Origin of the sequence: Burkholderia sp. Bp9140, assembly GCF_003853425.1 — a bacterium.
Classification (GTDB): Bacteria; Pseudomonadota; Gammaproteobacteria; order Burkholderiales; family Burkholderiaceae; genus Burkholderia.
On sequence record NZ_QTPQ01000003.1, the window covers coordinates 57672 to 113738 of the forward strand.

Consider the following 56067-nt stretch of genomic DNA (forward strand, 5'->3'; position numbering starts at 1 on the left):
TGCCGAAGCGCAGGTTGTACGGGAACTTGAGTTCGTGCGCGCGGTTTTCCTGCGCGACCGGCTTCACGGTCTTCAGGTACGCGTACATCGCGTCGGCATCGGCGCGCGTGAGCTGCCGGTACGACGTATACGGCATCGACGGATACAGGCGCTTGCCAGGCGCCTTGCCGTCGTGCAGCGCCGCGTAGAAGTCGTCCGCGCTCCAGCTGCCGATCCCGTGATCCCTGTCGGGCGTGATGTTCGAGCCGTAGAACGTGCCGAACGGCGATTCGAGCGGCGCACCGCCGGCGAACGGTGCGCCGTCCTTCGCGGTGTGGCACGCCGCGCAGTCCGCGGCCTTCACGAGATAACGGCCGCGCGCGACCGGGTCGGCACCGGGCGCGCCGGCAGCCGCGCTCGCTACCGGCGCGTCCTGGCCGCCGCAGGCGGCGAGCAGCAGCGCGCAGGCGGCCGCGAGTGCGGGCAAGCCTGCGGCCCGCGCGGCACGATGGGCGAATATGCGTTTCATGCGGCGTCCTTCACGAGTCCCGGCGTCGTCAGGATCACGTCCTTCACGGCTTCGTAGTAGCGGACGTAACCCGTGCAGCGGCAGATGTGCGCGTTCAGCGCGTCGGTGATGGTGCGCTCGACGTCGGCCTTCGCAATCGGCTCGCGCTTCAGGCGCTCGATCAGCACCGTCGCCGCGTTGACGAAACCCGGCGTGCAGTAGCCGCACTGGAAGCTGAAGTGCTCGAGGAACTTCTGCTGGATCGGCGACAGTTCGACCACTTCGCCCGCGTCGTTGCGCTTCGCGTGGCCCTCGATCGTGCGGATCGAACGGCCGTGGAAGAAATGCGCGCCGGTGATGCAGGTGCGCATTTCCTCGCTCGTGCCGTCCGGCTTGTCGACGATCACGACGCATGCGTGGCAGATGCCCTGCCCGCAGCCGAGCCGCGAACCGGTGAGGCCCGCGTACTCGTGCAGGAACTCGATCATCATCAGCCCCTCGGGCACCGGCATCGGACCGACGGACTTGCCGTTGATGTTCACCGACAGCGGTTTCTGCTGGAAGCGGACGAGCGGGCGCGCGACGGCGGCCGGCGCAGCCGGTGCGGATGCCGGGGCGGCCGACGCCGCGTTCGGCGCGGACGCGCCGGTCGCAGCCGCGCTGGCACTCGCGGCCGAAGCCGCGGTTTGGGCGGTCGTCATGCGAGCACCTCCTGAATCTTTTGCGGTGTCACCGGCAAATCGGTGAAACGATGGCCGATCGCGTGCGCGATGCCGTTCACGATCGCGCCGACCACGGGAATCATCACCACTTCGGCGACACCCTTCGGCGGATCGGTCTCGGACAGCGGCGGCAGGATGTCGCCCGTCTGCGACCACACGGCGACATCGGTCGCGCGCGGCAGCTGATACCGGTTGAAGTTCCACGTGCCGTTGCCAGGGCCGTCTTCGTAGAGAGGCAGATACTCGTGCAGCGCGTGGCCGATGCCCATCGCGAGGCCGCCCTGCAGCTGGCCCGACACGAGCTGCGGCGAGATCTGGTTACCGCACTCCATGATCGAGTGGTGCGTGAGCAGCTCGACCTTGCCGGTCGCTTCGTGCACGGCCAGCTCGACGAGCGTGCCGACCGCCGTGTAGTACGTGACGGCCGCGTTGTTACGGCTCGTCGGCGGGATGAACACGCGCTTGCGGTCCAGCACGCGATAGCCGTTCGCGGTCGGTGCCAGCGTGCCGCGCATCGCGGTCGCGCCGGCCGGCGCGGCGGTGCCCGGCATCGGCCCGTTGTCGCCGGTCTTCGGCGCGCCGACGCGCAGCGACAGCCCGTCGATCGGCAGGCGATCGACCGCGCCGCCCACTTCGAACTCGGCGTCGGTCCATTGCCAGCGGTTGAACACGTGCACGACGGCGCCGGTCGGCAGGCCGAGCGCATGCGCCTGCTTCGCGAGCTGCTCGAACGTCAGCGGCTCGAGGCCGTCGGCGGTCAGCCTGCCGTCGACCCAGCGCGCGTCCTCGATGCGGATCGCGTACGGCGCGGCCTGGCCGCCGCCGAGACCGCGCGTCCAGATCGACATCGCGGCCGGCCACAGCCCGTAGCGGAACACCGCGCGCGCGGCTTCGCGCGTGCTGTGCGTGAAGTAGTACGCGGAGTTCGTCGCGCTCGACGGCGACGCATAGCCCGGCGACCAGCGCGGATTCGCGCTCAGGCGATCCTGGTCGGCCTGCGACATCAGATACGGATCGCCGCTCGTCTCGACCGGCAGGTCCGGCCATTCGGTCAGCGCGACGCGCACGTCGGTCGCCGGGCGGCCGAGCCACTTCGCGACCGCGACGGCCTGCGACGTCGACATCCCGGTGCCGATCTCGGCGGCCGTGTGATGCAGCGACACCCGGCCGTTCTCGTCGAATTCGACCTTCGCGAACGATGCCTCGGCACCCGTGCCGAAATCCTTCTGCACGCACGCGAAGCCGACGCCGTAGCGCTTGCCCGGGTTCGATGCCTCGAATTCGGCCTTGCGCGCCGCACGACGCGTCCACAGCGGATGCTGCCGCGCGCGCTCCAGCACTTCCTCGACGCGCAGCGCGCCGGCGGGAATCGCGCCCTGCGTGTTCTTCATGCCCGAACGCAACGCGTTGCGCAGGCGGAACTCGATCGGGTCGAGGTTCAGTTGCGCGGCGATCTCGTCGACGGCCATCTCGGTCGCGGCCATGCTCTGCAGCGTGCCGTAGCCGCGGGCCGAGCCGGCGTCGATCGCGCGCGACGCGATCGCGACCGCCGCGAGGTCGCTCTTCGGGAAGTAGTAGATCGATTGCGCGGCCGTCGCGCCGACCATCGCCACCGATGGCGAAAAGTTCGAGCGCCCGCCGCCGTTCGCCTCGAAGTCGCCCTTGAACGCCTGCAGGAGGCCCGTGTTGCGATCGACCGCGATCCGGTAACGCATCCTGAACGCGTGACGCTTCAGCGACGTCTGGAACTGCTCGTAGCGGTCGTTCGCGAACCGCACCGGACGGCCGTCCGCGTACAGCGCGCAGACGAGCCCGTAGAACGGCACGTTGCAGTGATCCTTCGAGCCGTAGCCGACCGTGTAGCACGGATGCACGAACAGCTTCTTCACCGGGAAGCGGCATTTCGCGACCATCGCGGCCGCGTTCTCCGCCACCTCGAGCGGCGACTGGGTCGGCACGACGAGGTGCAGCGACTGCGTCGCGGCGTCGTACCAGCCGTTCGCGTTGTCGGGTTCGAGCGCGGCGGTATCGACCGACTGCGTGTTGTACTCGCGCTCGAACACGAGCCAGCCGGCCGGCGGATGATCGAGTTCGGCGGCGATCCGGCCGGCCAGGAACATCCCCTGCTCGTCGAGCCTGCCGTGCTCCCGGCCGTCCGGCCAGACCGGCAGGTGCTTGCGCATCATGCTCGGGAAGATCGGCGCATCCTTCAGGCTCGAGTAGACATCGTCGTCATAAGCCGTCTTGCCGCCCACGCGTACGTAACGGAACGTGCCCCACGGATCGCGCTCGAGCGGGCCCGTGACCGCGCCGTAGCGGATCACGTCGTCGCGGAACTTGAGCGCGTTCTTCGCGAAGCGAAAGCGCGCGAAGTCGTGGTAGATGAGGATCGCGACCGCATGGCCGAGATACGCGGGCGTCTTGCCGGCGGGCAACAGCATGTCGTCGCCGTAGAACGCCGGGAACGCGACGCCGTCGCGCGCGAGGTCGTCGGCCGTGACGACGCGGTCCGGCTTCAGTTCGTCGCCGAGCAGCGACAGGTCGAAGCCTTCGTACGTGCGGTCGGCCTGCGTGACGCGCAGGATCAGCGCGTGCGACTGCTGCTGCGGCCAGTGCGGCATGTCGGCCGCGCGCACGTCGCGGGCGAACACTTTCGCGCCCGTGACCTTCGCGATGCCGTCGATGCGGAACTGGGGGATGCCGGTGACGCTATCCCATTTGACCGGGGTGAGGCGTTTTTCTTCGAAGAGCGCCGCGAACGCGCGGCTGCCGATGGGCGCGACGTAGACCGCGACGCCCGCCAGCACGCTGGCTTTCAGAAAACCCCGCCGTGACAGGCCGTGGTTTTTCATGTGGGGGGAACCTCCTGATGCCGCCCGGACGGCGATCGGGTGTCGCGGCGTTCGGAGCGGCGCGCATTCTGACATTGTTTTGGATATATCGCCTATAGTATTTCTCACATGAAATACTTACTGGATTTCTTATGACGGGATTCGGACGGGCCGCGGCGCCCGGTCGCGGGCGGCCGATGTTTCATGGTAATGTCGTGCGCATCCGGCTCGCCGGTCATCCCGCCACGTGCCATGCGGGGCGGCCGGTGATGAATCGCATCGTGTCGAGGTCAAAATAGCCATGGCAGTCAAGGCACGCCTCCTGAACGCCGTTCTCGCCACGCCCCCCAGCGGCAATCACCGCGTGACGGCCGCGCTGCGCCCGTCGATGCTCGTCACGCTGTTCGAGGACGTGCGCCCGATGGCACTGTCCGGCCTCGCCAGCGCGTTCGTCGCGGCGATCGCGCTGATCCGGCTTCAGCAACTGTGGTGTTTCGTGTGGCTCGTCGTCGACGTCGGCCTGCTCGCCGCGCGGCTCGCGATCGCACGCGCGTATGCGGTGCGCCGCGACGCCGGCGACGATCGCGCCGAGTACTGGGCGCTGCGTTACGCACCCGTGTCGCTCCTCGCATGCTACGTGCTCGGTCTCGGCGTCATGGGTTGCGTGGACTCGTCCGACCCCGAGCTCGGCACGTTGTCGGTGATGGTCGCCGGCGGCGTGTTCGGCGGAATCGCGTCGCGCAACTCGGCGCTGCCCAGGCTCGCGATGACGCAGGTCACGCTCGGCGTCGTGCCGATCGGCCTCGGGGCGATACTGGCCAACAGGCCGGGCGCATGGCTGCTGCTGCCGCCACTTGCGATCTATCTTGCCGCCATGCGCACGGTCGTCCAGCGTCATTACCGCGTGCTGGTCGCGCTGATCGCCGCACGCCAGCGCAACGCCGAGCTCGTCGCACGCTTCGACGCCGCCCTCACCTACATGCCGCACGGCCTGTGCATGATCGACGGCGAGAGCCGCGTGATCGTCGCGAACCGTCGCACCGCTCAACTGTTCGGCTCGCCGCGCGAGATCATGCTGGACGCGCCGCTGCCCGACGTCATCGCGGCGCTCGGCGCGAATACGGTCACCGACCCCGACGGTGCAGGCCTCGCCGTGCAATGCGACGTCTGGCTGAACCATGACGAACCGGACCCACTCGACATCGCGCTCGCCGACGGCCGCCAGCTCGAACTGACACGCCATCGCGTACCGGACGGCAACGCGGTGATCATCGTCGAGGACGTCACCGCGCGCCGCCGCACCGAGCAGCACATCCGGCACCTCGCGCGGCACGACGCGCTGACGGGATTGCCGAACCGCCACGAACTGCACGCCGAACTCAAGCGCATGCTCGCGCATCGGCCGCGGCTGCCGGGCGCCGCGCTCGCCGTCATGTATCTCGACCTCGACGGCTTCAAGGCGATCAACGACCGGTTCGGCCACCAGGCCGGCGATGAAGTGCTCATGCAGGTCGCCGAGCGGCTCGGCAAGACGCTGCCGCCCGGCGAGCTGGCGGCGCGGATCGGCGGCGACGAGTTCGTCGTCGCGCTCGACACGACCACGATGCACGCATGCTCGCTCCTCGCCGCGCGAATCATCCGGCAGATCTCGGCGCCGTATACGCTGTCGATCGGCGAAACCGTCAGCTTCGGGATCAGCATCGGCATCGCGCTGGACGACGGGCACGGCTCCCCGGACGAACTCATCCGCCAGGCCGACAGCGCGCTGTACGACGCGAAGTCGTCCGGCAAGGGAATCTACCGTTTCTATTCGGCCGGAAGCAGCCGCGTGACGCCCGTGACCGCGAGCTGACCGCACGCACGCCCGTTTCCGCCGGCCGCCGCCGCGCTTCCCTGCCTGCCCTTCGGTGTTCGCGTTTCATTCCGGAAACGCTTTGCGTGGTCCGACGCGTGCGCGCATGTGTTTCGCCTCGCCCCGCCCGTGTCACGTGACGTGTTCCGTAACATCGGCCCGCGCCGCGCGTCACGATCGCCGCAAAAGCCCGCACGATCGCAGCGGTGCGCGGTACTTCACGGCTGGCACTCTTATTGCTCCTTGACTGGGAAACAGGATGTTCAGGGAGGCCACACATGAATACCGTCGAAGTCCTCAGCCGCACGGAAACGATCGATCAACTGGACGTGATCGACGGCGCCTCGCTGATCCGGCGGCTCGTTTCCGAGCGCCGCACGCCAGCCGCACGTGAAGCCGCGTGCGTCGACAACCCGCCGCTGACGCTGTACGGCGCATTTCGCCAGGGCGTCACCGATCACGCGGCGCGACGCGCGAATCCGTATCGTGCCGGCAGCCGTTTCTGGGCGCTTTGGGAAGAAGGCCGTATCGAAGCTGAAACATCGGGTCGTTGACGCGATCACGCGCGCCGGCCCTGTCGCGGCAAGGGGCTGACGCGCCACGCGGCGCGCCCGTACGGGCATGCGTATCAGCGCTGCAACATCGCGCGGCTGCTCCGGCTGCGCATGCCACGCGTTAGCGCGCAGGCTGGTGGACGGTGTTCGGCATCGCCGGCACCGCGCCCGCCGCGCGGCGGGCGTTTCCCGATAAGATGGCGGATTCCCGTTCGTCGAACGATGCCGCCATGACCGCCTCCTCCGCACACCGAAATCCCATCCACTGCGAAATCGATCTCGATGCGCAAGGCAAGCATGCGGGCTACCTGCGCCTGCCGCATTCCGTGCATCGCTCCGCATACGGCTGGCTGCCGATCCCGATCGCATCGATCCGCAACGGCGACGGTCCGGTCGCACTCGTGATGGCCGGCAACCACGGCGACGAATACGAAGGCCAGATCATCGTGTCGCAGTTGATGCGCGAGATCGGCCCGGAGATGGTCAGCGGGCAACTGATCCTGCTGCCGATGGCGAATTTCCCCGCGGCCGATGCGGGCCTGCGCGTGTCGCCGCTCGACGAGGGCAACCTGAACCGCAGCTTCCCCGGCGACCCGACCGGCACGCCGACGCAGATGATCGCGCACTACATCGAGCATGCGCTGCTGTCGCGCGCGCAGTATCTGGTCGACCTGCATTCCGGCGGCAGCTCGCTGCTGTACCAGGGCGGCAACATGCTCGCGATCGACCCGCTCGACGACGACGAGGCCGCGAAGCTCAACGGGCTGCTCGTGGCCTTCGGGTTGCCGAACGCGCTGCTGCATGCGCCGAACCCGGTGCATTCGGCATCGGCCGCGCGCCGGCAAGGCGCGATTTCGATCGTCACCGAGCTCGGCGGTGCGGGGATGGCGGATCCGTCGCTGATCCGGCTCGGCCGCCACGGGCTGCTGCACTACCTCGGCCATATCGGCCTGCTGCGCGGCGCGCTCGTGCCCGACGCGCCGCCGACCGTCACGCGCTTCCTGCGCGTCGACGGCGATCGCCACTTCGTCTATGCGTACGAACGCGGGCTGTATGAACCGCTCGTCGAACTCGGCGACCAGGTGAAGGCCGGGCAACCGGCCGCGTGGGTGCACTTCCCCGATACGCCGCTGCGCGAACCGGTGCTGCATCGCTTCAAGGGCGACGGCGAAGTGGTATGCAAGCGCGTGCCCGCGCAGGTGCGGCGCGGCGATTGCCTGTTTCAGCTGGCGGAGGCGTCGACGCCGCCGCGTGTCATCGGCCAATAGGCCAAATCCGGATCCCTCTCCTTTCCGTGCTGTCTGCCGGTAATGGCGGACGGTACGCGTGCGCCATTAACCAACTTGACAAATTAACCCTTTTGGTTATGATCGCAGATGGAAAAGAGCACGCCTCATTGCAAGCTGTCCCGGGTCAAGGCACTCATCGAAATCGGCAACGTCCGATTGACCACGAGTGCGGTGTTCGGTGCCCGGCAACTGGGTTTCACGGAAAGGGAGGCGATCGGTGTCGTGATGTCGCTGGACACCGCTGATTTCTACAAGAGCATGACGACCTACGCCGACCACACGATCTGGCAGGACGTCTATCGGCGTCGCACAATGAACGGTGACGTGTAGCTGAAACTGACCGTGGTAGACGACGTATTGATCGTGTCGTTCAAGGAGCGATGAAAATGAAGTGCCCTGCGTGCGGTGCCGCGAAGCTGGTCCGTGATACCCGAGACATGCCTTACACGTACAAGGGCCGCTCGACGGTCGTTCGCGATGTAACCGGCGACTTCTGTCCGGCTTGCGGCGAGTCGGTGCTTGATATCGACGAGGCAACCCGCCTCGGTGACGCGATAAGCGAGTTCAACAAGCAAGTGAATTCGACCATGGTCGACCCGAGGTTCATCGCGAAGGTCCGCAAGAAGTTGATGCTGGATCAACGCGAGGCGGCCGAGCTATTCGGCGGTGGCGTCAATGCGTTCTCGCGCTACGAAACCGGCAAGACGAACCCGCCGCTTGCCCTTGTGAAGTTGCTCAAGATTCTGGATCGCCATCCCGATCTGCTTGCCGAAGTGCGCGCGGCCTGACACTCCGTTCGGCATTGCGCATGCATCGAACAGGAAATTCGACGCATGCGCACCTTCCTCATCACCACCCCACTCCCCCTGCAAGCCTTCTGACCTCCCCCGCGAAATCCTTATCGAAATTGCTTCGTTCGCCTTTGCCGTCCGCACCGCTAACGTGTTCCAAACGGCGGCGGCACGCCGGATGTCTCGCAGGATCCCCGGCGGCCGCCGCCATCACGACAACCGCGTCGCGATAACGGAACAGACCGGACGGGCCGTGTGCCCCGCCCCCGCCAGGACCGTCCGCATCGCACGCCTCTCGCGATGCCCATGGCCACGAACGACCGCATCATCGACACGACGCCGCTCGACATCCGCGCCCAGCCGCTGATCGACGCGCTGATCGACGAATACGCGACGCGCTACGACGCGTACCGCCCCGACAGCCGCGCGTCCGCACGCGACGAGCTCGCGCGCTACCCGGCCGAGCTGTTCTCACCGCCCGAAGGCGCGTTCGTGCTGCTGCTGCGCGACGGCGAGACGATCGGCGGCGGCGCGTTCAAGCGCTACGACGCGCAGACCGCCGAACTCAAACGCATCTGGACCCGCGCGGACCTGCGCCGCCAGGGGCTCGCACGCCTGATCGTCGACGCCCTCGAACTGCGTGCCGCGCAGCAGGGCTATCGACGCGTGTACCTGACCACCGGCTTTCGCCAGCCCGAAGCGTGGGCGCTGTACGACCGCACCGGCTATACGCGGCTGTTCGATTCGTCGATCGACCCGGAAGCGTACTTCCACCTGCGCTTCGGCAAGGATCTCGCCGATCCGTCGCGCAGGTCGACGCTCGCCGACCTGTGGGCACCGCTGCCCGAAGCCGTGCTGCCGCGCTGAACCGGCCGCCTCATCCGACTCCGTTCCCCAAGACACGACAACAACAGGACGTATCCATGCAACGAGCCATCCCCTTCACGCCGCGTGCGCTCCGCACGCTGGCCGCCGCGCTGATCGGCGTGACCGCGATCGCCGCGGCCGCCGCGACCTTCGACCTGAGCCCCGAGCAGCGAGGCCGCCCGCGAGGCTCGGCCGACGCGGCCGTCGAGCGCGCGGTGCCCGCGTCGTTCAAGTTCGCCGAAGCCGGCACGCTGACGATCGGCGTCGCGCCGAGCCTGCCGCCGATCAGCTCGTATGCGACCGACGCGCGCACGGTGATCGGCTTCGACGCGGACGTCGGCCAGCTCGTGTCCGACAGCCTCGGCCGCAAGCTGAAGATCGTCCCGCTCGCGTGGGCCGACTGGCCGCTCGCGCTCGAATCGGGGAAGGTCGACGCGGTGATCTCGAACGTCACCGTCACCGAGGAGCGCAAGCAGAAGTTCGATTTCTCGACCTACCGCAAGGACCAGGTCGGCTTCTACGTGCGCAACGACAGCAAGATCCAGTCGATCCGCGAACCGAAGGACGTCGCGGGGCTGCGCATCGTGACCGACGCCGGCACCAACCAGGAAAAGATCCTGCTCGCGTGGGACCGCGAGAACGTCGCGCACGGCCTGAAGCCCGTGCAGGTCCAGTACTACGACGACCAGGCGATGCGGATCGTCGCCGTGCAGTCGGGCCGCGCGGATGCCGTGTTCAGCGTGAACTCGGTGCTCGCGTACCAGAGCGCGCAGCAAGGCAAGACGCGGCTCGTCGGCGCGATCAGCGGCGGCTGGCCGCGCACGGCCGACATCGCGATCGCGACGCGCCGCGGCAGCGGGCTCGCCGATCCGCTGACCGTCGCGCTGAACGGACTGATCAAGAGCGGCCGCTACCAGCAGATCCTCGAGCGCTGGAACCTCGCATCGGAAGCGATCGACCAGTCGCGCACGAATCCGCCGGGCTTGCCGAAGAGCTGAGCGCCGCCCCTTCCACGCCTTGCGCAGGAACGCCGAACACCATGTCTTATTCGCTTTCGTTGCTGGACAAGAGTCCGATCGCCGACGGCGCGACCGCCGCCGATGCGCTGCGCTTCACGACGACCCTCGCACGGCGCGCCGAACAGCTCGGCTACGAGCGCTTCTGGGTCGCCGAACATCACGGCACGCCGGGCTTCGCGAGTTCCGCGCCCGAGATCGTCGTCGCGCACCTGCTCGCGCATACGTCGCGCATTCGCGTCGGCTCGGGCGGCGTGATGCTGCAGCACTACAGCCCGTTCAAGGTCGCCGAAACGTTCAAGCTGCTCGCCGCGCTCGGGCCGGGCCGCGTCGACCTCGGCATCGGCAAGGCGCCCGGCGGGCTGCCGCTGACCACGCGCGCGCTCCAGTGGTTTCACGACAAGGCGACGAAGCCCGACTTCGCGGGCCAGCTCGCGGCGCTCGACGCATTCCTCGGCTGGGGCGTCGCCGAAGATCATCCGCTCGCCGGCGCGGTCGCGATGCCGGTGCCGCCGCACGCGCCCGAACGCATCCTGCTCGGCGGCTCGCCCGACAGCGGCGCGCTCGCCGCGCGCCACGGCTGGCGTTTCTGCTACGCGGGGCACTTCAACGGCGACGACGCGAACCTCGAACGCTCGCTGGCCGCATACCGCGACGCGGGCGGCACGCGAGCGCTCGTCGCGCTGTTCGCAGTCGCCGCACCGACCCGCGACGAGGCCGAGCAACTGATCGGGCCACTGAAGATCTTCAGGCTGCGGTTCGCCGGCGGCCAGAGCTTCAACCTCGCGAGCGCGCAGGCCGCCGCCGAATTCGCGCGGCAAAGCGGCGCATCCGACTACCGGATCGACGAGCTGCGACCGACCGTGCTGGCCGATACGCCGGAGCGCGTGCACCGCGCGCTCGACGCGCTGAGCCGGCGGCTCGACGTCGACGCGTTCGTGATCGACTCGCCGGTGACCGATTACGCGGCGCGGCTCGCGTCGGCCGAATGGCTCGGCGGCGCGCAGTCGATCACGCCCGTGCAGGCGGCCCTGTCGGCCGAACCTTCCCTTTCCCCCGACCAGAACACGTGACACGCCCATGACGACCCGACGATCGATTCCCTTCGGCCTGATGCTGCAAGGCGCAGGCAGCCACATGAACGCGTGGCGGCATCCGAGCAACCCGCCGGACGCAAGCATCAACCTCGACTTCGCGATCGGCATCGCGCGCAAGGCGGAAGCCGCCGGCATCGCATTCGCGTTCGTCGCGGACGGCCTCTACATCAACGAGAAGTCGATCCCGCACTTCCTGAACCGCTTCGAGCCGCTGACCGTGCTGTCGGCGCTCGCGGTCGCGACCAGGAAGATCGGGCTCGCCGGCACGATCTCGACGTCGTACAGCGAGCCGTTCACGGTCGCGCGCCAGCTCGCGTCGCTCGATGCGATCAGCGGCGGACGGGCGGGCTGGAACGTCGTGACGACGCCGCTCGAAGGCACCGCGAAGAATTTCGGCAAGGCGCATCCCGACCATGAACTGCGCTACGAGATCGCCGACGAATACCTCGACGTCGTGCAGGGGCTGTGGGACAGCTGGGACGACGACGCGTTCGTGCGCGATCGCGCGACCGGGCGCTTCTTCGATCGCGACAAGCTCCACACGCTCGATCACCACGGGCGCTTCTTCCAGGTTGCCGGCCCGCTGAACATCCAGCGCTCGCCGCAGGGGCAGCCGGTGATCTTCCAGGCCGGCTCGTCCGACACGGGCATCGGGCTCGCGGGCAAGTATGCGGACGCGGTGTTCACGCATTCGCCGTCGCTCGACGAAACGGCCGCGTTCACGCGGCGCGTGAAGCAAAGCGCGGTCGAGCACGGGCGGCAGCCCGGCGACGTGAGGATCTTCCCCGGGGTCGGGCCGATCGTCGGCCGCACGGCCGCCGAAGCGGAAGACAAATACCAGGCGATTCGCGACCTGCTGACGATCGACGAGGCGCTCGCGTATCTCGGCCGCTATTTCGATCACCACGATTTCACGCAGTACGCGCTCGACGCGCCGTTCCCCGAACTCGGCGACATCGGCCGCAACAGCTTCCGCTCGACCACCGACCGGATCAAGGCCGACGCGAAGCGCAAGCACCTCACGCTGCGCGAGACGGCACTCGCCGTCGCGACGCCGCGCCCGAACTTCATCGGCACGGCCGAGCACGTCGCCGACGAATTGATCCGCTGGCACGACGCCGGTGCCGGCGACGGCTTCATCCTCGGCTTCCCGGTGCAGGCCCAGGGCGTCGACGACTTCGTCGACCTCGTGATTCCGGTACTCGAGGCGCGCGGCCGCTACAGCCGCGACCTGCCGGGCAGCACGCTGCGCGACCACCTCGGCCTGCCGCGCAAGGCGAGCCGCCATGCGGCACCCGGCACGTTGCACAAACAGGACGACGCGGCCGAAGCGCACGCGTAAGACCGATGCGCCGCCGCGCGCGGCGCGCCCGACCGACCCGATCGACGACCTTCACCGACATGAGCGACACGACCCATCTCGGCGGCGCGCTGCCGCCACTCACTTCCCCCGGTGTCCGCGACGCCGGCACGCGCCTGCGCATCGTGCCGGCCCGCCACCGGTCGCGCACGGCCGGCACCGTGCTCGCGCTCGTGCTGATTGCACTCGCGCTGCATTCGATCCTCGGCAACCCGCAATGGGGCTGGCCGGTATTCGCCGAATGGTTCCTGTCGCCGCCGGTGCTGTCGGGACTCGCGCGCACGCTGGTGCTGACGCTGCTCGGCGCGGTGTTCGGCTTCGCGCTCGGCGCGTTCGTCGCGCTGGCCCGGCTGTCGCGCTCGCGCCTGCTCGCCGCGAGTGCGTGGACCTTCGTGTGGCTGTTCCGGTCGATTCCGCTGATCGTGCTGCTGCTGATCCTCAACAACCTCGGCTACCTGTACGAACACGTGCGGCTCGGCGTGCCGTTCACCGACATCGTGTGGTTCGACACGCCGACCACCGACCTGATCAGCCCGTTCCTCGCGGCCGTGCTCGGCTTGACGCTGAACCACGCGGCGTTTTCCGCCGAGGTGATTCGCGGCGGGATTCTCGCGGTCGACCAGGGGCAGCTCGAAGCCGCCGCGGCGCTCGGCCTGCCGAGCGGCCGCCAGACCGCGCGGATCGTGTTGCCGCAGGCGATGCGCGCGATCCTGCCGACCGCGTTCAACGACCTGATCACGCTCGCCAAAGGCACGTCGATGGTCTACGTGCTCGCGATGCCCGAGCTGTTCTATACGGTGCAGGTGATCTATCGCCGCAATCTCGAGGTGATTCCGCTGCTGATGGTCGCGACCGTCTGGTACCTGATCATCCTGACCGTGCTGTCCGCGATCCAGGTGCAGGTCGAGCGCCACTATGCGCGCGGCGCGCTGCGCAACCCGCCGCCGTCGGCGCTGACGTTCGTGCTGGCGCGCGTCAGTGCGCTGCGGCGGCGTGCCGCGGCACGCAACGCGACAGTCGCCGCCACGACCCGCGACCACGCCGCGGCCGCGCCGGTGCCGCACGCCGGCGGCGAAGTTGCCGTGCACCACGTGTCGAAGCAGTTCGGCATGCAGCGCGTGCTCGACAACGTGTCGTTCGTCGCGCCGCGCGGCAGCGTGACGGTGATCGTCGGGCCGTCCGGCTCCGGCAAGTCGACGCTGCTGCGCACGATCAACCATCTCGAACGCGTCGACGACGGCTTCATCGACATCGACGGCGAGCTGATCGGCTATCGGCGCGACGGCGACGTGCTGCACGAGCTGAAGGAGCGCGACGTGCTGAAGCGGCGCACGGCGGTCGGGATGGTGTTCCAGAACTTCAACCTGTTTCCTCACCTGACGGTGCTCGAGAACCTGGTCGAGGCGCCGGTCGCCGTCGCGGGCGTGACGCGCGATGCCGCCGAGCGCACCGCGCGCACGCTGCTCGCACGCGTCGGCCTTGCCGATAAAGCCGATGCGTATCCGCGCCAGTTGTCCGGCGGCCAGCAGCAGCGCGTCGCGATCGCGCGGGCGCTCGCGTTGCGTCCGAAGGTGCTGCTGTTCGACGAGCCGACGTCGGCGCTCGATCCCGAACTGGTCAACGAAGTGCTCGACGTGATCAAGGAGCTCGCGCGCTCGGGCACCACGCTCGTGATCGTCACGCACGAGATCGGTTTCGCGCGCGAAGTCGCGGACAACGTGCTGTTCATGGAGCACGGCCGCGTCGTCGAGTCGGGGCCGCCCGCCGTCGTGCTCGACGCGCCGACCCATCCGCGCACGCGCGCGTTCCTGTCGCGGGTGCTGTGATGCGCGCCGCTCCCCACCTGCGAGGCAACCGGCGATGATCGACCGACGCCAGTTCATGACCGCCGCGCTCGCGGCCGCAGCCGGCCTGCGGTGGCACGCGGCCGAGGCCGCCGCCGCGACGGCGGACCTTGATCCGCGCCAGGCCGGCCGGATCCGCGCGTCGCGCGACGATGCGGCGATTCGCGCGGCAAGCCCCTACCGCTGGGTGCGCGACGGGGCCTTCACGGTCGCGATCTCGCCGCACGCGCCGCCGGTGTCGACCTACGCGACCGACGCGCGCACCGTGGTCGGGGCCGATCCCGACTATGCGCAGCTCGTCGCCGACGCGCTCGGCCGCACGCTCGTGCTGGTGCCGATCGCGTGGGCCGACTGGCCGCTCGGGCTCATGTCGGGCAAGTACGATGCGGTGATCTCGAACGTCGGCGTGACCGAGAAACGCAAGGAGAAGTACGACTTCACGACCTACCGGCTCGGGCTGCACGGCTTCTATGTGCGCACCGCGAGCCCGATCGCGAGGATCGCCGAACCGAAGGACGTCGCGGGCCTGCGCATCATCACGGGGGCGGGGACGAGCCAGGAGCGCATCCTGCTCGAATGGAGCCGGCGCAACGTCGCGCAAGGATTGAAGGCAACCGAGCTGCTCTATTTCGACGACGATGCGGCGGCCCGCATCGCGCTGCTGTCGGGCCGCGCCGATGCCGAGCTGAATCCGAATGCATCGCTCGCGTACGAGGCCGCGCGCGATGGCAAGATCCGCCGGGTCGGCGTCGTCAACGCGGGCTGGCCGGCGAATGCCGATGTCGCGATCGCGACACGTCGCGGCAGCGGGCTCGCGCCGGCGCTGACGCTCGCGACGAACGCGCTGATCGGCAACGGCCGCTACGGGCAGGCGCTCGCGCGCTGGGGGTTGCAGAGCGAGGCGGTCGCGCGCGCGGAGACGAATCCGCCCGGGTTGCCGTCGTTCTGACTGGATTTTTGACTGGCTGGACCGGTGTGTCGATGCGTCGATGCACGAAAGCAACTCGCCCCGGCATATCGTTATCGAAATACCGGGGCGAGTTGAAGGATCGAGCGTCGTCGCCTATGCCGTCACCGCCGCATCTTGCCGGTCGAGTTCCGCCACATGCGCATGAATCGCCGGAATCAGATCGCGCCCGTAGGCCGACGCATCGTCGAGCGGATCGAACCCGCGAATCAGGAAGGTCGACACGCCGAGCCGGTAATACGCACCGAGCGCCCGCGCGACCTGTTCGGGCGTGCCGACGAGTGCGGTCGAATTCCAGCGCGCGCCGGTCAGGTTCGCGACACCCATCCACAGCCGCTCGTCGAGCACATCGCCCTGCGCGGCCGCGGCCATCAACCGCTGCGAGCCGGCATTCTGCGGCGCATGGCCGGCGATCGGCTGGCCGTTCGCGACGCGCGCCGCCCGCACGCGCTCGCGGATCGCCTCGGCCTTCTCCCACGCGGCGGCTTCGGTGTCCGCGACGATCGGCCGGAACGACACGCTGATGCGCGGCGCGCGTCCGAACGGCGCGGCAGCGGCCCGTACGCGTGCGATCTGCTCGCGCACCGCGGCGAGCGGCTCGCCCCATGTCATGTAGACGTCCGCGTGCTGCCCGGCCACGGCCAGCGCGGCCGGCGACGAACCGCCGACATAGATCGGCACGTGCGGCCGCTGCACGCCTTTGACGACCGGCGACGCGCCGCGCAGCCGGTAGAACGCGCCGTCGTGATCGACCGGCGCGTCGGCGAGCCAGATGCGTTTGAGCACGTCGAGATATTCGCCGGTGCGGCGGTAGCGCGCGTCGTGCGGCACGAAATCGCCGTCGCGCTGCAGGTCGGTGTCGTCGCCGCCTGACACCACATTCAGCGCGAGCCGGCCGTTGCTGAAGGCGTCGAGCGTCGCGATCTGCCGCGCGGCAGCCGACGGGACGATGACCCCCGGCCGGTGCGCGAGCAGGAGGCGGATGCGTTCGGTCGCGGCGGCCGCGAACGACGCGACGATGAAACCATCCGCCGCGTTGCTGAAATGGCCGACCAGGATCTGGTCGAAGCCGGCGGCTTCGTGCGCCTGCGCGAAGCGCCGCACATAGTCGTGCTGGACGGCGGCGCCGCCCGGTACGTCGACCTCCGCGCCGGGCGTCGCGGTGATCATGCCGATGATGTCGACGGGCATGTCGGGCTGTCCTTCTGGTGGTTCTGGCGGTGAATCGGAAATGGCGGGCTCGACGGCACGGTCACTGCGCGGCGACCGTCTTCTGCACGGGTGCCGCGAACGCACCGGCATACGAGCGGTCGAGCAGCTTCGCCGTGTCGTAAGCGGCCGGAATCACGCCGGCCTTGTGCAGGAAGTCGGCGGTGTTCTGCGCATCCTTCGCCGCCGTGTCGTCGACGGGGCCCACGCGCTGGTGCGCATTGTCGAGCCAGCGGTATGCGACGTCGGGCTCGAGCTTCGCGCGCTTCGCCCACAGGTCCGCGTACTCGCGCGGATGACTGTCGACCCACTGGCGTGCCGCCACCACGCGCTTCAGGAAATCGGTGATCTCCGCCCGCCTGGCCGTCGCCGCCTGCTCGTTCGCGGCGACGAAGCTGAGCGCGGGCATCAGCCCCTGCGCGGTCGTCACGGGCCGTGCGCCCTGCCGCAGCGCGAGCGTGCTGACGAACGGCTCCCACAACGACACGGCGTCGACCGAGCCGTTCGCGAGCGCGTTGGTCGCATCGATCGGCATCAGGTACGCGTACTTGACCGAATCCGCGCGCAGGCCGGCGTGCTCGAGCGCGCGCAGCACGAGCTGCTGGCTCCACGCGCCGCGCCAGACGGCGATGGTCTTGCCCTGCAGGTCGGCGACGGTGCGCACCGGCGAGTTTTTCGGCACGAGGATCGCGACGCCATCGAGGCTCTGCCGCGACACCGCGACGACCTTCACCGGCGCGCCGCGCGCGGCCAGCGTGAGCAGCGCGGAATCGCCGAGGAAGCCGAGATCGATCGCGTTGCCGTTCAGGCTCTCCGCGACGGGCGCGGCGGCCTGGAAATGCTTCCACTCGATCGTGTAAGGCAGGTTCTTCAACACGCCGGACGCCTCCATCGACGCCTGGATGTTGAAGTAGTTCTGTTCACCGACGCGCAGCGTGACGGTGTCTTTCGCGATGCCCGGCTGCGCGGCGAGCGCGAGCAGCAGCGTCGTAACGATTCGGCTCAACAACGTGATCTCCCCGGAGGTTGGCGGGCAGCCGCGCGACGACGGCGCCCTTGGGTCCGCCTGGCCCGACGGCCGGCGGACGGAATGGAACCGGTGAAGATACGTCGATCCGCTTCATGAGACAAACGCAATATTCTGCTTTGCAAAGATGCAAATATTTTATGGAAACGCTGCCGCGAAACAGTGCCGTCCGCCGGATTGCGGGGACGCCGTTCGAATGATTCCTCGACAGATATTTCGTACGCGAAATACATCGCGAACTATATTTCGCATACGAAATAATTACCCGAAACGAGGACAGCGATGAGCTCAGAACCCATCGAATTTTCCGCCGCCGACGGCTATACGCTGCACGGCACGCTGTGGTCGCCGGGCGTGCCGCCGCGCGCGCTGGTGCTGATCCATCCGGCAACCGCCGTGCCGGAGCGGCTGTATGCGGGCTTCGCGCGCTTCCTGACCGGGCGCGGCTTCGCGGCGCTGACCTACAACTATCGCGGCATCGGCGCGTCGCGGCCCGCGCGGTTGAGCGCGCTGCCGGCCCGCATGCGCGACTGGATCGAGCTCGACGTGGGCGCCGCGACCGCGTGGGCGCGCGAGGCGTACGACGGGCTGCCGCTGCTGGCGGTCGGGCATAGCGTCGGCGGCCACGCGATCGGGCTGTCGGCCGGCACCGCGCACCTGCGCGCCGCCGTGCTCGTCGCCGCGCACGCGGGCAGCACGCGGCTGATTTCCCGCGCGGCGGAGCGGCTGAAGGTGCGGCTGATCCTGCGCGTGCTCGGCCCGCTCGCGTCCGCGCTGCTCGGCTACGTGCCCGGCAAGCGGCTCGGGCTCGGCGAGGATCTCCCCGCCGGCGTGTTCCGCGAATGGAGCCGCTGGACCACGCTGCCGCGCTACTTCTTCGACGATCCGACGCTCGGTGCGGCCGAGCGTTTCGCGAAGCAGCGGTTGCCGATCCTCGCGCTCGGCTTCGACGACGATCCGTGGGCGAACCCGCCTGCGATCGACCTGCTGGTAAGCTACCTGACCCGGGCGGCCGTCGAACGCCGCCAGATCGATCCGCACGCCGCAGGCAGCGGGCCGGTCGGGCACATGGGCTTCTTCCGCAGCCGGCCCGGCGCCGTGCTGTGGCCCGCGGTCGCCGACTGGCTCGCGCAGGCGCTCGATGCGCCGCGCGAGGCGGGCCGTCCGTCCCTTTCCATTGCTGCCGGGAACCGAGCTTGAGCGAACACCGACGACTGTTTTTCCTGTTGAACATCGGCCAGCGGCGCGTGCAGCGCTGGGTCGACCGCAAGGCCGAGACCGATGCGCGCGCCAGTGCCGCGCAGGCCGGCGTGCTGTTCTGCCTCGCGAAGCAGGATGGCGCACTGATCGGCGAAGTCGGCACGGTATTGCAACTGGCGCCGTCCGCGATGACGGGGCTCGCCGACCGGATGGCGAAGGCCGGCCTGCTCGCGCGTCACGCCGATTCGGACGACGGGCGCGCGACGCGCCTGTTCCTGACCGACGAAGGTCACGCGGCGCTCAAGCGCGCGCGCGTGCTGCTGCGCGAGCTGAACGGCAAGCTGTGCGACGGGTTTTCCGACGACGAACTCGACGTCGTCGCGCGCTGGCTGCACGCATTGCAGGAACGCTTTCCGGCGGAGCGCTGAACCGCGCCGGCGGCGCAGCGCATCGATCGCAGCAGACAGCGCCGCATCGACACGGTGCGACGCGATCGTCATGATCGAAAGCGATTGTGATTCGCGCTTCCGATTCGTCTCGCGCGCACGCGCCGCGGCAAATTTTGCGTTCCGCGCGCACCGTTTTTCGGCAACGCTTTCCGACTACGCTCTGTTACAAAAAATTACCTCCCGCGCCGCATAGGGTCGCCTACATTGCAATCCACTTCGACGCATTCGTCATATGCACCGACCGGCCTTCCTGTCGGGTCCGCATCGCCTGACCCACCCGACAAGCAATGAAAACGAAGAGGAGTCTTGACCGACGTGCTGGCGGCATCCAGCACACGCGGATTGCGATGACCGTAACGGCCCCCTGAACGACCCGCCCCGGCGCGTGCACGGCATCCGTGCCGCCGCGTACCGGTGCGCGTCGCGCCGCCGTGCCGCGCCATCGCCGCCGCACGTCAACGAGGAGCAGTCCATGCGACGCACGATCGTGTCCCACTTGCTTGTCACCCGCCTGTCCGCCGCAATGGCGATGGCGATGGCCGCCACCGCGGCGGCGCATGCCGACCCGGTGGTCGTTTCGGGCCCCAGCCCGTTTGCCGCCTGCACCATCGGCGGCCCCGGCACGAACTACGTCAATGCCGAGGTCGAACCGTGGCTCTCGGTCAACCCGGCGAACCCGACGAACATGATCGGCGTGTGGCAGCAGGACCGCTGGTCGAACGGCGGCGCCCACGGGCTCGTCGCCGGCTACACGTTCGACGGCGGCGCGACCTGGGCGCGCACGCCGCAGCCGTTCAGCGCCTGCGCGCCCGGCGGGCTCAAGTACGAACGCGCGTCCGATCCGTGGGTGTCGTTCGGGCCGGACGGCACCGCGTACTCGGTGTCGATCTCGTTCAACCAGTCGAACAACGCCAATGCAGTCGGGGCGTCGGTGTCGACCGACGGCGGACAGACGTGGAGCAGCCCCGCCGTGCTGATCGCGAACGACGAGCCGACGACGCAGTTTTTCAACGACAAGGAATCGGTGACGGCGAACCCGGTGAAGGCCGGCACCGCGTATGCGGTGTGGGACCGCCTCGAGCTGCCGAACGGCAACCCGTACGCGAACCTGCACACGGCCGCATTCCGCGGACCGACGTTGTTCTCGAAGACGGTTGACGGCGGCAAGACCTGGAGCCGTGCGAAGGTGATCGTCCACGTGCCGTCGCGCCAGCAGACGATCGGCAACCAGATCGTCGTCGATCCGAAGACGGGCACGCTCTACAACTTCTTCGACCTGATCCAGCCGCCGTTCAGCAAGGCGGCCGGCAAGGTCGCGTTCATCAAGTCGACCGACGACGGCGCGACGTGGACGCAGCCGCAGGTGATCGCCGGGCTGCAGACGGTCGGCGTGACCGATCCGAACACCGGCGAACCCGTGCGCACCGGCGACATCATTCCAGAGCCGGCGATCGATCCCGCGTCCGGGCAGCTCTACGTCGTGTGGCAGGACAGCCGCTTCAACGGCGGCAACTACGACGAGATCGCGCTGTCGACGTCGAAGGATGGCGGCGCGAGCTGGAGCGCGCCGCTGCAGGTGAACACGCCGACCGGGCGCCCGGCGTTCAATCCGTCGGTGCGCGTCAACAACGCCGGCTCGGTGATGGTCAACTACTACGACTTCCGCGACCTGCAGGCCGGCAACACGACGACGCTGCCGACGGGGTTCTGGCGCAAGATCTCGCAGGACGCCGGCGCCACGTTCGCCGACGAGCGGCGCGTCGGCGGCCCGTTCGACATGAAGCTCGCGCCGAATGCGGGAGGCTTCTTCATCGGCGATTACCAGGGGCTCGACGTGGGGCCCTCGTCATCGTTCCATCCGTTCTTCGTCCAGACCAGCGCAGGCAACCTGACGAACCGCACCGACGTGTTCTTCGCGCCGTGATGCGCGCATGAGCCCCGCGCTGCCGCGACGTCCCCCGCGTCGCGGCAGCGTGCCCGAGTGCGCGTCAATGCATGTCGGTCAGCACGACGCGACCGTCGATCTTCCCTTCGCGCAGCCGCGCGAATATGTCGTTGATGTTGCCGAGCCGGTCGCGATGAATATGCGCGCGCACCAGCCCATCCGCCGCGAAATCGAGCGATTCCTGCAGGTCGCGCCGTGTGCCGACGATCGAGCCGCGCACCGTGATGCCGTTCAGCACGGTCGAGAAGATCGGCAACGGGAAATCGCCGGGCGGCAAGCCGTTGAGCGCCACCGTGCCGCCGCGCCGCACCATCCCGAGCGCCTGCGCGAACGCGCCGCGCGACACGGCCGTGACCAGCACGCCGTGCGCACCGCCGATCTCCTTCTGGAGGATCGTTGCCGGATCGTCGACCGACGCGTCGATCGTCAGTTGAGCACCGAGTTGCCGGGCAAGTTCGAGCTTGGCCGGGGAAACGTCGATCGCCGCGACGTGCAGGCCCATCGCGCGTGCGTATTGCACGGCCACGTGGCCGAGCCCGCCAATGCCCGAAATCGCGAGCCACTGGCCCGGACGCGTGTCGGTGACGCGAATGCCCTTGTAGACCGTCACACCCGCGCACAGGATCGGCGCGATCTCGTCGAACGCAACCTGTGCCGGCAAATGGCCCACGTAATCGGGATCGGCCAGCACATATTCCGCATAGCTGCCGTTGACCGAGTAGCCGGTGTTCTGCTGCCCGTGGCAAAGGGTTTCCCAGCCGGTGTGACAGTACTCGCAGTGGCCGCATGCCGTGTAGAGCCAGGGCACGCCGACGCGGTCGCCCTCGCGCACGTGCGTGACGCCCGCCCCGACTGCGGCGACGATGCCGACGCCTTCGTGGCCGGGAATGAACGGCAGCGTCGGCTTCACGGGCCAGTCGCCGTCGGCGGCATGCAGGTCGGTATGGCAGACGCCCGACGCCTTGATGTTGACGAGGATCTGGCCGGGGCCCGGCGTCGGGACCGGCACTTCCTCGATGCGCAACGGTTCGCCGAACGCGTGTACCACGGCCGCTTTCATGGTCTGGGTCATAGGTCGCTCCTGTCTGGTCGATGACCAGGCCAGTATCCGGCCTCGAAACCGGAACGCATTGATACGCATCAACGGGGCAGGAAACGCGTGCGACGGCGGCGGATTCATCGCGAGACATGTTGCGCAGGCCGTCGGTCCGGGTTCGACTGCCCGCCTCTGCTTTCGCAGCCATTTCAGCCATTTGTCGGAAACCCTGCGGCGCGCCGCCGTTTCGCTTGGAATTTGAAATGATATAACATATCATTTCGCGACCTCGTCCATCCGAAACCGTTCCATCCGGGTGGCCGGGCTACGCCGAGTCATCTCCCAACGGGTCACTACGCGCCGCAGATGCAACAATATATCGTATCCAGCCTTGACCCGCATGGCTCGCTTTCCGATCCGATTCCAACGATTCACCGACCATGCGCGACCTCCCTCGTCTACCGCTTCGCCCGCTCTCGCCCGTTTCGCTGATGCTGTTCGCCGCCGTCGCGCACGCGCAGGCCGATACGCCCGCCCCGTCGACACCGGCGCAGACCACGCCGCTCGCGCCGATCTTCGTGACCGCGAACCCGCTCGGCGACACCGAGCTGATCGCGCCGACCGCGCAACTGTCCGGCGACGCGCTGACGCGCCGCCAGGCCGACTCGCTCGGCGAGACGCTCAACGGCCTGCCCGGCGTGTCGACCACCACCTACGGGCCGATGGTCGGCCGCCCGATCATCCGCGGGATGGACGGCGACCGGATCCGGCTGCTGCAGAACGGCGTCGCCGCGTACGACGCGTCGTCGCTGTCGTACGACCATGCGGTGCCGCAGGACCCGCTGTCGATCGAACGCGTCGAGATCGTGCGCGGACCGGCCGCGCTGCTGTACGGCGGCAACGCGGTCGGCGGCGTCGTCAACACGATCGACAACCGGATTCCGCGCGAAGCGATCGAAGGCGTGACGGGCGCGCTCGACGCGCGCTACGGCGGCGCGAACTCGGTGCGGGCGGGCGCGGCACAGGTCGAGGGCGGCAACGGCCGCTTCGCGTTCCATGTCGACGCTTTCGATCGCGAAACGAGCAAGCTGCGGATTCCCGGCTACGCACGCAGCAGCCAGCAACGCGCGATCGACGGGCCCGACACGCCGCAACCGTCCGGCAACGTACCGAACAGCGACGGCCGCGTGCACGGCGGCGCGCTCGGCGCGTCGTACACGTGGGCCGACGGTTTCGCGGGCCTGTCGTACAGCGGCTACGAGTCGAACTACGGCTCCGTCGCCGAGGACGACGTGCGCCTGCGGATGCGCCAGGAACGCCTCGCGTTCGCGTCCGAGGTACGCAACCTGAGCGGCCCGTTCACGAAGCTGAAGTTCGACTTCGCGTACACCGACTATCGCCACAAGGAAGTCGACAACGGCGAGACGGCGACCACCTTCCGCAACCGCGGCTACGAGGCGCGCATCGAGGCGCGGCATCGCAGGATCGGGCCGTTCGAAGGCGCGATCGGCGTGCAGTTCGGCCAGAACACGTTCTCGGCGCTCGGCGACGAAATGCTCGTGCCGTCCACGCGCACGAACAGCGTCGCGCTGTTCGGTCTCGAGGAATGGCAGGTCGTCCCGGCGCTGAAGCTGAGCCTCGGCGGGCGCTTCGAGCACGTGAAGGTCGATCCCGATCCGGCCGGCGTCGAGAAATTCGCGGGCGCGCAGCCGCGCGACTTCAACGCCGGCAGCGTATCGGCCGGCGCGCTGTTCTCGCTGACGCCCGTGTGGTCGGTCGCGGCGAACGTCGCCTACACGGAGCGCGCGCCGACCTTCTACGAGCTGTACTCGAACGGGCCGCACGATGCGACCGGCCAGTTCCTGATCGGCAACCCGAACGCGTCGAAGGAAAAGGCCGTGTCGACCGACCTGTCGCTGCGCTACGCGAGCGGCCCGAACCGCGGCAGCGTCGGCGTGTTCTACAACCGCTTCTCGAACTACCTGGCCGAGTACAACACGGGCCGCGTCGTGAACGACGACGGCGAGCCGGTCGCGCCCGGCGCCGACGGTACGCTCAACGAAGCGATCTATCGCGGCGTGCGGGCCGAGTTCTACGGCGTCGAACTCGACGGCAAGTGGCGCGCGTTCTCGCGGCGCGGCCACACGGTCGACCTGGAACTGACCGCCGACTACACGCATGCACGCAACGTCGACACCGGCCAGCCGCTGCCGCGCATCGCGCCGCTGCGCGCGACGCTCGCGGCCGACTACGGCTACGGCCCGTTCGGCGCACGCGCGCAGGTCACGCACGCGTGGTCGCAGCACCGCGTGCCCGACAACGACTTCTCGACGGACGGCTATACGACGCTCGGCGTGATGCTGAGTTACAAATTCCGCGTCGGCGCGACGCACTGGCTCGCGTATCTGCGCGGCGACAACCTGACGAACCAGGAGATCCGCTATGCGACCTCGGTCGTGCGCGGCTTCGCGCCGGAAGGCGGCCGCAGCGTGATGGCCGGCCTGCGCACGACGTTCTGATCGCCGGACGGCCCGCGGCGCGGTCGCGGGCCGGTTCTGTCGGGCGAAGATCCGCACGCCCGTTTCACGGAGTCGAATCGCGCACAAATAAAAACCAATGACCAGACAATTTGAGTGGCCGCCCCGAATTTATTAAATTCCGGCAAAAAATCGGTTTCCAAATCCGCGTATGAACGCGAGAATCATCGGTGATTCCCGAGCCTTTATCCGAATCTGAAATACTTTCCTTCTCGTGAATGGGCCCGGACTTGCGCCGCGCGGCGCTGCCCTGGGTTCCTTCGCGACACGCCCACGTCGTCATGCCCAGTACGCCGAGTGGCAAACCTTCCGGACTGACCGCTAGGAGGCTGTGCATCAAGAACCCGCGTTCATTGCCACCGGAACAGCGCCCCAAACCATCTGTGGCAGGCAGATGCGTCAAGTTGAATTCGGTTGTGGGGACGGATAGCGCGGACGCCGTAGGCGTCCTTTCCGGCGGCTGAGTGCGGCGCTTTCTGCTGTTCGATGTATTTGCGGACGATTTCGATAGGCGTTCCGCCACTGCTTCCGGCAAAGTAATACGGAGACCACAGCGCACCGCCCCACAACTTTTTGCGAATGCTGGGGTAGCGCTTCTGCCGGATCATGCGACTTGAGACGCCTTTGAGGCTGTTCACCAGCGACGACACAGAAACCTTGGGCGGGTAGTTCGCCAGCAGGTGTACATAGTCATCCTCACCATCGAACTCCACCCGTTCGGATTCGAAATCCCGGCATACGCTGGCGAAAATGCCGCGCATGTCGTTCAGAATTTCCGTGGTGAACACGTCGCGCCGGTATTTGGTCACGAAGACCCTATGCGCATGCATCAGAAAGACGCAATGGCGACCACGTCGAATGGCTTGACTCTCGATTGTAGGCCAAGCATACAATGGCCCGATGCAACGACTCCAGGCTTTCAAGTTCGAACTGATGCCAAACGGTGAGCAGCAGCGCAAGATGCGCCGCTTCGCCGGGGCATGCCGGTTCGTTTTCAACAAGGCGCTGGCGTTGCAGAAGCAGAACTACGAGACGGGCGGCAAGTTCATCGGGTATGTGGCAATGGCAAAGCACCTGACGGCGTGGCACAACGGCACGGAAACGCCCTGGCTCAAAGATTCCCCGGTGCATCCGCTCCAACACGCACTCAAGAATCTGGAGCGAGCCTACAAGAACTTCTTCGCCAAGCGTGCGGCGTTCCCGCGCTTCAAGAAGAAAGGGCACAGCGACAGCTTCCGCTACCCCGACTCGAAGCAGATCAAGCTCGATCAGGTCAACAACCGCATCTTTCTGCCCAAGCTTGGCTGGCTCCGTTATCGCAACAGTCGGGATGTGTTGGGCGAAGTGCGTAATGCCACCGTGTCGCGACACGCAGGCAAATGGGTCGTGTCGATTCAGACCGCGCGTGAAGTCACGCAGCCGGTGCCACTGGCCACCAGCGCGATCGGCGTCGACCTGGGCATCGCACGGTTTGCCACCCTGAGCGACGGCAGCTTTCTCGCGCCGCTCAATAGCTTCAAGCGGCACGAAGCCCGGCTGCGCCACGCGCAGCAGGCGATGAGCCGAAAGGTCAAGTTCAGCAACAACTGGAAGAAGGCAAAGGCCCGCATCCAGCGTATCCATGCCGGCATCGGCAACGCTCGCCGCGACTACCTGCACAAAGCCACGACCACGATCAGCAAAAACCACGCGATGGTGTGCATCGAGGACTTGCAGGTACGCAACATGTCGAGGTCGGCGGCTGGCAGCCCCGATGCGCCGGGCAAAAACGTTCGGGCCAAGTCCGGCCTGAACAAAGCCATCCTCGATCAGGGGTGGTTCGAATTTCGTCGTCAGCTGGACTATAAGCTGGCGTGGAACGGCGGCTGGCTCATCGCCGTGCCGCCGGCCAATACGAGTCGCACGTGTCCGGTCTGCGAATACGTGAGCGCGGAAAACCGGCAGACGCAGGCCGTATTCCGCTGTGTCGGGTGCGGGCATGAGGACCATGCCGATGTGGTCGGTGCGATCAACATACTGGCGCGGGGACACCGCGTTGCAGCCTGTGGAGAGCTGGTGCAGTCGGGCCGCTCCGTGAAGCAGGAACCCACCGAGGCGATCTGAGATAAGCATCATCGTTTCAGACGCGGTAGGAATCTCCCGCCTTCAGGCGGGGGAGGATGTCAACCCGGTCATGCACTTTTAAATCAGCCGAATGACGAGTATGCTTAAAAAAGCACTCCATGTTCGAACGGCGAATCGCGTGCCCTGATTCCCGTCCGCTCGTATCGCGGCCCCATCGCGCCTCGCGTCGATGGTGGCGTCCGCCTCGCGCCCTGGCCGCACGAACCTTCCCCAACCATTCGCAGGAGAGCTGGTGAGCCGACTCGTCGTCGTATCCAATCGCATCGCAGATCCCCGTAAAGCCGCGGCAGGCGGGCTTGCCGTGGCCGTGAAAGACAGCCTGCAGGAATCGGGCGGCGTCTGGTTCGGGTGGAGCGGCAGGCTGCGCGGTGAAGGCGAGCATCCCACGCACGGCGATGATGTGCAGATCCAGAACGTCGGCGGCATCCAGCTCGCGACGATCGATCTCGATCCGCAGGATTACGACGCGTACTACCTCGGCTACTCGAACAACGTGCTGTGGCCGGTGTTCCATTACCGGCTCGATCTTGCACAGTTCGACCGGCGTTTCGCGGACGGCTACCGGCGCGTGAACCAGCTGTTCGCGCGCAAGCTGAGCACGCTGCTGCGCCCCGACGACACCGTCTGGGTCCACGACTACCAGCTGATTCCGCTCGCCGCCGAGCTGCGCGCGATGGGTTGCACGAATCCGATCGGCTTCTTCCTGCACATTCCGATGCCGCCGCCGCCGATCATGGCCGCGATTCCGGAGCACGAGTGGCTGATGCGCTCGCTGTTCGCGTACGACCTGGTCGGCTTCCAGACCGAATCGGACCTGCTCCACTTCGAGCACTACGTCGAAGCCGAAGCCGGCGCCGCGCGGCTGCCGGACGGCCGCCTGCGTGCGTTCGGCCGCACGCTGTCGGCCGGTGCGTTCCCGATCGGCATCAACGTCGACGAATTCGCGGCGCTCGCGGAGAATCGCGACGGCATCGACATGTTCGAGCGCATGCGCGACGAGTATTCGCGCCGCCAGCTGCTCGTCGGCGTCGACCGGCTCGACTACACGAAGGGGCTGCCGCAGCGCGTGCACGCGTTCCGGCAGTTGCTCGAACAGTATCCGGAGAACCGCGACCGCGCGACGCTGATCCAGATCGCCGCGCCGAGCCGCGAGGATCTCGGCGCATACGACGACCTGCGGCGCGAGATGGACAGCCTGTGCGGCGCGATCAACGGCGACTACGGCGAACTCGAATGGATGCCGATGCGCTACATCCACCGTACGGTCGCGCGCAAGCGCTTGCCGGGGCTCTACCGCGCGAGCCGCGTCGCGCTCGTCACGCCGCTGCGCGACGGGATGAACCTGGTCGCGAAGGAGTTTCTCGCCGCGCAGGACGAGGCCGACCCGGGCGTGCTCGTGCTGTCGCGTTTCGCTGGCGCGGCCGAGCAGCTGAAGTCCGCGCTGCTCGTCAACCCTTACGACACGCAGGGCACCGCGCAGGCGATCCAGCGCGCGCTCACGATGCCGCTCGAGGAACGCCGACAGCGTCACGACGCGCTGATGGCGATCGTGCGCAAGACCGACGTGCACTGGTGGCGCACGCGCTTTCTCGACGCGCTCGCCGAAGCGGCGGAAGTCGCCGCCGCGACCGAGTCCTGACGCACGCTCACACGCCGGTCCGCTCGCGGTCGAGCACCGCGCCGTTCACGTCCTGCACCACCACCGAGATCGGAATGCCTTCGCGCATGCTCTCGGTCACCACGCAATAGGCATCGAACCGGTCGAGCACGCGCGTCGCCGCCGCGAGATCGGCCCACGCCTTGCCGACCGACAGCGTCACGGCCATCGCGCCTACCCGCACTCTACCCGCCTCGTTCTGCACCATGTCGACGTCGATATGCGCGGTGACCGGCTGCGGATCGGCGCGCTGTTTCTCGAGCGTGAACAACAGGCTCGCCGCGAGGCAGCTCGCGACCGCCGCGGCCAGCAGCCGGACGGGGTTCGGACCGCGCCCGGCGCCGAGCGGCGGCGGTTCGTCGGTGAGCACCGGCGAAAGATCGGTGCCGGCAAACGTGACTTCGAAACTGAAACGCGCATGCTGCGCGACATCGACCGATACGTGCGCCTCGCTCATGGCGACTCCGGGACGGGAAAGCGGAACAGGACGGCCGGCGCAACACCGCTCCGGCAAGGTTGAATCGCAGCGACGGTGCGACCGGTCGCGGCCGCCCGCGGCTGCGCGCGCGATCCGCGCTTCAGCGCTCGGGTTCGCGCGGCGGCCCGTATGCGACGAAATCGCGCTCGACCGCCGACGCCTGCTCCGGCGCATTCGCGCCCGCGCACGGCGCGCGATCGGTCATGGACGGCACGGACGCGGGCTCCTCGCGTCCGTCGATCAGCGCCTGCAACGCATCGCGTTCGAGCACCTCGCGCTCGAGCAACCGCCGCGCGATCCGCTCGAGCGCGTCGCGACGTTCGCCGAGCGTCGCCGCGACGCGCGCATGCGCATCGGTCAGCAGCGCATGCACCTCGTCGTCGATCATCCGCGCGGTGTGCTCGCTGCAGCGGCCCTCGCCTGCATGCCATACCCCCGGGATGCCGGTGCGTGCCTCGCCGTCGTCGAAGCTCACGAGCCCGATCTTCTCGCTCATCCCGTACTGCATGACCATGTGGCGCGCCATCGCGGTCGCGCGTTCGAGATCGTTCTGCGCGCCCGTCGACACGTCGCCGAACACGAGCTCTTCGGCAACGCGCCCGCCGAGCAGCGCATCGATGCGATCGAGCAACTCGCTGCGGCGCAGGACGTAGCGATCCTCGGTCGGCACCTGCTGCGTGTAGCCGAGCGCCGCCACGCCGCGCGGAATGATCGACACCTTCTTGACCGGATCGCAGTGCGCGCGGCTTTCCGCGACGAGTGCATGGCCGGCTTCGTGATACGCGATCGTCAGCTTTTCCTGCGCGTTCATCACGCGGCTCTTGCGCTCGAGTCCCGTGATCGCGCGATCGATCGCCTCGTCGAAGTCATCCATCCCGATCGCCGGCTTGCCGAGTTCGGCCGCATGCAGCGCGGCCTCGTTGACGACGTTCGCGAGATCGGCGCCGACAAAACCCGGCGTGCGCGACGCGAGTTCGCCAAGGTCGACGTCGGCCGCGAGCTTCACGTGCTTCACGTGCACGCCGAGGATCTGGCGGCGCCCGTTCACGTCGGGCCGGTCGATCGCGATGTGCCGGTCGAAGCGGCCCGGGCGCAGCAGCGCCGGATCGAGAATCTCCGGCCGGTTGGTCGCGGCCATGATGATCACGCCGGAGCCGGCCTGGAAGCCGTCCATCTCGACGAGCAGCTGGTTGAGCGTCTGCTCGCGCTCGTCGTTGCCCGACATCGGGCCGACGCCGCGCACCTTGCCGAGCGCATCGAGCTCGTCGACGAACACGATGCACGGCGCCTTCTGCTGCGCCTGCTCGAACAGGTCGCGCACGCGCGCTGCGCCGACACCGACGAACATCTCGACGAACGCCGAGCCGCTGATCGAGAAGAACGGCACGGCCGCCTCGCCGGCCACCGCACGCGCGAGCAGCGTCTTGCCGGTGCCGGGCGCGCCGACCACGAGCACGCCTTTCGGGATCTTGCCGCCGAGACGCTGGTAGCGATCGGGGTTGCGCAGGAACGCGACGATCTGCTGCAGCTCGGCCTTCGCTTCGTCGATGCCCGCGATGTCGTCGAACGTGATGCCGGTTTCCTGCTGCACGTACACGCGTGCGCGGCTCTTGCCCATCCCGGTGAAATCCTGCAGCCCGCCACGCTTGCGCAGCATCAGGTTCCAGATGAACACGAACGCGACGAGCGGCACCAGCCACGACGCGAGCGACGTGATCCAGCCGGTGTCGGACGTGCCGTGAAAACGGATGCCGGCGGCGGTCAGCGTGTCGATCAGCTGCGGGTCGGTCACGCGATTGGTGGCGAAGCGCGACGGCGCGCCGTCCGCCTTCACGGCCGCTGCTTCGGATGCCGGCAGCATCGCGCCGGCCTGCGGCATCGTCAGCGTGCCCGTGATCGACGTCGCGCCGATCTCGAGATCGTCGACGAGCCGCGCGGCGACGAGCCGATGGAAGTCGCTGTACGCGATCAACGTCGACGCCGGACGCAGCATCAGCAACTGCGCGGCGAACAGCACGAAGAAGCCCGCCGCGATCAGCAATCCTGCGTAGTCGAATTTCCTGTCCATGGCATCGGGCCGGCCGGTCACGCCGTGCGGCGCGCGCTTATGCGTGCCCGCGCGCGCGACCGGCGCGCGGCATCGGCAGCCACGCGCACCCGGAATGCATCCGCGCCATCGTCGCCTCGTTTCGTCGCATGAAAGACACCGCGAAGGCGCCGCCGGGCGCCATTCGCGCGGACAGCGCGCCGTAACGCGCCACCCGTGATTCAAGTCTAGTTCGCGCGCACGCGTCGCGCATCGTCCGACAAATACCTTTCATCGACGCCGCCGTGCGCGTTATAGTCGCGTTCGTGACATTTTTGTGACAACCAGCATCGCCGCCCCCGCGCGCGACGCCGGCTGTTGCGTCCCGTCCCCTCGTCGCGGCAGGCTGTGCGACGCGGCCGCGCATCGAACGACAACCGCCCATTCGAGGAGCACACGACGTGAACGACATCCCCGATCGCCCCGACGACCTTCCCGTTGATCCCAACCGCCGCCGCATGCTCGGCGGCCTCGCCGCGCTCGGCGCGGGCGTCGCGCTCGGCGGCTGCGAGACCACGCCGGGCAGCACGCCGCGCTCCGCCGCCGATCTGCGGCTCGACGAAGCACTGCACCGGCAGGTGCGCCACATCGTCGTGATCTATGCGGAGAACCGCAGCTTCACGAACCTGTACGGCGATTTCCCGGGCGTGCAATATCCGCTGAGCGAGGTGCGGCCCGAGCACGCGCGGCAGCTCGATCGCGACGGCAAGACGCCGCTGCCGGTACTGCCGAAGATCTGGGGCGGGCTCGTGCCGCGGGCGCAGGAAGTCGACGGCAAGCGCTACGCAATCGCCGAGCGCGACCTCGACACGCTGCCGAACGCGCCGTTCCGGATCGCCGACGCGCAGGGCAAGCCGCTGCCGAACAGCGTGATCACGCGCGACCTGTGGCACCGCTTCTACCAGAACCAGATGCAGATCGCCGGCGGCCGCAACGACCAGTTCGCCGCGTGGGCCGATTCCGGCGGCCTCGTGATGGGCCACTACCGCAATTCCGCCGACACGCTGCGGCTGTGGAGCCTCGCGCGGCAATACACGCTGTGCGACAACTTCTTCATGGCGGCCTTCGGCGGCTCGTGGCTGAACCACCTGTTCCTGATCTCCGCGCAGCCGCCGCGCTATCCGGACGCGCACCGGCATCCGCATGCGGTGAAGCTGCTGTCGAAGCTCGACGGCGACGATCCGGCCGGCACGCGGCTGGCGCTCGCCGCCGATTCGCCGGCGTCCGCGCTCGACGGCCCGCCGAAGTTCGCGGTCGACGGCCCGCTGACGCCGGACGGCTACGGCGTCAACACGATGGCGCCGCCGTACCAGCCGAGCTACGTGCCGCCGGCCGATCCGGGCAACGCCGCGTATGCCGATCCGGCCGACCATCGCGTGATGCCGCCGCAGGGCTACGCGACGATCGGCGACCGCCTGTCGGAGAAGAACGTCGACTGGGCGTGGTACAGCGGCGCGTGGCAGTACGCGCTCGAGCACCGCGACACGGGCACCGTGCCCGATTTCCAGTACCACCACCAGCCGTTCAACTACTTCGCGAACTACGCGCCGGGCACCGACGCACGCCGCAAGCACCTGCGCGACGCAGGCCTCGGCGACGAACCGTCGACCAACCGCTTCATCGCCGACATCGACGCAGGCCGCCTGCCGGCCGTCACGTTCTACAAGCCGCAGGGCAACCTGAACATGCACGCGGGCTATGCGGACGTCGAATCCGGCGATCGGCACATCGCGAACGTGATCGAGCGCATCCGGCGCGGCCCGCAGTGGGCGAACACCGTGATCGTGATGACGCACGACGAGAACGGCGGCTGGTGGGATCACGTCGCGCCGCCGGCCGGCGATCGCTGGGGCCCCGGCTCGCGGATTCCGGCGCTCGTGATCTCGCCGTTCGCGAAGCAGGGCTACGTCGATCACACGATGTACGACACGAACTCGATCCTGCGCTTCATCAGCCGCGTGCACGGGCTCGCGCCGCTCGACGGCGTCGCCGCGCGCGACAAGGCGTTCGCGTCGCGCGGCGCAACGCCGCCGGGCGACCTGACGCACGCGCTCGATCTCGGCTGACGGCTCATTGACGACCACCTGACGTTCGCCTGCAACGACGCCGCCCCGGTGCAACGCGGTTGCCCGGGGCGGCGTCGTTTTCCGCACAAAGCAGCGCAACGTTACGCGGCGCTGCGCAACACCTCGCTCGCCGCACGCGCGGCGTGACGGCCGGCCTGCCGGCCGAAGAAGGTCGCATCGGCCAGCGACAATCCCGAGCTGTACCCGGCGCCCCAGCGCGGCAGCCCGCAGGTCGTGCGGCCGGCCGCGTAGAGGCCCGCCACCGGCGCGCGCGCCGCGTCGAGCACCTGCCCGGTCGGCCGTGTATCGAGCCCGCCCAGCGTGAAATGCGGGTAGAACGCGAAATCGATCCGGCAATCGAGCGCGACGAACGGCGGCTCGATCAGCGGCTTCAGCCACTTTTTCGCCTTGTGGAACAGCGGATCGGCGCCTTCGGCCGCGTGGCGGTTGTAGACGTCGATGGTCGCCGTCAGCGTGCCGGCCGGCATCCGCAGGTCGCGCTCGACTTCTTCCCACGTCTCGCCCGCCGCGGCGATGCCGATCCGCGCGATCACGGGCGGCTCCTGGTAGACCGCCTGGTCGACCAGCAGGTAGATCCGGTCGTCGGCCTGGTGGAACGCGTGATGGCCGGTGCGGCCGTGATAGCCGTCCTCGTTGATGAAGCGCTGGCCGCGCGCGTTCACGAAGATCCCGTGGATCAACGATTCGGGCGCATAGAACGGCAGGCTCACGAAGCCCTGGTCCATGTGGATCGCGGCACCGCCCGCGCTCTGGCCGAGCAGGATGCCCGAACCGTCGTCGCCGGGGCTGCCGATCGGCTCGTCCGAGCGCAGGAACTGCGGCGCATGCCTGCGCACCATGTCGCGGTTCATCGCGAAGCCGCCCGCGCACAGGATCACCGCGCGGCGCGCGCGCACGCATGCCGTCTCGCCGTACGCGCGCAGCACGACGCCGCGCACCGCGCCTGCATCGTCGACGATCAGCGCCAGTGCGCGCGTGTCGTAGCGCGTCGATACGCCGAGCGCCTGCGCGCGCTCGGCCAGCACGCGCATCAGCATCTGCCCGCCGCCCCAGCCCGGCCATTGCGGCGTGTGGCCGCGCGGGCACGGCTTCGCGGCCTCGCTGAACGGCCAGGCTTCCTCGCTGCCCGACCAGATCAGGCAGTCGTCGGTTTCCGGTTCGACGATCCGTTCGGCGATGAACGTGTTCTTGTACGTGAGGCCCTGCGCGACAAGCCAGTCGTGATGCGCGAGACTTTCGTTCGCATAGAGGCGCACCTTCGCTTCGTCCGCGTCACGGCCGCCCGCGAGCATCAGGTAGCGGTACAGGTCCTCGGTGTCGTCGCTGAAGCCGGCCTGCCGCTGTGCGGGCGTGCCGCCGCTGCCGCCGAGGTAGATCTCGCCGCCGGACAGCGCGCTCGTGCCGCCGTAGCTCGACGCGCGCTCGACGATCAGCGTGTCGGCGCCGGCGCCCGCGGCTTCGATCGCCGCGCATGCGCCGGCCGCGCCGAAGCCGACGATCACGACGTCGTGTTCTGCGTCCCAGCGATGCACGTCGCGGACGTTCAGGGGGCGGGTCAGGGAATAGTCGGATGACATGTGGCCAATGGGTCGGGGTGAAGGGAATCGGTGAAAGGCGGCGGCCGGGGCGCTGCACCGCCGGGCAGGCAGCCCGACACGGACAGCGGCGCGTGGCCGATGCGAACGCTCGAGGGCGCATGCGAGGCGCGCTCGGTGTCGTGGGCGGGAAAGTCGAACGACAACCGGAAACCGGACGGGCAGCCCGCACGCGCCGGGCGACACGCAGCGCGTGTATCGCGGCGCTCGACCAGGGCCGTCCGTCCGGACGCCGCCGCACGACAGCTTCGAGGCGGCGTCGCAGTGACGTCGAAGCGGCCGCGCCCGCGTTACATGCCGCGCAACGCGGCGAAGCCGAAGTGCGAAGGATCGATCGGCACGCAACCGGTCGGCAGGCCGTTCGGGTCGACCGAACGGCATTGGAGGATGCCGGCCGCATACGGCGGCGACGGGACCTGATCGGCTCCGTATCGCGCCATCGCCATGGCCGCGAACGTGCCCGTCGCCAGTACGCACAGCTTGCGAGTCGTCAGTCTCATGATCGTCGTCCCCTCCGGTTGGCCGCTGTCGCGGTTCGTGTCCGGCGTGCTGGCCACAGGCAAACAGGCGGCGGCACCGGATGACTGCACGGTAGCCAGCGCCGGCCCGCCGGCCATCGTCCATTTCGATTAGGGGCAAACACGAAGCGGGCTTCGCGCGACGTGCCGCGTCGCAGCAACCCGCCATGATCGAGCCGCCGGACGGATCCGGAAACTGCCTGCCGCGGCCGGTCGCGATTGGCCATGCCATCGTCGGACGAATGCCGCACCTTCGTCGCCGCATCGCACCATCGGGCGATGCGACGCCGTCGATCACGGTGTTTTCCCCGATCCTCACCCTGCTCCGTATGGATGATGAGGATCGATCGGTCCGATGCGAACCTGCGCGTCGACGTCGCAATGCCGCCGTGTCCGCGCTCGCGGCGCGGCCGGGTCTTTCCGTTCATTCACGGGAGTACGCATGACCGATTCGAATCCCCGCCACGCGCTGTACGAACTCGCCTGCCGCTACGCGCAAGCCGTCGACCGGCGCGACTGGCCGCGCCTCGCCACCCTCTTCACCGCCGACGCGCAGCTCGACGGCCCCGGTTTCCGCTTCGACGACCGCGACGCGATCGTCGCCGGGATGAGCGTGATCGAGCGCTACGAGACGACCCAGCATCACGTGCACAACCAACTCGTCACGCTCGATGGCGGCGAGGCCGCGGTCGAGACCTACGGCGTCGCGTGCCACGTGTACGTGCGCGACGGCGTGAAGCGCAAGCTCGACTGGGGGCTACGCTATCGCGACCGCTGTGTGTTCGACGGCGGCACGTGGCGCTTCGCCGCGCGCACGCTGCACGTCGACTGGTCGCAGGACCTGCCGCTGGAGGGCTGAACGATGCGCGCTTCCCTTCCCCTCGCCGGCCGCACCGCGCTCGTCACCGGTGGCGCAGGCGGCATCGGCGCAGCATGCGCGCAGGCGCTCGCCGCCGACGGTGCGGCCGTCGTGCTGATGGGCCGCCGCCGCGACGCACTCGAACGCACGCAGCGGCACCTGACCGACGCGGTGCCCGGCAGCCGCGTCGCGATCCACCCCGGCGACGCGTGCGACGACGGCGACCTGCAGGCCGCGCTGGATACCGCGTGGGCGCTCGACGGCCGTCTCGACATCGTCGTGCCGACCGTCGGCGGCGCCGGGTTCCGGCCGCTGCTGATGCACGACGCCGACAGCTTCCGCACCGAGATCGACCTGAACCTGCACAGCGCGTTCACCGCGATCCGCCGCGCCGCGCCGCGGCTCGCCGACAGCGGCGGCGGCACGATCGTCTGCATCTCGTCGACGGCCGCGCACATCAATTTCCGCTGGCTTACCGCGTACTGCACCGCGAAGGCCGCGCTCGAGGCGCTGGTGCGCGGCGCGGCCGAGGAGCTGGCCGGCGCCAAGATCCGCGTAAACGCGGTGCGGCCGGGCCTCACGCGCTCCGAAGCCACCGCGCCGATGTTCGACAACCCCGCGCTGGTCGACAGCTTCCTCGAACAGATTCCGCTCGGCACGCTCGGCGAACCGGACGCGATCGCGCAGGCGGTGCGCTATCTCGCGGGCCCCGAGTCGGGCTGGGTCACCGGGCAGAGCTTCGCGGTCGACGGCGGTCACGAACTGCGCACCAACCCGCGCGTCGACGACACGATCGCGCGGATCTACGGCACGGCCGCGCTCGACGCGGTCAAGGCCGGCCGTGCGCCGGGTGCCGCATGAGCGAGCGCCTTTCCTTCAACCACAACGGAACACGACCGACCATGAATCGAGTCGCAAACAAGGTCGCGCTGATCACCGGCGCGGCGAGCGGCGTCGGCCGCGCGGATGCGCTGCTGCTGGCCGCCGAAGGCGCGCGTGTCGTGCTGACCGATATCGACGAGGACGCAGGCCGCGCGCTGGCGCGCGAGATCGGCGACGCGGCGCTGTTCGTGCATCAGGACATCGCCGACGAGGACGGCTGGCGGCACGCGATCGCGTCGACGCTCGAGCGCTTCGGCCGCCTCGACGTACTCGTCAACAACGCGGCGATCTGCCCGGCCGGCTCGATCGAGGACACGAGCCTCGACACGTGGCGGCGCGTGCTGCGCGTGAACGCGGACGGCTACTTCCTCGGCTGCAAGTACGCGATCGGAGCGATGAAGCACAACGACACGCCGGGCTCGATCGTGATGATGTCGTCGGTCGCCGCGCTCGGCGGTTTGCCGATGATGTGCGCGTACACGGGCTCGAAAGGCGCGGTGACGGCGCTCGCGCGCAGCGTCGCCGTGCACTGCAGGCGCAGCGGCTACCGGATCCGCTGCAACTCGATCCACCCGGACGGCATCTGGACGCCGATGACGCAGGCGCTGATGCCCGGCCTCGATCCGGCCGAACTTGGTATCGGCAACGATCCGATGGCGCGCATGTGCGATCCGCAAGACGTCGCGAATCTCGTGCTGTTCCTCGCATCCGACGAATCGCGCTTCGTGAACGGCGCGGAACTGCGGATCGACAACGCGCAGCTGGTGTCGTCGCTGTGACGCGGCTCACGGCTTTCCCGTTCGAAGGAGTGTTCAGATGATTTCATTCACCGGCAAGTCCGTGCTGGTCACCGGCGGCGGCGCAGGCATCGGCCGCGCGTGCGCGGAAGCGTTCGGCGCGGCGGGCGCGCGCGTCGCGGTGGCCGAAAGCGACCCCGCACGCGCGCAGGACGTGCGCCAGGCCCTCGAAGCCGCCGGCGTCGACGCGCTCGTCGGCACCGTGGACGTCACGCGCCGCGACGCCGTCGACGCATTCGCGCGAACCATCGACGCGCGCTTCGGCGGCCTCGACGTGCTCGTCAACAACGTCGGCGACTTCCTGCAGATCGCGAAGCCGTTCGACGACCATACCGACGACGACATCGCGCGGCTGTTCGACGTGAACCTGCGCCAGGTGTTCGTCGTCACGCGCGCGATGCTGCCGTTGCTGCGCAAGCGCGGCGCGGGCAGCAGCATCGTCGGCGTGTCGTCGATCGAGGGCTTCCGCGCGATTCCGAACTGCACCGTCTATGCGTCGTTCAAGGCCGCGCTGACCGGCTTCACTAAAAGCCTCGCGCTCGAACTCGGGCCGGCCGGCATCCGCGTGAACCAGATCGCGCCGGAAACCACCGAGACGCCGCAGGTGCCGGTCAGCGCGATGGTCGCGGCCGAGCATCGCGAGCACATTCCGCGCTGGATTCCGCTCGGACGCTTCGGTGCGGCCGGCGACATCGCGGGCGCCGCGCTGTTTCTTGCAAGCCCGCTCGCCGCGTGGGTCACCGGCACGACGCTGCACGTGGACGGCGGCGCACTCGCCGCAGCCGGCTGGTATCGCGACCCGAACGGCTTCTGGACCAACCTGCCGGTCGTCACCGGCAACGGCTTCAATTTCTGAGCCGCGGTCGATCCGCGCGGCTTCATTCGTTCAATCATCGGTTCAATTCGAGCGGCGCACCTGCGCCGCCACCGGAGACATCATGAAGATCCTGATCATCGGCGGTACCGGCCTCATCGGCGGCCACACCGCCTTGCATCTGCGCGCGCAAGGCAACGACGTGACGCTCGCCGCGCGCAAGCCGCCGGCGCCGGGCAGCGCGCTCGCGCCGTTCGACCTGCTGCTGCGCGACTACGTGGCGGGCAACTTCACGCGCGACGATCTCGCACCGTTCGACGCGGTCGTGTTCGCGGCCGGCAACGACATTCGCCACCTGCCGCCCGGCACCGACGAAGCCGCGCACTGGGAACGCGCGAACGTCGCCGCGGTGCCGCGCTTCTTCGCGCTCGCGCGCGACGCGGGCGTGAAGCGCGCGGTGCTGGTCGGCAGCTTCTATCCGCAGGTCGCGCCGGCGCTCGTCGACACCGTGCCGTACGTGCGCTCGCGCCATCTCGCCGACGAACGCGTGCGCGCGCTCGCGTCGGCGTCGTTCGCCGTGTGCAGCGTCAATGCGCCGTTCGTCGTCGGGTCGGTGCCGGGGCTGCGCAACGAGATGTTCGCCGCATACACGGGCTATGCGCAGGGCAAGCTCGCCGGGCTGCCGGTGTACGGGCCGGCCGGCGGCAGCAACTTCATCTCGACGCAATCGCTGTCGGAGGCGATCTGGGGCGCGCTGCAACGCGGCGAATCGGGCAAGGCCTATCTCGTCGGCGACGAGAACCTGAGCTTCGCCGACTACTTCGCGGCCTTCTTCCGCGCGGCCGGCAATCCGCGGCCGGTGCCGTCGCTCGACCAGGAGCATCCGCTGCTGCCGGACATCGCGATCTATACGGGGCGCGGCAACGTCGTGTCGTACGAGCCGGATCCGGCCGATCTCGCGCTGCTGCGCTACCGGCGCGGCGACGTGCAGCGCGCGGTCGACGAAGTCGTCGCGCAGTGCGGCGCGTAAGCACACGGCCAGCGCGGCACGCGCCACGCTGAAACCGGGCACAAACGACAACGTCCCGCCGCCGGCGAGGCATGCCGGCGGCGGGACGTCGATGCCGCCACGTCGTGACGTCGATGCGGTGCGTCAGCCGCCGATGCGCTGTTCGATCTTCTTCATCGTATCGGTCAGCTCGGTCGGCAGACGCAGCTTCAGCATGTCGAACAGCGCCGCATGCAGCTTCAGCTCCTCGCGCCATTCGCCGGCGTTCATCGACGTCACCGCATCGAACTGCTCGCGCGTGAAGTCGAGCCCGTCCCAGTGCAGGTCGTCATACGCCGGCGACACACCGAACGCATGTTCGCCGCCGCCGCCGTTGCCTTCGAGGCGATCGAGCATCCACTTCAGCACGCGCATGTTCTCGCCGAAGCCCGGCCACACGAACTTGCCGTTCGCGTCCTTGCGGAACCAGTTCACGCAGTAGATCTTCGGCAGCGTTGCGCCCGCGCCTTCGAGCTGCTTGCCGAGCGTCAGCCAGTGCGCGAAATAATCGCTCATGTTGTAGCCGCAGAACGGCAGCATCGCGAACGGGTCGCGGCGCACGATGCCTTGCTGGCCGACGGCCGCGGCAGTCGTCTCCGAGCCCATCGTCGCGGCCATGTACACGCCTTCGACCCAGTCGCGCGCCTCGGTCACGAGCGGCACGGTCGTCGAACGGCGGCCGCCGAAGATGAACGCGTCGATCGGCACGCCGGCCGGGTTTTCCCAGTCCGCGTCGATCGACGGGCATTGCGACGCCGGCGCCGTGAAGCGCGAGTTCGGGTGCGCCGCCTTGCGGCCGGTCTCCTTGCCGATTTCCGGCGTCCACGGGTTGCCTTGCCAGTCGGTCAGCTTCGCAGGCGGCGTATCGGTCAGGCCTTCCCACCACACGTCGCCGTCTTCGGTCAGCGCCACGTTCGTGAAGATCACGTTTTCCTTCAGCGTCGAGATCGCGTTCGGATTGGTCTTCACGCCGGTGCCGGGTGCGACGCCGAAGAAGCCGGCTTCCGGGTTGATCGCGTACAGACGGCCGTCGCGGCCCGGCTTCAGCCATGCGATGTCGTCGCCGATCGTCGTGACCTTCCAGCCGTCGAAGCCCTGCGGCGGAATCAGCATCGCGAAATTGGTCTTGCCGCACGCGGACGGGAACGCCGCCGCCACGTGATACTTCTTGCCGGCCGGCGACGTCACGCCGAGGATCAGCATGTGCTCGGCGAGCCAGCCCTGGTCGCGGCCCATCGTCGACGCGATGCGCAGCGCGAAGCACTTCTTGCCGAGCAGCGCGTTGCCGCCGTAGCCGGAACCGAAGCTCCAGATCTCGCGCGTGTCGGGGAAATGCACGATGTACTTGACCGGGTTGCACGGCCACCGCACGTCCTTCTGGCCCGCCTCGAGCGGATGGCCGACGCTGTGCACGCACGGCACGAATTCGCCGTCGTCGCCGAGCACGTCGTAGACCTCGCGGCCCATGCGCGTCATGATCCGCATGTTCACGGCCACGTACGGGCTGTCAGACAGCTCGACGCCTACATGCGCGATCGGCGAGCCGAGCGGCCCCATCGAGAACGGCACGACATACAGCGTGCGGCCGCGCATCGCGCCGCGGAACAGGCCGTTCAGCGTCTCGCGCATTTCTTCCGGCGCGATCCAGTTGTTGGTCGGGCCGACGTCGTCGGGCGATTGCGTGCAGATGAACGTGCGATCCTCGACGCGCGCGACGTCGGACGGATCGGACTGCGCGAGATACGAGTTCGGGCGCTTCGCCGGGTTCAGGCGCGTGAGCGTGCCCTGGTCGACCATCGCCTGGCACAGCGCGTCGTTCTCTTCCTGCGAGCCATCGCACCATACGACGCGCTCGGGCTCCGTGAGCGCCGCGATGCGCGATACCCAGTCGATCAGTTTGCGATGCTTGACGAAGGCCGGGGGAGCGATCAGCGGGCCGTGCGTCGCTTCGGCCAAGGAGTTTTGCGACATGGAAATGTCTCCAGATTATCGGGCGGGGATGGGGGATGCGGGGCGGGCCCGCGAGATGGGGAATGCGATCGGAGCGCAGGTTGAAGCGACGCGCAAGGCGGGACGCGCGAGCGGAGCGCGTGTCGATGCCGCGATGCGGGCGAGAGAATGTGATGTCTCGTATGAACGTGCGAACGCGAGTTTCGCCATGCAAGCAACCTGCCGTACAACTCCATGCCGGCCAGCATACCATCGCCGATATCGGGCGGGCGTTGCGTTGCAACAAGAAACAACTGTGACGATGCACCGGCATGCGGCTTGCCGGCACGTCCGTTTTACTGCGCCTTCAGGTGCGCTTTGGGGACGAAACCGCTGGAAGGTCCGTCCGGCAAGGGTTTCGCGAACGCGGAAATTTCGGCGCGCCGCGTTCGCATGCGAGGCACCCGAACGGTCGCGGCCCGAATTCGCGTTTTCGCTACTCAGGCAAACCCTGAATTAGGTTGCGTACACAAACATCCGTCGCGAATGCGTTGTGTGCGCTACCGCTCAAAACGGCGCGCCCGGCAATCCGGGGTAATACGCGCCTGCCGCCATCCCGCCGTCGACGGACAGCTCGGCGCCGTTGCAGTACGACGCTTCGTCGCTGGCGAGGAACAGCGTCGCTCGCGCGATTTCGTCAGGCAAGCCGACGCGCTGCAGCGGCACGTGCGTGTAGTGCCGGTTGACCTCGTCGAGCTGTGCGCCGGTCGGGTTCGACATCGCCGTGTTCACGCCGCCCGGATGGATCGAATTCACGCGCACGCCCTGGTGACCGAGTTCGAGCGCCGCGACCTTCGTCAGTCCGCGCACGCCCCATTTGCTCGATACGTAGGCGGCCAGCGCATTCACGCCGCGCAGCCCGTCCACCGACGAAATGTTGACGATCGACCCGCGCTTTTGCGCGATCATGCGCGGCGCGACCGTGCGGATGCCGACGAACGTGCCGACGAGATTGATCGATACCGCACGCTCGAAATCGCGCTTCGACAATTCGGTGATGCTGCCGAACATCAGCACGGCAGCGTTGTTGACGAGCACGTCGATGCGGCCGAACTGCTCGACGGTCGCATCGGCGACGCGCGCCCAGTTCGCTTCGTCGGCCACGTCGAGCCGCATGAAGCGCGCCGCGTCGCCGAGCTCGCGCGCGAGCGACTCGCCTTGCGCGTCGAGCACGTCGCCGATCACGACGCGCGCGCCCTCCTCGACGAACAGCCTGCATGTCGCCGCGCCCATCCCGCGCGCGCCGCCCGTGACGATCGCCACCTTCCCTTCCAGTCGACCCATGTCGTTCTCTCCTCGATGCTTTCCGATTCCGGTTTGCCGGCCGCGACGCGCGGAATGGCGCATGCGTGCCGGCTCTCGATTGGCGATGCCGCGATGCGGCCGTCGCGCGTTCGCCGTCAGCCCCAGTACGCCTGCCCGCCGTCGAGCGGCAGCGTCGCGCCCGTCAGGTACGCGGCATCGCGACTCGCGAGAAACACGATCGCGCGCCCGATGTCCTGCTCGCAGTCACCGACGCGCCCCAGCGGGATCGTGCGGAAGAACGCCGCGGCTTCGTCCGGATGCGCGTCGACCCAGCCCTTCAGCCCCGGCGACAGCGCATGCGGCGCGACCGCGTTCACGCGAATGCCGTCGGCGCCCCATTCGCATGCCGCCGCACGCGTGAGCGCGCGAATCGCTTCCTTGGTCGCCGCGTAGGCGCCGTAGCCCGACGCATCCCAGCGCACCGCGGCGGACGACGCGAAATTGACGATCACGCCATCGCCCTTCAGGTGCGGATGGCATGCACGCATCATCCGCAGCGTCGCGATCGGCCCCGATTCGAGGCCCGCGAGAAAATCCGCGTCGGACACGTCGAGCAGGCGGCCGAGCGGCACGACCTGCGCGTTGTTGATCAGGATCTGCACGCCGCGAAAGCGCTCGACGACCGCATCGACGCATTGCGCGATCTGCGCGGCGTCCATCACGTCGCACACGAACGGCTCCGCGACACCGCCGCGCGCGCGGATCGCGTCGCAGGTCGCGACCAGCTTGTCGCGCGTGCGCCCGACCACGGCCACTCGCGCGCCTTCGGCCGCGAGCGCCTGCGCGACGCCTTGCCCGACGCCCTGCCCCGCGCCCGTGACGAGCGCGACCTTGCCTTCGAGGATGCCCATGCGCGCACCTCAGGCGACGATCGCCGGATGGGCCTGCACGGGCCCGCCGAGCAATTCGCGATACGACGGCGGTTGCTTGCCGTCGAGATCCGCGATGCCGTACCGCAGCGCGGCTTCCGCGCCGACCAGCACCTGCCCGGACAACGCCATGCGCCGCGGATCTGCGTGGATCGCCTGGATCACGCGGCCGGTGAATTCCGGGCTTTCGGCGACGAGCGAGAATTCCTTGTACAGGTCCGGATGCTCGTCCCACACGCGCGTCGTGCGCTCGGTGCGCAGCGGGCCCATCCAGATCGACACGGCCGCGACGTCGAACGGCTTCAGGTCGACGGCCATGTCCTTCGCGAACTTGTCGACGCCGGACTTCTGCGCGCCGTACGCGGCACCGTGCATGTAGCAGCTCGCGCCGAACGACGACGTGAACGCGATCAGCCCGCTGCGGCGCTTCGCCATCAGCGGCGCCGCATGCCAGCTCGCGACGTACGCGGAGCGCAGCCCGACGTCGAGGATGTTCACGAGCTCGAGCGACTTCTCCCAGAACGGGCCCGGCAGGATCAGCTGGTCGTGCAGGCAGGTCGCGTTGTTGACGAGGAGGTCGAGCCGCCCGCTTTCACGCTCGACGCGCTCGAACAGCGCCTTCACCTGTGCGTCGTCCGCGTGGTCGCACGCGACCGCGATCCCGCGGCCACCGAGCGCGTCGATCTCGCGCGCGGTCTCGTGGATCGTGCCGGGCAGCGGTGCGTCGCCTTCGTGCTGCGAGCGGCCGGTCACGTAGACGGTCATGCCGGCCGCGCCGAGCGCGCGCGCGATACCCTTGCCCGCGCCGCGCGACGCGCCCGTCACGACGGCGACCGGCGCCTCGTGGTTCTGTGTCATGTTCGATGTCTCCTGGGGGTGTTCTCAATCGACGCGGGTGGTACGCGCCCTCACGCGGCAGGCGGCTGCGCGCCGGCGAACAGCACGCCCGGCGCATCGCCGTCGTAGCGGGCGGACAGCGTCGACGTGACGACGCAGCGCGTGGCCGCGATCTTCCATTCGCCGTCCACCTTCCGGTATTCGTCGTCATAGGTCGCGCCGAGCTGCGTGAGCGTGTGCGCGCGGGTGTCGAGCATCTGGTAATGCAGGCCCCACGTGCCGTGCGCATGCGTGTCGTCGAGCACGGTGATGTCGGGATTCACGCCGTGGTGCATCTCGACGATGTGCGGGTGGCAGCCGAGCCGCTCGAACACGTCGACGAGCGCGTCGCGGTGGTCGAACGTGCCGATCCGGCCGTAGTCGATGTGCACGGTGCCGGGTGCGAAGCAGTCGCGCATTCCCTGCGGGTCCTTCCGGTCGCAGCACGTGAAGTAGCGGGCCTTCAGGCGGCGGATCGCGTCGGCGTCCTCGAGCCTGCGCACGCGCACTTCCATTCGTTCGATCGGGGTCATGCCGTCTCCTTGATCTCGTGTGCGCGGATCGAAGCCGCGTCGACGCCACGTTACAGGCGCACGAGATGCCGGCCATCACCTGTTTGGATGAACTCGACGATCCGTATCGACGGACGTGAACGCAGCGGTTGCGGCGTTCGTCCGAACAGACGATGTGACGCAGGCGGCTTCGTTCCTACCATCGGACGACACCACCACGAGATATGGCGATGGACGAGACGACCCGCACGCTCCACGAATACGAGCAGATCCGCCAGCTGAAATACCGGTATTTCCGCGCGGTCGACACGCACGACTGGTCGCTGCTCGCGCAATGCCTGACCGAGGACTGCGAAGCGCGTTTGTACGGCGGCCGCTATGCGTACGACGGCCGCGACGCATTCGTGTCGAGCCTGCGCGAGCTGATCGGCAAGCCGACCTTCCTGACGATGCACCACGGCCATCACCCCGAGCTCACGCTGGTGTCCGCCGATCACGCATGCGGCGTGTGGTTTCTCGAGGATCACGCGATCAATCTCGAGGACGACTACCTGCTGCACGGCGCCGCGTTCTACGACGACCAGTACGTGAAGCGCGACGGCGTGTGGCGCATTCACGCGACGCGCCACGAGCGGCTGTTCGAAACCGTCACGTCGCCGATTCCGCCGTCGTTCACGCTGACCGCGAACCGCTTCGCACCGGGCGCGCATGACGCGGCCCATTCCACCGACTCGACCGGTTCGGCCGTCAGCGCTGCCTGAAACCCGGCGGCGGTGCCGCCGATCCTGTCATTCCCCCTGGAGCTGGAGCAATGGAAAAAGTCATTTACGTGTTGTGGCGCGATGCGCAGGCCGCGCCCGAGCCGTGGAGCCGCGGCGTGCGCGCGCAGCTCGCCGACCAGCTGCTGTCGCTCGGCGCGCACGGCGTGCAGGTCAACGTCGCCGATGCCGATGTCGCACCGGCCGCCGGCCTGAAGCAGACCAACACGCACCCGGGCATCGACGGGATCGTCGCGGTATGGATCGACAGCGCGAACGCGATGTTCCGCCAGCCGTTCGACGACGCGGTGCGTGCGGTCGTCCCGCACATGGCCGCGTATCTCGTCACCGAGTCGCAGCCGATTCCGAACACGCGCTTTCCGGCGCGCCCCGGCGAGCGCACGAGCGGCTTCTCGCAGCTCGCGTTCCTGAAGCGCCCGCCGCGTCTCACGCGCGAAGCGTGGCTCGACGTGTGGCACGGCCATCACACGCGCGTCGCGATCGATACGCAGGACAATTTCCTGTACGTGCAGAACGTGGTCGTGCGCGCGCTCACGCATGCGGCGCCCGGCTACGACGCGATTGTCGAGGAGTGCTTCCCGGCCGCGGCGATGACCGATCCGCATGCGTTCTTCGATGCGGTCGGTGATGACGGGAAATTCCAGCGCAACGTCGCCGAGATGATGGACAGCTGCGGACGCTTCATCGATTTCGACAAGATCGACGTGGTGCCGACGAGCCAGTACGTCGTGAAGGCGGTGCGTGGATAACGCGCGGCGATCGCGCGGATAAATAAAAAAACGCCAACCCGTAACGGGTTGGCGTTCTGCTTCGATTGCGACGGTGCTCAGAACTGGTTCATCGTGTTGTCCTTGCCCGCCGCCTTCAGCGCTGCGTCGCCGCTGAAGTATTCCTTGTGGTCGTCGCCGATATCCGAGCCGGACATGTTCTGGTGCTTGACGCACGCGATGCCCTGGCGGATTTCCTTGCGCTGCACGCCGGCCACGTAACCGAGCATGCCCTGGTCGCCGAAGTATTCCTTCGCGAGGTTGTCGGTCGACAGCGCAGCCGTGTGATACGTCGGCAGCGTGATCAGGTGATGGAAGATGCCTGCTTCACGCGATGCATCGGCCTGGAACGTACGGATCTTCTCGTCGGCGAGCTTGGCCAGTTCCGTCTCGTCGTACTCGACGCTCATCAGCTGCGCACGGTCGTATGCCGACACGTCCTTGCCCGCTGCCTTCATCGCGTCGTACGCCTGCTGACGGAAGTTCAGCGTCCAGTTGAACGACGGGCTGTTGTTGTACACCAGCTTCGCGTTCGGGATGACCTTGCGGATTTCGCTGACCATGCCGCCGATCTGCGCGATGTGCGGCTTTTCGGTTTCGATCCACAGCAGGTCGGCGCCGTTCTGCAGCGACGTGATGCAATCGAGCACGCAACGTGCCTCGCCCGAGCCGGCGCGGAACTGGAACAGGTTGCTCGGCAGGCGCTTCGGACGCAGCAGCTTGCCGTCGCGCTTGATGATGACGTCACCGTTGCCCAGCTGGTCGGCCGACAGTTCCTCGCAGTCGAGGAACGCGTTGTACTGGTCGCCCAGGTCGCCCGGCGTGCTGGTCACGGCGATCTGCTTGGTCAGGCCGGCGCCGAGCGAGTCGGTACGGGCGACGATGATGCCGTCGTCCACGCCCAGTTCCAGGAACGCGTAGCGGATCGCGCGGATCTTCGCGAGGAAGTCCTCGTGCGGCACGGTGACCTTGCCGTCCTGGTGGCCGCACTGCTTCTCGTCGGACACCTGGTTCTCGATCTGGATGCAGCATGCGCCCGCTTCGATGAACTGCTTGGCCAGCAGGTAGGTCGCTTCCGCGTTGCCGAAACCGGCGTCGATGTCGGCGATGATCGGCACGACGTGCGTCACGTGGTTGTCGATCTTTTCCTGGATCGCGGCTTTCGCAGCGCCTTCGGCGGCGTCGAGCTGGCGGAACAGGCCGCCGAGCTCACGCGCATCGGCCTGGCGCAGGAACGTGTACAGCTCGCGGATCAGCGCGCTGACCGAGGTCTTTTCGTGCATCGACTGGTCCGGCAGCGGGCCGAACTCCGAGCGCAGCGCGGCGACCATCCAGCCCGACAGGTACAGGTAACGGCGTTCGGTGCTGTTGAAGTGCTTCTTGATGGAGATCATCTTCTGCTGGCCGATGAAGCCGTGCCAGCAACCCAGCGACTGCGTGTACTTGGCCGGATCGGCATCGTACGCGGCCATGTCGGCGCGCATGATCTTCGCGGTGTACTTCGCGATGTCCAGGCCCGTCTTGAACTTGTTCTGGGCACGCATGCGGGCGGCATACTCGGGACTGATGGCATTCCACGCGCTGCCGTGGTTTTCCTTCAAGCCAGCCACTGCCTTGATGTCGTCTTGATATTGGGACATGTCAATCTCCTGGGAACGAAGCGCATTTGAGTAAAGGGTTCAGCCTGCCCGCTCCGTGTGACGAAGCGAACTGCATGGACTCAATAGTAACGCCGGTCGACGCGCTTTCGACGCAGTCTTATATAAGACATAAGATATAAATTTCTGTTGTTTTTCAATGAGATAGACGCGTGTTTTTGCGATGCAAAACCGGTTTTCAAGCGGCGGAAAGACCGCGGGGCGGAAATTCGGCGAGCATCCCGCGATATGAAACGGCCTTTCGGCAATTGGTGGGCGGACAAACATCGCGATCCATGATTCGCGGGCTTTTGCCACACACATGACAAAACGTCTATACTTGGACAATTCATCGACGGCACAGCGAAAGGCGCCGTCCCCGCGTGCTGCGACGCGCCCCCTCCTGCCCGCACCGACATGAGCGACTACCCCGTTTTCGACGCGCTGTGCGCGCTGCTGAATACTTCCGGCGCGCGGTTCCGCGTGCTGGATCACCCGGCCGAAGGCAAATCCGACGTGATCGCCGCGATTCGCGGCACGCGTCCCGAGCAGGGCGCGAAGGCGATGCTCTGCACGTTCAAGGACGGTGGCGACACCACCGCGCTCGCGGTGATCCCCGGCCACCTGAAGATCGATTTCCGCAAGGTCGCCGACGCGCTCGGCCGCCGCAAGGCGACGCTCGCGCCGCCCGAACTCGCGGCCACGGTCACGCGCTGCGTGATGGGTGCCGTGCCGCCGTTCGTGTTCGACGCGAACGTGACGCTCGTCGTCGATCCCGCGCTGATCGAACTGAACGACGAGATCGCATTCAACGCGGGCCGCCTCGATCGGTCGGTCGTGCTCGACGCGTCCGACTACGTGCGGATCACCCGCCCGCTGCTGGCCGACATCACGCGGCCGGAAACGGCCGACGCCCCTGCACTCCAGGCAAACGCATGACCCCGCCCCGCCAGACGCTGCAGTCCGAACAGGCGTCGCTGATCGAGCAGGTGCTGCGCATCGCCGAAGGACTCGGCGCGATGTTCGCGCCGTTCACCGAGGTCGTCGTGCACGACCTGCGCACGCCGGAGCACGCGATCCTCGCGATCCACAACAACCTGTCGGGCCGCGCGATCGGCGATCCGGCGACCGAACTCGGGCTCGCCCGCATCGAGGACGACGACTTCCCGCAGGTGCTCGCGAACTACGCGAACCGCTTCGCCGACGGCCGCACCGCGAAAAGCACGTCGATCGGCATCAAGGATTCGAGCGGCCGCTACGTGGCCGCGCTGTGCCTGAACGCGGACGTCACGCTGTTCCGCGGCTTCCAGGGGATGCTGAACCAGTTCTGCAGCACCGAGGGCGCGCCGGTCGCCGAAACGCTCGACCCGGCCGGCGCGGACGCGATCCGGCAGCGCATCGATGCATTCGCGACGCGCCTCGCGACCACGCCGCGCGAGCTGAAGACCGACCAGCGCCGCGAGCTGATGCAGATGCTGAAGGCGGACGGCTTCCTCGAGGTGCGCCGCGCGATGGAAATCGTGTCGCAGCACCTCGGCGTGTCGCGCGCGACCGTATACAACGATGCGAAATGATCCGTGAGGCGGACGCGCGCCGGCGGCGTGCCCTGCCGACCTGTTGACTGACTCTTCCGACGAGCGACTCATGACCACTCCGACCCTCCCCACCTACGACGACGTCGCGGCCGCCGCGGCACGGCTCGAAGGCCACGCCCACCGCACGCCCGTGATGACGTCGCGGACGATCGACGAAGCGCTCGGCGCGCAGGTGTTCTTCAAGTGCGAGAACCTGCAGCGCATGGGCGCGTTCAAGTTCCGCGGCGCGTTCAACGCGCTGTCGCGCTTCGACGCGACGCAGCGCCGCAACGGCGTCGTCGCGTTCTCGTCCGGCAACCACGCGCAGGCGATCGCGCTGTCGGCGCGCATCCTCGGGATCCCGGCGACGATCGTGATGCCGCAGGACGCGCCGGCCGCGAAGATGGCCGCGACGCGCGGCTACGGCGGCAACGTCGTGACCTACGACCGCTATACCGAGGACCGCGAGCAGATCGGCCGCGAACTCGCGGAGAAGCACGGGCTCACGCTGGTTCCGCCGTACGACCATGCGGACGTGATCGCGGGCCAGGGCACGGCGGCGAAGGAGCTGTTCGACGAAGTCGGGCCGCTCGACGCCGTGTTCACGCCGCTCGGCGGCGGCGGCCTGCTGTCGGGCACGGCGCTCGCGACGCGCGCGCTGTCGCCGCACGCGAAGCTGTACGGCGTCGAGCCGGAAGCCGGCAACGACGGCCAGCAATCGTTCCGGTCCGGGTCGATCGTCCATATCGATACGCCGCGCACGATCGCCGACGGCGCGCAGACGCAGCACCTCGGCAACCTGACCTTCCCGATCCTGCGGCGCGACGTCGACGACATCCTGACCGCGACCGACGCGGAACTGGTCGACTGCATGCGCTTCTTCGCGACCCGTATGAAGATTGTCGTCGAGCCGACCGGCTGCCTGTCGTTCGCGGCCGCGCGCCGGATGAAGGACGAACTGAAGGCCAAGCGCGTCGGCATCGTGATCAGCGGCGGCAACGTCGATCTCGAGCACTTCTGCGCGCTGGTGTCCGCCTCCGCATGAGCGTCGCGGCGCGCGGGTGACGATCATGAACATCCTGTCATCCACGCGCCGCCGCTCCTTCACGGCGCGTTAAGTTTCGCGCCCTAGACTGATTACGTTTCCCCGCAGTCAGTCGTGAAGAAGGAGTCACCATGAACACGCACGCGATCGTCGCCGCCGCCCTCGCGGCAGCATCCCTCTCGGCGTTCGCTCAACCGGGCGTGACGTCATCCGGGTTTCCCGCCACGTCGCCGCACGACCCGGTCGCGCAGGCCGCCCGCCGTTCGCCCGCCGCACCGCCGCACGCCGGCTTCTTGCTCGCCAAGATCGATCAGAACAATACGCCGCCCGATCGCGGCGGCGACCCGAGCGGCCGCACGCACCACGGCACGCATATGTAACGCCGCGTGAGCCGGCCGCGTCGGTCGACCGGCCCGCATCACGGCATCACGACGACGGCAGCGACGGATCGCGTGCGGCGAGGATGTCCGCGGTGCGCCGCTGCAGCGCGCCGTCGATGGTCTCCGGTTGCGGAATCAGCCAGTAGCGCCCGTCGCGAATGCCGTCGAACACCCGCGCGGCGAATGCGTCGGGCGTGAGCCCGTGCGCGTTCAGCATCGCACGCATCGTCTCGACGAAGCCCTGCACCTCGGGCCGGTCGTGCGCGGCGCCGAACGGGTCGTTGAAGATGCCCGTCTGCACCGGGCCCGGCGCGAGCAGCGACACGCCGACCGGCGCGCCGAGCATCTTCAGCTCGCCGTACAGCGATTCGGTCAGCGCGACCACCGCGAATTTCGTCGCCGAGTAAGGCGACATCAACGGACTCGGCAGGAACCCGCCGACCGACGCCGTATTGACGATGCGCGCCGGCACGTTGCGTTCGAGCATCCGCGGCACGAAGCTGCGGATCCCGTTCATCACGCCGTGCACGTTGATCGCGAAACTGCGCTCGAACCGTTCCGGCGTGATTTCCCAGCTGAAGCCGGTCGCCATCACGCCCGCGTTGTTGAACAGCAGGTCGACGCCGCCGAAGCGCTGCCACGCGGCGTCGGCCAGCGCGTCGACGGCTTCCGGGCGGCTGACGTCGGTCGGCACGCACAGCACGTCGGTGTCGAGCGTCGCGGCGAACGCGCCGAGCTTCGCCCCGTCGAGGTCGGCCAGCACGATGCGCATGCCGAGCGCGGCCGCGTGGCGTGCGAGCCCGCTGCCGATGCCGCTGGCCGCGCCGGTGATCACGGCGGTGCCGCCGTCGAAGCGAATCGAATTCGTCATGTCAGTGTCCTGTCGGGTCGACGCGGGGATGCGCATACGCGGGAATCACGGGCGGCGGCAACGGCGTGCGGCCGTCGAGCGAGCGCACCGCGAGCCCCTGCGACAGCGGGAAATGCAGGCTGTGCGTGACGAGGCCCGTGCGCTCGCGCGCCGGCAGGCTGCACAGTGCGAGCGCGGTTTCCGCGAGATACGCGACATCCTCGGTCGGATAGCCTTCCGGGATATAACGTGCCGCGCCCGGCGTGCGGATCGCGGTGCTCGGCGCGACCAGGTTCACGGCGATGCCGTCGGCTTCGAGCTCGGCCGCGAGCCCTTGCGTAAAGCGCGACAGCGCGGCCTTGGCCGCCGCATAGACGGTCGCGCCGCCGGCGCGCGAGAAATCGTCGAACGGCCGCAGCGGCGCGAGCGCGGTGACCGAGCCGACGTTCACGATCCAGCCGGCGCCGCGCGCGCGCATCAGCGGAATCGCGGCCTGGCTCAGCGCGAACGGGATGCGCAGATAGTGCTCGATCGTCGTGTCGAACATCGCCATCGGCATCGCGTCGACACATGCGTAGTCGGCCACGCCCGCATTGTTCACGAGGATGTCGAGGCCGCCGGCCGCCTGGGCCGCGCGCGCGACGAGCGCATCGCGCTCGGCCGGGTTCGACAGGTCGGCCGCGAGCGCGATCGCTCGGCCGCCGGCCTGTTCGATCAGCGCGACCGTGTCGGCAAGCGTGCCGGCGGTCGTCGCCGATTGCGTGAGGCTGCGCGCCGTCACGACGACGGTCGCGCCTTCGGACGCGAGGCGCTGCGCGATCGCGCGGCCGATGCCGCGGCTCGCGCCGGTCACGAGCGCGCATTTGCCGGCCAGGATCCGGGTTCGGGTGTCGGTCATCATGTCTCCATTGATATTTGAGTTCGGGCCGTTCAGCCCGCGATATCCGCAACGTGCAGCACGAGCTTGGTTTTCGCCTCGCCCGTTTGAACGAGATCGAGTGCGCGCGCCGCCTGTTCGAGCGGGAAACGGTCGAAGCGCGGCACGCGCAACGCGCGCCGGCCGAGCCGTTCGGCGATCGATGCGAGCATGTTGCCGCTCGGCATCCGGCTGTACGTCATCGCGGTGCGCACGCCTCGCCGCGCGGCTTCGCCGGCCGTCGCGGCAAGCCGCTCCGCATCGCCGGCCGCGAGCGTCATGATGTTGACGAGCGTGCCGCCCGGCGCGAGCAGGTCGAGCGGGTTGGGCAGCGTTTCACCGCCGACCGCATCGAGCACGAGGTCGACACCGCCCGGCGCCCATGCGCGCACCGCTGCGGCGATGTCCTGCGCGCGATAGTCGATGCTGGCGTCCGCACCCAACGATTCGACCGTGTCGCGGTTGCGCGCCGAACACGTCGCCGCGACGCGCGCGCCGGCCTGTGCGGCGAGCTGGATCGCGAACGTGCCGACCGCGCCCGCGCCGCCGTGCACGAGCACGGTCTGCCCCGCACGCAGCCCGCCGTCGTCGAACAGGCCGGCCCACGCAGCCAGCGCGGGCGTCGGCGTGGCGGCCGCTTCTGCGAAGCTGACTGAATCGGGCAGACGCACGACCGAGTCGTGACGCACCGCGACGAATTCCGCATACGCGCCCCAGCGCCCCGCGCCGACGTCGGTCTGCGCGAACACGCGCATGCCGGGCGCGAAACCATCGACGCCTGCGCCGACCGCTTCGACGACGCCCGCCGCATCGAAACCGATCACGAACGGAAACGTGTACTGCATGAACGCGCCGAGGTAGCCTTCGCGGCATTTCCAGTCGGCGGGATTGACACCCGCGCAGGCGACGCGGATCAGCACGTCGCCGGGGCCCGGCTTCGGTGCGGGAACGTCGGCCAGCCGCAGCACGTCGGAATGGCCGACGCGGTCGATCACGAGCGCTCGCATCTTCTTGTCTCCTGAATCGGGATTGGCGTACCGGCCAGCAGGCTGGACGCGAGCGGACAGAACGCATGCGAGATCGCATCGACCGTCCAGTCGGGGCTTTCGACGTCGAACCAGCGGTCGACCCAGCCCCAGTGATACGGGTGCATCAGGTATTCGCCGAGCAGATCGTCGACATGCGCGAATTCCTGTTGCCATACATGCGTCCATGCGCCCGGCGCCGCGATTCGCGTGAGGCGCCAGTTGCGGATCGACGGGATGAAGGCCGGCATCATCAACAGATCTTGCTCGAGCGCTGAAGTCCGTATCGCTCCGGCCTCATCACGAACATGGAGCATCAGCGTGCGCCAGACTCCGCCGCTCAAATTCGGCGCGCGCGTACCGCTACCGACGACGTGTCCGCACACGGCCGCGTCGAGGCGCTCGATACCCGGCACCCGCGCAAGACCGTCGAGGGTCTTGCCGGCATCGCCCGCCTCGTCGGTCAGCAGATCGAGCGTGTAATCCCCTGCGCCCCAACTGCCCTGGAGGTTTCGCGAAAGCGCGACGCGGTGCCGGCCGGGAAGCGCGCTTGCCTGCGCCAGCAGCGCGTTTTCGAATGCGTCCGAATCGGTCGCCGTGCTCACATAAACCTGAGCGGTTTCATGCCGCATGGTCAACCTCCACCGGAGACGGCAGCGACGCGTTGGCGTCGGTCAACACGTGGCGCCGGCGCGTATCGCAGATCGCATCGACGCCGGCCCAGAACGAGATGACATCGGCGTCCGCCGTCATCCGCATCCGGTAATAATCCGGCACGCCGGCCACCTGCCACATCAACCACAGCGTGCTCGCGTGCCCCGGTACCGCGACGGGCGGCGACACCCAGCGCCCCGTCGCCGTCAGGCCGCGGGCCGCATGGCCCGGCAGGTAGCGATCTCGCAGCAGGGCGAGCACGTCCGGGATGCGCTCGGGCGCGAGTGTGATTTCGTCTAGGATCTGGATCATTCAGGTATCGTCCATGGTCGTTCGTTGCTCATGCAGGACCGAAGGTCGGCGCGGCGTCTTCGCCAACGTCGTTCCGACGAGGCCGCACGCGGCCGTCGTGAATACCATTCTGGCGTGACGGGCACGAACGGACCGCTACCGGATCGCTCACGCGTTCCTGTCGCGTCGCTCAAAACGGCGGATTCATCGAAACCGCGTCACGGGCGATTTCCGCGCAATGCGCCGCACGCGGGCCACTGCCGATCGGACGGAGCCGTCCTGCTGTCGCCAACAGCCATTCGGCAAGCCGATCGGGCAGCCGACATCCGGCTTGCCCGTCAGCCCGCGACGAGGCGATGCCATTGGCCGACCGGTCCGGCACATCGGCCGGGGCAGGCTGGACGCTACGGCTGGCGTCGCGTTCAATACGGCGCGGCCCGATTGCCGTGTGATCCGGCAGCAGGCCGAACCCGACTGCCGGGCGGCCTCCGTCGATTCCGATCGACCTAGCGGTCATGATTCCGTGTTTTCCCTGATCGAGGGCTGGTCCGTATGGATGATGAGCCGGGTTCC

The 56067-nt window shown here is 68.2% G+C and carries 53 protein-coding genes and 1 pseudogene (1 of these 54 cut by a window edge); 31 read left to right on the plus strand and 23 right to left on the minus strand.

Features of this window, described 5'->3' with window-relative positions; all coding sequences use genetic code 11:
* The 3 genes in view from DIE21_RS03425 to DIE21_RS03435 are tightly spaced (each overlapping or abutting the next) and all read right to left on the minus strand, a layout consistent with a single transcriptional unit that may run on beyond the window.
* Positions 1–508 carry the beginning of a cytochrome c gene (locus DIE21_RS03425; protein ID WP_124496039.1) on the minus strand. Its footprint begins 755 nt before the window's first position, so 508 of the gene's 1263 nt are visible here — the first part of the coding sequence; it begins with the start codon at positions 506–508; its stop codon lies off the left edge, out of view.
* Positions 505–1188, minus strand: a complete 684-nt coding sequence (locus DIE21_RS03430) for a (2Fe-2S)-binding protein (RefSeq protein WP_124496041.1) — start codon at positions 1186–1188, stop codon at positions 505–507. Before DIE21_RS03430 ends, DIE21_RS03425 begins: the two co-directional genes overlap by 4 nt.
* A complete protein-coding gene (locus tag DIE21_RS03435) occupies positions 1185–4061 on the minus strand; it encodes a xanthine dehydrogenase family protein molybdopterin-binding subunit (RefSeq protein ID WP_124496042.1) in 2877 nt (958 codons plus the stop codon). Before DIE21_RS03435 ends, DIE21_RS03430 begins: the two co-directional genes overlap by 4 nt.
* 280 nt (positions 4062–4341) lie before the next feature.
* On the opposite strand from DIE21_RS03435, the gene DIE21_RS03440 reads away from it, so the two are divergent.
* From DIE21_RS03440 to DIE21_RS03490, 11 genes are all read left to right on the plus strand, one after another.
* Complete coding sequence (locus DIE21_RS03440) at positions 4342–5892, plus strand: sensor domain-containing diguanylate cyclase (RefSeq protein ID WP_124496044.1); 1551 nt, start codon at positions 4342–4344, stop codon at positions 5890–5892.
* A 278-nt stretch (positions 5893–6170) separates the two neighbouring features.
* Entirely contained in the window at positions 6171–6446 is a 276-nt protein-coding gene (locus tag DIE21_RS03445; RefSeq protein WP_124496046.1) for a hypothetical protein, read from the plus strand.
* A gap of 230 nt (positions 6447–6676) precedes the next feature.
* The gene (locus DIE21_RS03450; RefSeq protein WP_124496048.1) at positions 6677–7714 is read left to right on the plus strand and encodes a succinylglutamate desuccinylase/aspartoacylase family protein; all 1038 of its coding nucleotides are present in this window, start codon (positions 6677–6679) and stop codon (positions 7712–7714) included.
* 108 nt (positions 7715–7822) lie between these two features.
* On the plus strand, positions 7823–8065 hold the full coding sequence (locus DIE21_RS03455; protein WP_124496050.1) for a type II toxin-antitoxin system MqsR family toxin: 243 nt from the start codon (positions 7823–7825) through the stop codon (positions 8063–8065).
* A 56-nt stretch (positions 8066–8121) separates the two neighbouring features.
* Positions 8122–8523 carry a type II toxin-antitoxin system MqsA family antitoxin gene (locus DIE21_RS03460; protein WP_124496052.1) on the plus strand — a complete coding sequence of 134 codons (402 nt, stop codon included), beginning with the start codon at positions 8122–8124 and terminating at the stop codon, positions 8521–8523.
* A gap of 309 nt (positions 8524–8832) precedes the next feature.
* Positions 8833–9393 carry a GNAT family N-acetyltransferase gene (locus tag DIE21_RS03465; protein WP_124496054.1) on the plus strand — a complete coding sequence of 187 codons (561 nt, stop codon included), beginning with the start codon at positions 8833–8835 and terminating at the stop codon, positions 9391–9393.
* A gap of 56 nt (positions 9394–9449) precedes the next feature.
* Positions 9450–10391, plus strand: coding sequence for an ABC transporter substrate-binding protein (locus tag DIE21_RS03470; RefSeq protein WP_124496056.1), 942 nt, complete (start codon positions 9450–9452; stop codon positions 10389–10391).
* 41 nt (positions 10392–10432) lie between these two features.
* Positions 10433–11482, plus strand: a complete 1050-nt coding sequence (locus DIE21_RS03475; protein WP_124496058.1) for an LLM class flavin-dependent oxidoreductase — start codon at positions 10433–10435, stop codon at positions 11480–11482.
* Positions 11483–11489: 7 nt separating this feature from the next.
* Positions 11490–12848 (plus strand): LLM class flavin-dependent oxidoreductase, encoded by a 1359-nt coding sequence (locus tag DIE21_RS03480; RefSeq protein WP_124496060.1) that lies wholly within the window; start codon positions 11490–11492, stop codon positions 12846–12848.
* 59 nt (positions 12849–12907) lie between these two features.
* On the plus strand, positions 12908–14692 hold the full coding sequence (locus DIE21_RS03485) for an amino acid ABC transporter permease/ATP-binding protein (RefSeq protein WP_124496062.1): 1785 nt from the start codon (positions 12908–12910) through the stop codon (positions 14690–14692).
* Positions 14693–14726: 34 nt separating this feature from the next.
* The gene (locus DIE21_RS03490) at positions 14727–15659 is read left to right on the plus strand and encodes an ABC transporter substrate-binding protein (protein WP_124496064.1); all 933 of its coding nucleotides are present in this window, start codon (positions 14727–14729) and stop codon (positions 15657–15659) included.
* Positions 15660–15773: 114 nt separating this feature from the next.
* Here the strand turns inward: DIE21_RS03490 and DIE21_RS03495 are convergent, their stop codons facing one another.
* Both DIE21_RS03495 and DIE21_RS03500 read right to left on the minus strand, forming a co-directional pair.
* The gene (locus DIE21_RS03495; RefSeq protein ID WP_124496066.1) at positions 15774–16868 is read right to left on the minus strand and encodes an LLM class flavin-dependent oxidoreductase; all 1095 of its coding nucleotides are present in this window, start codon (positions 16866–16868) and stop codon (positions 15774–15776) included.
* A 61-nt stretch (positions 16869–16929) separates the two neighbouring features.
* The gene (locus tag DIE21_RS03500) at positions 16930–17895 is read right to left on the minus strand and encodes an ABC transporter substrate-binding protein (RefSeq protein ID WP_124496068.1); all 966 of its coding nucleotides are present in this window, start codon (positions 17893–17895) and stop codon (positions 16930–16932) included.
* 300 nt (positions 17896–18195) lie between these two features.
* Between DIE21_RS03500 and DIE21_RS03505 the strand changes: the two genes are divergently transcribed.
* From DIE21_RS03505 to DIE21_RS03520, 3 genes are all read left to right on the plus strand, one after another.
* Positions 18196–19113, plus strand: a complete 918-nt coding sequence (locus DIE21_RS03505) for a serine aminopeptidase domain-containing protein (protein WP_124496070.1) — start codon at positions 18196–18198, stop codon at positions 19111–19113.
* Positions 19110–19541 carry a MarR family winged helix-turn-helix transcriptional regulator gene (locus DIE21_RS03510; RefSeq protein ID WP_124496072.1) on the plus strand — a complete coding sequence of 144 codons (432 nt, stop codon included), beginning with the start codon at positions 19110–19112 and terminating at the stop codon, positions 19539–19541. The genes DIE21_RS03505 and DIE21_RS03510 overlap by 4 nt, the downstream gene beginning before the upstream one ends.
* Positions 19542–20034: 493 nt before the next feature.
* Positions 20035–21486, plus strand: a complete 1452-nt coding sequence (locus DIE21_RS03520; protein WP_124496073.1) for a sialidase family protein — start codon at positions 20035–20037, stop codon at positions 21484–21486.
* Between the two features lie 64 nt (positions 21487–21550).
* Here the strand turns inward: DIE21_RS03520 and adhP are convergent, their stop codons facing one another.
* Complete coding sequence (gene adhP / locus DIE21_RS03525; RefSeq protein WP_124496075.1) at positions 21551–22579, minus strand: alcohol dehydrogenase AdhP; 1029 nt, start codon at positions 22577–22579, stop codon at positions 21551–21553.
* Between the two features lie 455 nt (positions 22580–23034).
* Between adhP and DIE21_RS03530 the strand changes: the two genes are divergently transcribed.
* Positions 23035–25062 carry a TonB-dependent receptor gene (locus DIE21_RS03530; RefSeq protein ID WP_124496077.1) on the plus strand — a complete coding sequence of 676 codons (2028 nt, stop codon included), beginning with the start codon at positions 23035–23037 and terminating at the stop codon, positions 25060–25062.
* A gap of 482 nt (positions 25063–25544) precedes the next feature.
* On the opposite strand, the pseudogene tnpA reads toward DIE21_RS03530, so the two are convergent.
* Positions 25545–25955 (minus strand): annotated as a pseudogene (gene tnpA / locus DIE21_RS03540) (IS200/IS605 family transposase); the annotation flags it as partial.
* Positions 25956–25980: 25 nt separating this feature from the next.
* Between tnpA and DIE21_RS03545 the strand changes: the two are divergent.
* Both DIE21_RS03545 and otsA read left to right on the plus strand, forming a co-directional pair.
* Complete coding sequence (locus DIE21_RS03545) at positions 25981–27183, plus strand: RNA-guided endonuclease TnpB family protein (RefSeq protein ID WP_124496079.1); 1203 nt, start codon at positions 25981–25983, stop codon at positions 27181–27183.
* 253 nt (positions 27184–27436) lie between these two features.
* Positions 27437–28843 carry an alpha,alpha-trehalose-phosphate synthase (UDP-forming) gene (gene otsA / locus DIE21_RS03550; RefSeq protein WP_124496081.1) on the plus strand — a complete coding sequence of 469 codons (1407 nt, stop codon included), beginning with the start codon at positions 27437–27439 and terminating at the stop codon, positions 28841–28843.
* A 7-nt stretch (positions 28844–28850) separates the two neighbouring features.
* On the opposite strand, the gene DIE21_RS03555 is transcribed toward otsA, so the two are convergent.
* Positions 28851–29318 (minus strand): OsmC family protein, encoded by a 468-nt coding sequence (locus tag DIE21_RS03555; RefSeq protein ID WP_124496083.1) that lies wholly within the window; start codon positions 29316–29318, stop codon positions 28851–28853.
* A gap of 121 nt (positions 29319–29439) precedes the next feature.
* The gene (ftsH, locus tag DIE21_RS03560) at positions 29440–31407 is read right to left on the minus strand and encodes an ATP-dependent zinc metalloprotease FtsH (protein ID WP_124496443.1); all 1968 of its coding nucleotides are present in this window, start codon (positions 31405–31407) and stop codon (positions 29440–29442) included.
* Positions 31408–31826: 419 nt separating this feature from the next.
* Here ftsH and DIE21_RS03570 point away from each other — a divergent pair, with 419 nt between their 5' ends.
* Positions 31827–33491, plus strand: coding sequence for an acid phosphatase (locus DIE21_RS03570; protein WP_124496085.1), 1665 nt, complete (start codon positions 31827–31829; stop codon positions 33489–33491).
* 101 nt (positions 33492–33592) lie between these two features.
* Here DIE21_RS03570 and DIE21_RS03575 read toward each other — a convergent pair whose 3' ends face one another.
* Entirely contained in the window at positions 33593–35089 is a 1497-nt protein-coding gene (locus DIE21_RS03575) for an FAD-dependent oxidoreductase (protein ID WP_124496087.1), read from the minus strand.
* Between the two features lie 308 nt (positions 35090–35397).
* Positions 35398–35607 (minus strand): hypothetical protein, encoded by a 210-nt coding sequence (locus DIE21_RS03580; RefSeq protein WP_124496089.1) that lies wholly within the window; start codon positions 35605–35607, stop codon positions 35398–35400.
* Between DIE21_RS03580 and DIE21_RS37620 the strand changes: the two genes are divergently transcribed.
* From DIE21_RS37620 to DIE21_RS03610, 7 genes are all read left to right on the plus strand, one after another.
* Positions 35606–35740: a hypothetical protein gene (locus tag DIE21_RS37620; RefSeq protein ID WP_260426729.1), complete on the plus strand. Its 135-nt coding sequence runs from the start codon at positions 35606–35608 to the stop codon at positions 35738–35740. The genes DIE21_RS03580 and DIE21_RS37620 overlap by 2 nt on opposite strands.
* 52 nt (positions 35741–35792) lie before the next feature.
* On the plus strand, positions 35793–36071 hold the full coding sequence (locus DIE21_RS03585; protein WP_124496091.1) for a hypothetical protein: 279 nt from the start codon (positions 35793–35795) through the stop codon (positions 36069–36071).
* A complete protein-coding gene (locus tag DIE21_RS03590; RefSeq protein ID WP_124496093.1) occupies positions 36068–36484 on the plus strand; it encodes a nuclear transport factor 2 family protein in 417 nt (138 codons plus the stop codon). Before DIE21_RS03585 ends, DIE21_RS03590 begins: the two co-directional genes overlap by 4 nt.
* Before the next feature lie 3 nt (positions 36485–36487).
* The gene (locus DIE21_RS03595) at positions 36488–37345 is read left to right on the plus strand and encodes an SDR family NAD(P)-dependent oxidoreductase (RefSeq protein ID WP_124496095.1); all 858 of its coding nucleotides are present in this window, start codon (positions 36488–36490) and stop codon (positions 37343–37345) included.
* Between the two features lie 41 nt (positions 37346–37386).
* The gene (locus tag DIE21_RS03600; protein ID WP_124496097.1) at positions 37387–38145 is read left to right on the plus strand and encodes an SDR family oxidoreductase; all 759 of its coding nucleotides are present in this window, start codon (positions 37387–37389) and stop codon (positions 38143–38145) included.
* 37 nt (positions 38146–38182) lie between these two features.
* Positions 38183–39019 (plus strand): SDR family NAD(P)-dependent oxidoreductase, encoded by an 837-nt coding sequence (locus DIE21_RS03605; protein ID WP_124496099.1) that lies wholly within the window; start codon positions 38183–38185, stop codon positions 39017–39019.
* A gap of 82 nt (positions 39020–39101) precedes the next feature.
* Positions 39102–40007 (plus strand): NAD(P)-dependent oxidoreductase, encoded by a 906-nt coding sequence (locus tag DIE21_RS03610; RefSeq protein WP_124496101.1) that lies wholly within the window; start codon positions 39102–39104, stop codon positions 40005–40007.
* Between the two features lie 123 nt (positions 40008–40130).
* On the opposite strand, the gene DIE21_RS03615 is transcribed toward DIE21_RS03610, so the two are convergent.
* The 5 genes from DIE21_RS03615 to DIE21_RS03645 form a co-directional block, all read right to left on the minus strand.
* Positions 40131–41996, minus strand: coding sequence for a phosphoenolpyruvate carboxykinase (GTP) (locus DIE21_RS03615; protein ID WP_124496103.1), 1866 nt, complete (start codon positions 41994–41996; stop codon positions 40131–40133).
* Positions 41997–42521: 525 nt separating this feature from the next.
* Positions 42522–43298 carry a glucose 1-dehydrogenase gene (locus DIE21_RS03630; protein ID WP_124496107.1) on the minus strand — a complete coding sequence of 259 codons (777 nt, stop codon included), beginning with the start codon at positions 43296–43298 and terminating at the stop codon, positions 42522–42524.
* Between the two features lie 116 nt (positions 43299–43414).
* The gene (locus tag DIE21_RS03635; protein ID WP_124496109.1) at positions 43415–44170 is read right to left on the minus strand and encodes an SDR family NAD(P)-dependent oxidoreductase; all 756 of its coding nucleotides are present in this window, start codon (positions 44168–44170) and stop codon (positions 43415–43417) included.
* A 9-nt stretch (positions 44171–44179) separates the two neighbouring features.
* On the minus strand, positions 44180–45046 hold the full coding sequence (locus DIE21_RS03640; RefSeq protein WP_124496111.1) for an SDR family NAD(P)-dependent oxidoreductase: 867 nt from the start codon (positions 45044–45046) through the stop codon (positions 44180–44182).
* Between the two features lie 50 nt (positions 45047–45096).
* A complete protein-coding gene (locus tag DIE21_RS03645) occupies positions 45097–45597 on the minus strand; it encodes a nuclear transport factor 2 family protein (protein WP_124496113.1) in 501 nt (166 codons plus the stop codon).
* Positions 45598–45806: 209 nt separating this feature from the next.
* Between DIE21_RS03645 and DIE21_RS03650 the strand changes: the two genes are divergently transcribed.
* The gene (locus DIE21_RS03650) at positions 45807–46337 is read left to right on the plus strand and encodes a nuclear transport factor 2 family protein (protein WP_124496115.1); all 531 of its coding nucleotides are present in this window, start codon (positions 45807–45809) and stop codon (positions 46335–46337) included.
* 50 nt (positions 46338–46387) lie between these two features.
* A complete protein-coding gene (locus tag DIE21_RS03655; protein ID WP_124496117.1) occupies positions 46388–47104 on the plus strand; it encodes an EthD domain-containing protein in 717 nt (238 codons plus the stop codon).
* A gap of 77 nt (positions 47105–47181) precedes the next feature.
* Here the strand turns inward: DIE21_RS03655 and DIE21_RS03660 are convergent, their stop codons facing one another.
* Positions 47182–48762, minus strand: coding sequence for an isocitrate lyase (locus DIE21_RS03660; RefSeq protein WP_124496119.1), 1581 nt, complete (start codon positions 48760–48762; stop codon positions 47182–47184).
* A gap of 414 nt (positions 48763–49176) precedes the next feature.
* On the opposite strand from DIE21_RS03660, the gene DIE21_RS03665 reads away from it, so the two are divergent.
* The 4 genes from DIE21_RS03665 to DIE21_RS03680 all read left to right on the plus strand — a co-directional run bounded on the left by DIE21_RS03665 (position 49177) and on the right by DIE21_RS03680 (position 51758).
* The gene (locus tag DIE21_RS03665) at positions 49177–49698 is read left to right on the plus strand and encodes a YbaK/prolyl-tRNA synthetase associated domain-containing protein (RefSeq protein WP_124496121.1); all 522 of its coding nucleotides are present in this window, start codon (positions 49177–49179) and stop codon (positions 49696–49698) included.
* Complete coding sequence (locus DIE21_RS03670; RefSeq protein ID WP_124496123.1) at positions 49695–50333, plus strand: transcriptional regulator; 639 nt, start codon at positions 49695–49697, stop codon at positions 50331–50333. Before DIE21_RS03665 ends, DIE21_RS03670 begins: the two co-directional genes overlap by 4 nt.
* 70 nt (positions 50334–50403) lie before the next feature.
* A complete protein-coding gene (locus DIE21_RS03675; protein ID WP_124496125.1) occupies positions 50404–51378 on the plus strand; it encodes a threo-3-hydroxy-L-aspartate ammonia-lyase in 975 nt (324 codons plus the stop codon).
* Positions 51379–51509: 131 nt separating this feature from the next.
* On the plus strand, positions 51510–51758 hold the full coding sequence (locus DIE21_RS03680) for a hypothetical protein (protein ID WP_124496127.1): 249 nt from the start codon (positions 51510–51512) through the stop codon (positions 51756–51758).
* Positions 51759–51804: 46 nt separating this feature from the next.
* Here DIE21_RS03680 and DIE21_RS03685 read toward each other — a convergent pair whose 3' ends face one another.
* From DIE21_RS03685 to DIE21_RS03710, 6 genes are all read right to left on the minus strand, one after another.
* Positions 51805–52629, minus strand: coding sequence for an SDR family NAD(P)-dependent oxidoreductase (locus DIE21_RS03685; protein ID WP_124496129.1), 825 nt, complete (start codon positions 52627–52629; stop codon positions 51805–51807).
* 1 nt (position 52630) lies between these two features.
* Positions 52631–53506 carry an SDR family NAD(P)-dependent oxidoreductase gene (locus tag DIE21_RS03690; protein WP_124496131.1) on the minus strand — a complete coding sequence of 292 codons (876 nt, stop codon included), beginning with the start codon at positions 53504–53506 and terminating at the stop codon, positions 52631–52633.
* Positions 53507–53538: 32 nt separating this feature from the next.
* Positions 53539–54531: an NADP-dependent oxidoreductase gene (locus tag DIE21_RS03695; RefSeq protein ID WP_124496133.1), complete on the minus strand. Its 993-nt coding sequence runs from the start codon at positions 54529–54531 to the stop codon at positions 53539–53541.
* Entirely contained in the window at positions 54516–55181 is a 666-nt protein-coding gene (locus DIE21_RS03700; RefSeq protein WP_124496135.1) for a Dabb family protein, read from the minus strand. Before DIE21_RS03700 ends, DIE21_RS03695 begins: the two co-directional genes overlap by 16 nt.
* The gene (locus DIE21_RS03705; protein ID WP_124496137.1) at positions 55171–55515 is read right to left on the minus strand and encodes a hypothetical protein; all 345 of its coding nucleotides are present in this window, start codon (positions 55513–55515) and stop codon (positions 55171–55173) included. The genes DIE21_RS03700 and DIE21_RS03705 overlap by 11 nt, the downstream gene beginning before the upstream one ends.
* Before the next feature lie 169 nt (positions 55516–55684).
* Complete coding sequence (locus tag DIE21_RS03710; protein ID WP_124496139.1) at positions 55685–56011, minus strand: hypothetical protein; 327 nt, start codon at positions 56009–56011, stop codon at positions 55685–55687.
* Positions 56012–56067 lie beyond the last annotated feature (56 nt).

What these genes read in the sequence shown, in the direction of transcription:
- DIE21_RS03435 (WP_124496042.1), bottom strand. Translation starts at nt 4,061, where the DNA reads ATGAAAAACCACGGCCTGTCACGGCGGGGTTTTCTGAAAGCCAGCGTG.
- DIE21_RS03480 (WP_124496060.1), top strand. Translation starts at nt 11,490, where the DNA reads ATGACGACCCGACGATCGATTCCCTTCGGCCTGATGCTGCAAGGCGCA.
- DIE21_RS03445 (WP_124496046.1), top strand. Translation starts at nt 6,171, where the DNA reads ATGAATACCGTCGAAGTCCTCAGCCGCACGGAAACGATCGATCAACTG.
- DIE21_RS03600 (WP_124496097.1), top strand. Translation starts at nt 37,387, where the DNA reads ATGAATCGAGTCGCAAACAAGGTCGCGCTGATCACCGGCGCGGCGAGC.
- DIE21_RS03505 (WP_124496070.1), top strand. Translation starts at nt 18,196, where the DNA reads ATGAGCTCAGAACCCATCGAATTTTCCGCCGCCGACGGCTATACGCTG.
- DIE21_RS03475 (WP_124496058.1), top strand. Translation starts at nt 10,433, where the DNA reads ATGTCTTATTCGCTTTCGTTGCTGGACAAGAGTCCGATCGCCGACGGC.
- DIE21_RS03650 (WP_124496115.1), top strand. Translation starts at nt 45,807, where the DNA reads ATGGACGAGACGACCCGCACGCTCCACGAATACGAGCAGATCCGCCAG.
- DIE21_RS03640 (WP_124496111.1), bottom strand. Translation starts at nt 45,046, where the DNA reads ATGACACAGAACCACGAGGCGCCGGTCGCCGTCGTGACGGGCGCGTCG.
- adhP (WP_124496075.1), bottom strand. Translation starts at nt 22,579, where the DNA reads ATGACCCAGACCATGAAAGCGGCCGTGGTACACGCGTTCGGCGAACCG.
- DIE21_RS03455 (WP_124496050.1), top strand. Translation starts at nt 7,823, where the DNA reads ATGGAAAAGAGCACGCCTCATTGCAAGCTGTCCCGGGTCAAGGCACTC.
- DIE21_RS03450 (WP_124496048.1), top strand. Translation starts at nt 6,677, where the DNA reads ATGACCGCCTCCTCCGCACACCGAAATCCCATCCACTGCGAAATCGAT.
- DIE21_RS03690 (WP_124496131.1), bottom strand. Translation starts at nt 53,506, where the DNA reads ATGACCGACACCCGAACCCGGATCCTGGCCGGCAAATGCGCGCTCGTG.
- DIE21_RS03580 (WP_124496089.1), bottom strand. Translation starts at nt 35,607, where the DNA reads ATGAGACTGACGACTCGCAAGCTGTGCGTACTGGCGACGGGCACGTTC.
- DIE21_RS03465 (WP_124496054.1), top strand. Translation starts at nt 8,833, where the DNA reads ATGGCCACGAACGACCGCATCATCGACACGACGCCGCTCGACATCCGC.
- DIE21_RS03615 (WP_124496103.1), bottom strand. Translation starts at nt 41,996, where the DNA reads ATGTCGCAAAACTCCTTGGCCGAAGCGACGCACGGCCCGCTGATCGCT.
- DIE21_RS03430 (WP_124496041.1), bottom strand. Translation starts at nt 1,188, where the DNA reads ATGACGACCGCCCAAACCGCGGCTTCGGCCGCGAGTGCCAGCGCGGCT.
- DIE21_RS03495 (WP_124496066.1), bottom strand. Translation starts at nt 16,868, where the DNA reads ATGCCCGTCGACATCATCGGCATGATCACCGCGACGCCCGGCGCGGAG.
- DIE21_RS03685 (WP_124496129.1), bottom strand. Translation starts at nt 52,629, where the DNA reads ATGACGAATTCGATTCGCTTCGACGGCGGCACCGCCGTGATCACCGGC.
- DIE21_RS03655 (WP_124496117.1), top strand. Translation starts at nt 46,388, where the DNA reads ATGGAAAAAGTCATTTACGTGTTGTGGCGCGATGCGCAGGCCGCGCCC.
- DIE21_RS03530 (WP_124496077.1), top strand. Translation starts at nt 23,035, where the DNA reads ATGCTGTTCGCCGCCGTCGCGCACGCGCAGGCCGATACGCCCGCCCCG.
- DIE21_RS03635 (WP_124496109.1), bottom strand. Translation starts at nt 44,170, where the DNA reads ATGGGCATCCTCGAAGGCAAGGTCGCGCTCGTCACGGGCGCGGGGCAG.
- DIE21_RS03665 (WP_124496121.1), top strand. Translation starts at nt 49,177, where the DNA reads ATGAGCGACTACCCCGTTTTCGACGCGCTGTGCGCGCTGCTGAATACT.
- DIE21_RS03660 (WP_124496119.1), bottom strand. Translation starts at nt 48,762, where the DNA reads ATGTCCCAATATCAAGACGACATCAAGGCAGTGGCTGGCTTGAAGGAA.
- DIE21_RS03520 (WP_124496073.1), top strand. Translation starts at nt 20,035, where the DNA reads ATGCGACGCACGATCGTGTCCCACTTGCTTGTCACCCGCCTGTCCGCC.
- DIE21_RS03695 (WP_124496133.1), bottom strand. Translation starts at nt 54,531, where the DNA reads ATGCGAGCGCTCGTGATCGACCGCGTCGGCCATTCCGACGTGCTGCGG.
- DIE21_RS03680 (WP_124496127.1), top strand. Translation starts at nt 51,510, where the DNA reads ATGAACACGCACGCGATCGTCGCCGCCGCCCTCGCGGCAGCATCCCTC.
- DIE21_RS03645 (WP_124496113.1), bottom strand. Translation starts at nt 45,597, where the DNA reads ATGACCCCGATCGAACGAATGGAAGTGCGCGTGCGCAGGCTCGAGGAC.
- DIE21_RS03710 (WP_124496139.1), bottom strand. Translation starts at nt 56,011, where the DNA reads ATGACCGCTAGGTCGATCGGAATCGACGGAGGCCGCCCGGCAGTCGGG.
- DIE21_RS03610 (WP_124496101.1), top strand. Translation starts at nt 39,102, where the DNA reads ATGAAGATCCTGATCATCGGCGGTACCGGCCTCATCGGCGGCCACACC.
- DIE21_RS03555 (WP_124496083.1), bottom strand. Translation starts at nt 29,318, where the DNA reads ATGAGCGAGGCGCACGTATCGGTCGATGTCGCGCAGCATGCGCGTTTC.
- DIE21_RS03675 (WP_124496125.1), top strand. Translation starts at nt 50,404, where the DNA reads ATGACCACTCCGACCCTCCCCACCTACGACGACGTCGCGGCCGCCGCG.
- DIE21_RS03485 (WP_124496062.1), top strand. Translation starts at nt 12,908, where the DNA reads ATGAGCGACACGACCCATCTCGGCGGCGCGCTGCCGCCACTCACTTCC.
- ftsH (WP_124496443.1), bottom strand. Translation starts at nt 31,407, where the DNA reads ATGGACAGGAAATTCGACTACGCAGGATTGCTGATCGCGGCGGGCTTC.
- DIE21_RS03590 (WP_124496093.1), top strand. Translation starts at nt 36,068, where the DNA reads ATGACCGATTCGAATCCCCGCCACGCGCTGTACGAACTCGCCTGCCGC.
- DIE21_RS03470 (WP_124496056.1), top strand. Translation starts at nt 9,450, where the DNA reads ATGCAACGAGCCATCCCCTTCACGCCGCGTGCGCTCCGCACGCTGGCC.
- DIE21_RS03605 (WP_124496099.1), top strand. Translation starts at nt 38,183, where the DNA reads ATGATTTCATTCACCGGCAAGTCCGTGCTGGTCACCGGCGGCGGCGCA.
- DIE21_RS03595 (WP_124496095.1), top strand. Translation starts at nt 36,488, where the DNA reads ATGCGCGCTTCCCTTCCCCTCGCCGGCCGCACCGCGCTCGTCACCGGT.
- DIE21_RS03575 (WP_124496087.1), bottom strand. Translation starts at nt 35,089, where the DNA reads ATGTCATCCGACTATTCCCTGACCCGCCCCCTGAACGTCCGCGACGTG.
- DIE21_RS03700 (WP_124496135.1), bottom strand. Translation starts at nt 55,181, where the DNA reads ATGCGGCATGAAACCGCTCAGGTTTATGTGAGCACGGCGACCGATTCG.
- DIE21_RS37620 (WP_260426729.1), top strand. Translation starts at nt 35,606, where the DNA reads ATGATCGTCGTCCCCTCCGGTTGGCCGCTGTCGCGGTTCGTGTCCGGC.
- DIE21_RS03670 (WP_124496123.1), top strand. Translation starts at nt 49,695, where the DNA reads ATGACCCCGCCCCGCCAGACGCTGCAGTCCGAACAGGCGTCGCTGATC.
- DIE21_RS03460 (WP_124496052.1), top strand. Translation starts at nt 8,122, where the DNA reads ATGAAGTGCCCTGCGTGCGGTGCCGCGAAGCTGGTCCGTGATACCCGA.
- DIE21_RS03490 (WP_124496064.1), top strand. Translation starts at nt 14,727, where the DNA reads ATGATCGACCGACGCCAGTTCATGACCGCCGCGCTCGCGGCCGCAGCC.
- DIE21_RS03630 (WP_124496107.1), bottom strand. Translation starts at nt 43,298, where the DNA reads ATGGGTCGACTGGAAGGGAAGGTGGCGATCGTCACGGGCGGCGCGCGC.
- DIE21_RS03585 (WP_124496091.1), top strand. Translation starts at nt 35,793, where the DNA reads ATGATCGAGCCGCCGGACGGATCCGGAAACTGCCTGCCGCGGCCGGTC.
- DIE21_RS03545 (WP_124496079.1), top strand. Translation starts at nt 25,981, where the DNA reads ATGCAACGACTCCAGGCTTTCAAGTTCGAACTGATGCCAAACGGTGAG.
- DIE21_RS03705 (WP_124496137.1), bottom strand. Translation starts at nt 55,515, where the DNA reads ATGATCCAGATCCTAGACGAAATCACACTCGCGCCCGAGCGCATCCCG.
- DIE21_RS03440 (WP_124496044.1), top strand. Translation starts at nt 4,342, where the DNA reads ATGGCAGTCAAGGCACGCCTCCTGAACGCCGTTCTCGCCACGCCCCCC.